Here is a 57,671-nt window from a genome sequence, read left to right as displayed (position 1 = left end):
TTCTAAATGTTGTGTTTATAGTTGGTTTTGTTAAAATTATAAAAGAGAAAAGATCATTTTACCAAAGACTTATGGTAAGAGTGGTTTTTTTCGGTTTGTTGGGGTATCTATTTATATTTCTGTCGGATTACACTTTTTTAGAATTAAAATATAAAAATCACCCTGATTATATTGAAGCGGTTAAACGATTAGATCAAGACCCAGAGAATCCTGAGTTGCGACAGGAAGAGGAAAGAGCTTATGAGGAACTGATAAGAGAATAATTTCGTTAGGGAATCCTTACTTATAATCTTTTTTAATTCGATCTAGCGTACGCTTATTATCTCGATCTTTGATAGTTTCACGTTTGTCATATAATTTTTTACCTCTAGCCAACGCAATATCTAATTTAGCCAAACCACGATCATTTACAAATAATCGAGTAGGTATAATGGTGAGTCCAGAATTTTTAACTTCTTTTTCGAGTTTCTTTAGTTCTTGCTTGTTCAGCAATAGTTTTCGCTCACTTTTAGGATTATGATTAAAATAAGTAGCGTGAGAATATTCTTCAATGTTCATATTAATCACAAAGAGTTCCCCATTATTATGAAACTCACAGAAACTTTCTGCAATACCAGCCTTTCCTTCTCTAATTGCTTTGATCTCGGTCCCGACAAGTTTAATACCGGCAGTATATTTATCCAAAAATTCGTATTCGAATTTGGCTTTTCTATTAAGTATGTTAATCCTATTCTGACTCATAATTTGTGTACGCAAAAAATTCACGAAGAGTGCAAAAATACAAAAAGCTTTCCCTAAAGAAAGTTTTGTGATTCATATTGTGATAAAAACTTTGTCAAGGTTCCTGAAATTGTATGGTAGCAATTTTACCATCTGTATTTAGTTTTAGCTCCATGACTAAATTAATATTATCAAAAGCAGCAGTATAACTATTAATTCCTTCTGCAGATTCTATAAAAGTTAGGGTTTTTAAGTTTCCGAACTGAGAGTGACATCCCTTGATAAAACGAGCAACTCCTTCTTTTGTCATTTCTTCTTGCATCTCAGTTGCATATAAATCAAAAACACCATCAATGTTCTGAGCATTAAAATTTTCCTGAAAAGCTTTTGTCGTTTTTTCGTAAGCTGGGGCATCTTGCGCCAGCAAAGGTTGCGCAGCTATGAAGACTAAAAGTAGTAATATATATTTCATAATAGTAATAAGATTTAGGGATTGCAAAATAATTATCTTTTTCAAATTTCAAAAAAAATAAACTTAAAATTAATAAATTAAATGAAAGTTTTTCCCTTTAAAATCGTCTCTAATATTCAGACAATCTTTTAAAAAGTATAGGATCGTAGGTATGACGTTTTAGTTTAACAAAACTATTACAATTATTCATAGGGTAAGAATTATTTTAGTTGCCAACTTAACAATGAGTTTATGAGGAAGTTTTCATTTTTAGTAGTACTATTATTTTTAACATCTTTTACAGTAGTTACCATTCAGTTTTCTGCAGAGCAGATTGTAAACAAGACGATTGAAAATGCGGGAGGATCAAAATTTGATAAAGCTAGTATTCGTTTTACGTTTAGAGGGAAAGAATATAGAAGTGTACGTAGTAATGGAAATTATCAATTAGAAAGATTTATGTCAAGTACTGATGGTGTAGTTCATGATATCTTAAATAATAGTGGTTTGTCAAGATCCATGGAAAACTGTACAGTAAAAGTTGTAGATTCCATGGTTACCAAAATCAGTGATGGTGTAAATTCAGTACATTATTTTGCGAACCTCCCATATGGATTGAATGCACCTGCTGTAAATAAAGAATTAGTAGGCGAATCTAAAGTTAACAATATATCATATTATAAAATTAAGGTAACGTTTGATCAAGAAGGAGGAGGAACAGATTTTGAAGATGAATTTATGTATTGGATTCATAAAGAGAATTTTACTATTGATTATCTAGCGTATAAATACGCTGTAGATGGAGGAGGTATTCGTTTTAGGGAAGCGTATAATCCGAGAGTAATTAATGGAATTAGGTTTGTAGATTATAAGAATTACAAAACAGATAATCTTTCTACTTCATTATCTAAATTAGACGTGATGTTTGAAAAAGAACAATTAAAACTACTATCCAAAATAGAAATAGAAGATATATATGTATATCTCGAGAGGGATTGTTGTTAATTAATATTAAGAACCGAATCTGTAATTACGTCTCCTGTGACTTTTACTATAAAAAGTTTACTGTAATCTTTTTCATCGATATCATTATATTTTTTTTGACCAATTATTTTATTGACAAAGATAGGTGTGGTATTACTATGCCCGATAATTATTGAAGTTTTTCCTTTCGTTTCAGCTTGAAATTCTTCATTATATAAATCTCTTGGATCGTATGGTGTAATCTCAATATTTCTATTTTTAGAAATAGGTTCTCCTGTTTGAAGGGTTCTAGCATAGTTGGTGCTATATATTTTATCTATTTCTATATCTGCTAGTATTTTCACCAAATTTTCAGAGCGTTCTTTACCTTCTTCAGTTAGATTAGGGTTTCTGTTAGTTGCATCGCTAAGGTCTTTTTCTGAATGCCTAACTAAAATATAAGTAGTAGTTGCGTTTTTTTTCTCCACAGTTTCCTGAGCACAACCTGAAAATGAAACTAGAAGTAATAATAAAAAAGTAGATACAATATATTTAATTTTCATGACTATGGATTTTTAAAGAGTTCGAGTAATATCAATTGATTGATTTGTTCGGTAATAGGATTAAAATTGTTATCGGAAATCAAAAGTAATGATTGATTTCCATTAGCTAGTATGGGACCAAAAGTAATTCCCTCGATATTATCAATAATTTGATCTGTCAACTGATTTCTAATAGATTCAAAATCAAAAAGTAATTGTTTGGTAGCGGATTGATATTTTTTGTCTTTTAAAGATTCAAAATCTAATGTATTTGTAACATCTTTTGTATTGGTTAGATAAATTCTCACGGTATTTCCTTGTGTTCCATAGCCTGCAGCGTACCCGCGTTCCACAATTAGAAATTGATTTTTAGTAAGTTGTTGCAATGCAGTTACACCATTAACTCCGAATTTTCCTTTAGGATCTTTAGAAAGTTTATCAAGAGGATACGTAAATTGAAAATCTGCTTGATTCGTATTTATATTAAAATGTGTAATCCTTACTGGAGTACCAGAATTATCAATCGTTGGCTCTTCTCCATCTAATTCTAAAGGAAGTTCCATAGCCGCCCAATACCCTTTGCTAGTTATATCATTAACTAATCCTTCGAATATTCCATTATGTCTTGGTTTATTTACGGATGTACTATCTGTTAAGAAATAGGAGGGAAGTTGAAATTTTTTTCGATAATTTCCTGCAGCATCCGTTATAAAAATGGCAGGATTATAGTTATGTTTAATAGATCCTTCACTTGCAAATATAAATTTGTCTTTCCCGAAAGTTCTTATAGCTTCTAAGTCGGCTACGTTTTTATCTAAAAACTGATTGTGTTGATCTTTGATTTTTATTAGTTGATCAACTGCTACTTTATTAAATTTATTGTTTTCTAAAGTTATAGATGCTTTGTAAAATCTTGGATTTTTAGCATCATCACAGACAACATAATATGTATTCTTTTCTTTGTTGTATTCAATACCAGAGAGCCCTCCAATTTTCGAGCCTTCAAAAATAGAGTCATTATATATTACATATTCATCTAGGTATTGGATATTGATTGTATTCTCATTTTTAGTACTTATACGACCACATGATTGTATAAGACTCAAAGCGATGATAACTACAAATACGAATTTAATATTTGGAAGCATTTTTGAATAATCTAAAACTTTAAAAGTAATGTTTTTATTGGTTATCAAATATGATTCTTTTACTATTTCATTATGGATAGAGTCAAAGAATGTATTTTTTGAGATATCTAAACAAAAACCATCGTATGATATTTGTAGTGTAATTAAAAAACAACGATGATGAAAAAAACAATTTTTACTGTACTATTTTCTGCAAGTGTTTTATTTGTTTCTTGTGATGGGGATGATGTAGAAGATGCTGCTTGTGATATAGCAGAAGATGCTCTACAAGTATCTGTTGAAGCTGCAATTGAAGCCTATGAAGCAGATGAAAATGAAACTACATGTCAAGCAATCAAAGATACTGTTGAAGAGTATAGAGATTTGGAGTGTACTAGTGAGTTAGCATATGCTGATGAATTGGTATTATTACCTCTGGATTGCGCAGATGCCGGAAATTAGATTTATACTTTGACAGAAGTATAAAAATAATAAGTAAAAACTGATCAAATGAATTTTAAATTTCATTTGATCAGTTTTTTGTTTTATAAGATTTTTATGAATCTATAATTTTACAAATTTCGTAGTAGTTGATACATTATTAGAACTTACTTTTAAAATATAATTACCAGTTTGTAAGTTTCCAATGTTAACTTGTGGATTGTTTTGATTGATATTTTCATAAAAAACAGATCTTCCGTTCATATCAAAAATAGTAAGATCATCAATTACGATAGTAGAATTTACCGAGAGCATGTCCTTTACGGGATTTTGATCTAATGAAAGTTTTACATTATCAATAGTAAAATCATCTATGCTCAACGTTTCCGCCCGAGAAATTAAATGATTTCTGATAAAAATACCTGATGTTGTAAGATTTCCATTTGTAAGCCCTTGGATGCCTGCACCAGGACTCACAACACATGAATCTTCATTTTTGTGAGAGACCGTCCAATTTACATAACTGATATGATTTTCAATCATAAAGTTTAACCAGATTTCTGATTCTTGAGGGTTGTATCCTCCATTTCCACTGGCATCAGTTGTTCCCCATTCAGTAACAAATAATGCGATACCACTATTCATAGCGGCTAATGCTCGATCTCGTAAAAATTGTTTATGAGTATTAGCATAGAAGTGCAAGGTGTAAGCCAAATTAGGATCTCCGATAATAGGATCTGCCGCTGCTTTGTCTACATCTTGTGACCAGGTTGGGCTACCTACTATTATTAAATTATCTGGATCTTTAGAGCGTATACCAGCAATTACATCAGTAGCATAACTTTTAACATCACTCCAAGATTGGTTTATTGGTTCATTATAGATCTCATAGATAACGTGATCATTATTTCCATACAACTCTGCCATTTCGGTAAAGAAAGCTACAGCTTCATCTTTATATACCTCTGCTGCGTGTGTATGCCAATCTATAATTACATAAACACCTTTGGCTATAGCTGCATCTATAACGGTTCTAATTTTTGCTTTTTGAGCAGCTGTATTATCAATATAGCCAGTTCCTCCATCCCAGGTTTCTTTAACGCCGAGCGCTGCTCGAATGATAGGGTTTTTCCAATCATCAGCCAAATGGTTTACTGTTTGACTATTGTAAAAGTCACCACCATCGCCTGCATTACTCCAGAATAGGCTCATTCCAGCAAGACTTATCTTGTCTCCGTTTTCCGCGGTAACGTGACTACCATTTACTTGTAATCGACCATATTTCTCTACAACCGTCTGTGAGTAAATAGAGGAATTGAAAGTGAATATTCCGATAAGTAAAAATGTGAATAATGAAAATTGATTTCTAAATGTAAATTTGAGTTTCATAATGTGAATTTGAGGAGTTTAACGAATTTGGATAACATTGGTTAACCAGATTTTAGACAAACGAAGGAAATTATTATTTAGTATAGAATAGGTAAGCTTTTCGATAAAACTATAATTAATAAGGTTGAAAAAAACAAAATAATGATTTAGTAGAAAGAATTTTCTGCTTTTATGTAATACAAAATTGGAATTTATAAATATAGATTAGCCCCAAGACGTAATTTAAACGCATTGGGGTTATTTTGTTTTATAGGAGTTTTAAGTATTAATGTTATCCTAGAACTCCTAATTGCCAAGCGACAATAGTCATAGAAAGGATAGCGATGATAAAAAATCCAATAAAAAAATATGAGCTTCTCTTCTTTTGAGAGGAGCCAAGATCTCCAGAAGACTTCATAATGGTTAGGTTTTGTTGATTGATGTATTTATAAGACTCTGTCCAAATGTAAATGTTACACCTTTTGCGGTTTTAATTGTAAAATTCTTTTATTAAACGTTGTTGCTTCTAAAGGATTTAATACAGAATTAAACAACTCCATTAGTTCGGAAGTATGATTCCAACGTTTCTGTTTTAATAAATTGAAATGTACAAAAGAACTCCACATCACTGCTTTTAACTCTGTTTTATCGTGATTCCACATACGTATCTCTACATGTAATTCGTTTTCTGTGTAAGAGAAAAGTTGAGAGTCAATGATGATATTTTCCATTAAGAATGCCGGACGTAAGTAAGCAATTTGGTTAGTGCCAACAACCCAACTTATGCCTTGTGTTTGTGCCATTTTAAAAAGATCTAGGTTGTAATGATCAATTATTTGATCTTCTCTGGCATTGATCATATAATTAATATACTCTGCATTATTGAGATGGTTAAAAGGGTCGCAATGTTGAAATCTAATTTTAGTTTTGCTTTCTAGTATTTTAGGTAAGGTTGTCATAATGTATTGTTTTATTTTATACCAATCGGTATATTTTAGTTCAAAAAAAATGTTTAAAGCTTTAATTCGTTTATGATAATGGCGTCTATTTGATCCATTGTTTGCAGAAGATAACTACTATCTTCCATGGTATGTGTCATAAAAATAGCACCGACAATCATAGTGTATAATCTTTTAGCATATAGAATAGAATCAATTTCGTATTGTATTTCTCCGGCTTGTATTCCGTTATCTATAAGCAGTGCTAAGTTATTCTGTATTTTATTAATGGTATACTGCACATACTTAAAAAGAGCAATATTTTGGTGTTTAGCATCTACTCCCATATTAAGTACAGGGCAACCTCCAAGCTCTTGACTGTAATCATAATAATTACGGTAGAAATCAGTAACCAAAAATAACTTTTCGATTGAAGAATCACTATGAGTTTGATGATCTCTAATACGTCTTAGCATGTTTTTTACAGTCATCGTAAAAGCCGCAATAGCTAGTTCTTCTTTATTTTTAAAATTTCCATAAATAGCGCCTTTTGTCAATCCAGTAGCTTTAGTTATATCACTTAAACTGGTTGCTGCATACCCATTTTTATTAAAAATAGGTGCAACCGTAGTAATAATGAATTCAGCAGTTTGTTCGGCTTTGGTGTGCATTTACTTAAAATTGAAAAGACAAATATACTTAAAATATACCAATCGGTATGTTTTATGAGCAAAACTTTAGCATTGCTAATCTGTAAAACATATTTTTATACTTGGAATTTTAATAGTAAGATAACTTTATAAACTACATATTATAACTATCTTGTGATGCTAATTTTATTGTCATGAAGAACATCTATCTTTTAGTTTTCACTATATTATTTTTTCACTTTTCTTTCGCACAGGTTGTAATTAATGAATTAGACTCTGATACGCCTAGTACTGATACTCAAGAATTCATAGAATTAAAATCCAACACCCCTAATTTTTCTTTGGATGGATTGGTTTTGGTACTGTTTAATGGTTCTACTAGTGGAGGTGATTCCAGTTACTTTACACTCGATCTCGACGGTTATACTACAGATGTTAATGGAATTTTCTTAATAGGTGGTCCAGAAGTTTCACCAGTACCAGATTTTTTATTATTCGAAAACACTATACAAAATGGAGCTGATGCGGCGGCAATTTATATAGGTAATGACGTTGATTTTCCAGAGGGAACAGTCGCCACTACAACTAATTTACTGGATGCATTAATACACGATACTGATGATGCGGATGATACAGGGCTCATGGCTTTGTTAGGATTAATGGAACAAATCAATGAGGATGAAAATAATAATAAAACTACAGAGTCTATTCAGCGAAAAGATGATGGTACCTATGAGGTGAAAACTCCAACTCCAGGAGCTCTTAATGATGGAAGTGGAGTTCAGTTTAATGGAATTATCATTAGTACCTCATTAGACGAATATAATGAAGGGGATAGTATTGATATTGTCTTTACTACAGAGATGAATGTTACAAGCGACCTCACTTTTGATGTGACAATTATTAATGAAGGTTTTATGAACTCTGATTATTCTGGTAGTACATCTGTAACTATTCCAACAGGAATGAATACTGCTACTAATACTATTCAGATCGTTGATGATTCGGATGATGAAGGCGATGAGGTAATGAAGATCACTTTTGGGGCAATTCCTTCTGGATTTGTACGTCTTAATGATAATAAAGAGTTAAGAATCACGGATAATGATTTTACTGTAGCGTCTTGGGGTACTCCAGTGAATCCAACTTTTGGTAATGTTGTAAATACTGCACCCGAAAATTATTATAATTCTTTAGAAGGATTGGCAGATACTGCTTTGGCCCAAGCAATTCAGAATATTATAGCAGACCCTACAACAGTAAGAACTCATTCTTATGCAGATATTGTCGAGATTTTAAGTAGTGCAGATCAAAGCCCTGAAAATAGTAATCAAGTTTGGTTGTTATACACGGAACAAAATCGTGCGAAATTAGATTTTGCAGGTTTTACAGATGGAAGTGATACCTGGAATCGAGAACATACATACCCTAGATCTAGAGGAGAATTTGCAGACTACAGAGAGTTTGATGACATAGCGGATGGTATGTCTGGATTTTTTACCACAAATGCGGATTCATTACGTCATGCTAATTCAGATGCACACGGTTTGAGGGTTACAGATTCTAATGAGAATAGTTCTAGAGGAAATCAACATTATGGAGAGTATAATGGTCCAGTGGCAACTCAGGGGAGTTGGAAAGGTGATGTGGCTAGAGGTATTTTTTTCCTTGTAACTAGGTATAAAGCTTTGCAAGTTGTTAATGGTTTTCCTGATGATACGGATAACTCCATATCCGAGCTCGGTGATTTAACAACTTTATTGGATTGGCATAGAAATGATCCACCGGATGATTTTGAAATGAATCGTAATAATATTATTTATACTTGGCAATTTAATCGCAATCCATTTATTGATCTACCAAATCTTGTAGAATATATTTGGGGTGATAATATAGGAGAAACTTGGTCTAATACATTATCTGTAAATGAGAATGAAAGGCTTGATTTTTCTGTTTACCCAAATCCAGCAAGTGATTATATTACTTTATTGGCAAATGGAAAACACGGAGATGTTGAAATTTTTGATGCCTTAGGAAATAGATTAGTTACTCAATCCTTTAATGAGACAACACGGATACCTCTTAATCTATCTGCAGGATTATATTTGATGAGAATATATCAGGATAATACTTCAGTAACGAAAAGAATTATTATTAAGTAAACTACTATTAGTTCTTACCAAGATTGCTGTATATCACATCATCTGATACAATTCTTGCTATACTTCTGGGAAGTATACAAGAATCATCAATAGTTATATTTTGATAATCTAAAAGAACATTATATTTTTCAATGATTCTATTTGCTTGATTACAATCGGTAATCTGGTTTCTTACGTAATTAGTTTTTAGATTTTTAGTGCGGTTGCTTCTTGTTTCAAAATCTTTAAACTGGCATTTTATAGGTTCAAATTCATGGAAATAGAACCGCTCTTCGAGGGTTAATATTACATCTACTTTTTCAATTCTTTTCTTCTTGTTTTTTTCGTAATCTTTATATTTTACTTTATGTGTAGAAAACTCAAAGAATAACTGATCATCCCAAATATAGTATTCATCTTTGTAAGACACATATCCTTGAATATATTCGTGAATGATATGTTTCAATTCACGACTATTATAGTAAAATATTAGCGTGCCTTTTTCAAGGGACTCTTCACAGGTATAATCCGAATAATATTGTCGAAGTGTATTATTATCTACAAGTTCTCGAATAAGTAGATATTTACTTTTAATATCAGCCAAAATTTCCCTTTTTTCTTGAGCAAGAGAAATCGCCGATGTAAGTATACAAAGAGTTAATATTAAAGTTGGTTTCATTGCGTAGCAATTTACTTAAAACTTTAGCTCTTGTAAGAATTACTTATCAACTATGTAAGAATAAATCTGTTAATAACTACGGTAAAACCGTAAAAATGTGATTATCTGGAAGACTGTTTAATGTTAGTTTTTCCCTAATAAAAGCAAAAAAGGGTCAGTTTTTAACAGAAAACCACCCTTTTTATTTAAGATTTAATTAACACTTTCGTCATTTAAAGCACGAGGTCCGTTTGATTTCTGAATACCAAGGTGCTATCAAACTCGTCTAATAAAATGATACTTTCTGTTGATACCTTACCAGCAAGAATCTCTTTTGAGAGAGAATTTAACACCTCTTTTTGGATAGTGCGCTTTACTGGTCTTGCACCAAATTCAGGTTGAAAACCTTTTTTAGCAAGAAAATTAATAGCTTCATCTGTAGCATCAAGTGTTATATTTTGTTGTGCTAACATATGAGAAACATTTTTCAATTGTAGCTTTACAATTTCGTGAATGTTTGCCTTTGTTAATGGCGTGAACATAATGATATCATCAATTCTATTAAGAAACTCTGGTCTTACAGATTGTTTTAATAGCCCTAATACTTCAATTTTAGCACTTTCCATAGCAGTATCTGCATCTTTTACTGCTTCAAATTTTTCTTGGATAATATGACCTCCCATATTGCTGGTCATAATGATAATAGTGTTTCTAAAATCGGCAGTTCTTCCTTTATTATCTGTTAATCGCCCTTCATCTAATACTTGTAATAGAATATTAAAGGTGTCTGGGTGCGCTTTTTCAATTTCATCTAAAAGTACTACCGAGTATGGTTTTCTCCTTACGGCTTCCGTTAATTGTCCACCTTCTTCATAGCCAACATAGCCCGGAGGAGCACCTACCAATCTACTCACAGCGTGTCGTTCTTGATATTCACTCATATCGATTCTGGTCATAGCACTTTCATCGTTAAAAAGATATTCGGCTAAAGCTTTGGCTAATTCTGTTTTACCGACTCCTGTAGTTCCCAGAAAAAGAAAAGATCCTATTGGTTTTTTCTGATCTTGTAACCCAGCACGACTTCTTCTAACGGCATCACTTACGGCTTGTATCGCTTCAGTTTGTCCCACAACTCGTTTTTGTAGTTCTTTTTCTAAAACCAAAAGTTTTTCACGATCACTTTGTAGCATCTTAGTCACTGGAACTCCTGTCCATTTAGCGACCACTTCTGCAATATCTTCATTGGTAACTTCCTCTTTAATCAGTGAAGATTTATTTTGTTGTTGACTAAGTTGCTCTTGTAAAGCTTCAAGGTTTTCTTGTGCATCCTTGATCTTTCCATAGCGTAGCTCGGCTACTTTTCCGTAATCACCATTCCGTTCTGCACGTTCCGCTTCTAGCTTATATTCTTCAATATTTGTTTTCGTATTTTGTATAGCATCTACAACCTCTTTTTCGCTTTGCCATTTAGAGAAAATCTCATTTCGCTCTTCCTTAAAATTAGCAAGGTCTGCATTGAGTGATTTTAATTTAGACTCATCATTTTCACGTTTGATAGCTTCAATTTCAATCTCTAGTTGCATTATCTTTCTATCTAATACATCCAATTCTTCAGGCTTAGAATTAATCTCCATCCTAAGTTTAGAAGCAGCTTCATCCATTAAATCTATAGCTTTATCCGGCAAAAATCGATTGGTGATATATCTTTGTGATAATTCTACAGCAGCAATAATTGCCTCATCTTTAATTCTTACTTTATGATGAGTTTCATATTTTTCTTTGATACCTCTAAGAATAGAAATAGCACTTTCTGTGTCTGGTTCATCTACGATTACCTTCTGGAACCTTCTTTCTAATGCTTTATCTTTTTCGAAGTATTTCTGATACTCATCCAGAGTTGTTGCTCCAATGGCGCGTAATTCTCCACGTGCCAACGCAGGTTTAAGTATGTTTGCTGCGTCCATAGCACCTTGACCACCGCCGGCACCAACTAGTGTGTGAATTTCATCTATAAACAGCACTATATTTCCATCACTAGAAGTTACTTCTTTTACGACTGCTTTCAATCGTTCTTCGAACTCACCTTTAAACTTTGCGCCAGCAATTAAAGCTCCCATGTCTAAAGAGTATATTTGTTTATCCTTTAAATTATCCGGAATATCTCCAGCAATAATACGATGAGCCAATCCTTCGGCAATTGCGGTTTTACCAGTACCAGGTTCTCCAACCAGCATGGGATTGTTTTTAGTACGACGAGACAGGATTTGTAAAATCCTACGAATTTCTTCATCACGACCAATCACTGGATCCAGTTTACCATTTTCTGCAAGTTCGTTAAGATTTTTGGCATATTTACTTAGAGATTGATAGGTTTCTTCTGCACTTTGAGAAGTTACTCTTTCTCCTTTACGTATTTCATTGATTACTTCTTTAAGGTGTTTTTCAGTAACTCCTTGATCCTTTAGAATTTGACCAATTTTACTTTTAGATTTGAAAATAGCTATTATAAGGTGTTCAATGGATACAAATTCATCATCCATTTTTTTGGCAATAATACTAGCTTCGTTTAATGATTTTCCAGCTTCACGAGATAATTGTAACTCTCCACCGCTTACTTTCGGATAACTCTCTAAGGTACTATCCAGTACTTGTTGTAAGATATTGATATTTACATTAAGCTTTTTTAAAATAAAGGGGAGCACATTTTCATCTACACTGAATATAGCTTTGAAAATATGTTCATTTTCTATTTGTTGATGACCATACTCTTGAGCAAGTAATTGTGCTTGCTGGATGGCCTCTTGTGATTTTATAGTGAAATTATTAAAGTTCATGTTTCATTTCATTTTGTATTCGTACACTATAGAACAAATAGTGTTCCCATAGCGATATAGTGTCAAAATGTCTTTTGAATATATCGGTTTTGCTGACTTTTTGTCTAGAAAACTATATGGTAGGTTGCTAGTGTATTATAAAGATATTCAATTTTACAAAAGGCAACCGTAGATATATAAGAGTGTTTTTATAAATAATTTTGGTTGTCCAAAACAATTTACGAATTATTGTGTTTTTATAACAGATCCTCATCGAATATGAACGGATTCTATTTTGAGATGAGGTCTAGATCTTTATGTAATACCTTCATACCTTATTAACTCAACTTTTTAGTCTTTTATAATTACTAAATCCTCAAATTAAAGCTTCTTCAAATGATTTTTTTAAAGCAATTTTCAAGAGTATTGATGCTCACGGCGTTATGTATATGTGGAAACGTCTTTGCGAAAGACATTTATGTATCAAAAACAGGAAATGATAATAATTCCGGTTCTATCGATGAACCATACCTTACCATAAATAAAGCAGCATCCGTTGCAGTGGCAGGTGATGTTGTATATATTAGAGAAGGAACGTATGAAGAAACATTACGTCCTGCGAATTCTGGAACTGCAGGAAACCCTATAATCTTCCAATCTTATGTGGGAGAGAAGGTAATTATTACAGCAATGGAAGCCTTGTCTGGTTGGTCTCAGGATGGCGGAGCTATATACAAGACAACGGTAGATTGGGATTTGGGACAAGAAAACTTTGTTTTAAACGGTAGTGTTGCTTTAGATTTAGCTCGCTGGCCTAATAATGAGGACGGAAAGCCATTTACTTTGAATTCGAAACGTAATGATGGAGGTAGTGCGGGTAATGTTATAAATAATGCTTTTCTAACTTCTTCAGAAATTCCTGCTATTGATTGGACCGGTGGTTCGGTCTTCTTTTATGGGGATAAACCAGGTTCGGGTTGGATTGCTTGGAAAGCTTTTATAACTAGCAGCACATCTGGAAGAGTTAATTTTGCGCTAGACAAAAATCCAAATTGGATCAGAACGTTTCACGCTCCTGCAGATGGAGGAGATTTTTATCTAGAAGGTGTTAAAGCAGCTTTGGATTATCAAAACGAATGGTGGTTTGATAAGAATACAAAAGAATTGTTTGTACAGTTGCCTAATGGAACTGCTCCTCAGGATGGAGTGGTGAGTATGAGGAAGAGGGAAATAACTATAGATCTTAATGGAAGAAGTTATATAGAGGTTAGAAACCTTGCTGTTTTCGGCGGTGCTATCGAGTTAAAGACGAATTCTAATAATAATGTACTTTATGGAATTTCATCGTTTTATGGAAATCATACTCAAGGAATTTTTAGAGGTTTTAATGCAGGAAAACCGAGTGTCGAAGTAAATGGTACAAGAAATAGTATTGAAAAATGTGAAATTGCTTTTAGTGCTGCAACAGGAGTACGTTTAGGAGGTAGTTTTAATGAGTTAAAAAATAATTACATCCACGATTTTAATTATTTAGGATCTTATGATGCTCCTTTGGTGGCTAGAGGAGGTACTGATAATAAAATTTTGAGGAATACTATATTTAATGGTGGTAGAGATGGTATCAATTATAATGGAAATCGTTGTGAAATTGCTTATAATGATGTGTATAAAAGTAATTTGATAGCTGATGATTGTGGAACTTTTTACACGGTAGGAGGACCACAAAATACGGAAATACATCATAATTGGTTTCACGATACAGCATCCAGAGGTTCTAAGAGAAAAGCGGCTGGTATTTATTTAGATAATGATGCAGAAGCATTTTCTGTTCATCATAATGTAGTTTGGAATACAGAGTGGGCAGGTGTTCAGATTAATTGGGATGGGAAAGATATAGATGTTTTTAATAATACTTTTTATAATAATTCTGACGAAATGGGAGCCTGGCATAAAGAAGGAACTTCTTTTACCAATGTAAAGGTTTGGAATAATCTAGGGTTCAAAGGTGAATGGGAACCACAATCTGATAAGCAAAATAATTTGATTACCGATCCTTCTTCTTTTGAGAACCCTACTACAGGAAACTTTTATTTAGAAGATGGATCAAGTCCAATAGATCAAGGTCGTGTAATAACCGGGATTACAGATGGTTTTATTGGAGCAAATCCAGATGTTGGTGCTTATGAAAATGGAGGTGAAAGATGGGTAGCCGGAATTTTGTGGGATCCTGCGCTAGGACCAACAGGTTCGGGTTGTTATGGATTGCCAGGAGAAACTTGTGAATCTTGTACTACACCTTCTACGTGGTATGCCGATGTAGATAGTGATGGCCTTGGAGATTTAAATAATCCACAATCTGCTTGTACGCAACCATCAGGATATGTTATTAATGCTGATGATGCTTGTCCTGTAGATAATTTAAATACCTGTACAATAGTTCACGAATTACCTGGTGTTATTCAAGCAGAAGAATATACATTACAACAAGGTGTTCAAAGAGAAGATACTGCCGATACCGGAGGAGGTATGAATATAGGTTATATAGAAAATGAGGATTATACAGAATATCAAAGTTCTATAGAAGCCACAGGAACGTATACCATTTCTTTAAGAGTCGCTTCAGCCTCGCAAGGTGGTACGATTACTATTTTGAGTAATGGTACTTCTTTAGGAAATATTAATGTTACTAATACAGGTGGGTGGCAAACATGGCAAACAATTAATACAAGTATTAATCTTACTTCAGGAACGCAAAACATTCGATTGGTTTATAGTGGAGGCACAGGATTTTTATTCAATCTGAATAGTATAGAATTTTCATTGTCCACATTGTCTATTGATGATTTTAATAAAGATCAAGTAAATATTTACCCTAACCCAGTACAGAATTCACTTTTTATTAAGGGACTTAAAACCAATCAAGAATTTAGTATTATTGATATTACCGGAAGAGTAGTGAAACAATTTCATACTTCTGATAATCAGGAGGAAATTAATGTTTCGGAACTCATAAGAGGACTTTATTTACTAAGAGATAAAGCAACTAACTTCTCTTATAAGTTTGTAAAAAACTAAATTTATCCATAGATCTTATAGTAATAATCGCCTTTGGGAGATTTACATGAAAAAGAGCTAAATAAAAATGTAATTATTATTGTTTTTATCCGACCTTTACGGTTAGAAAATTGATTTTATGGGATTATTTGGAAAAATATTTGGATCAGAAGGCAAAGAACCTAAAGAAGAAAAACAGGCATTGCCTTGGCAAGAACTAAAATCTTTGGAGCAATTAGACCAAATTGCTGATGCTTCGAGTACTAAAACTCAGGCAATATTTAAGCATTCTACAAGATGTGGAATAAGTAGAATGGTGATCAAAAATTTTGAAAGTAGTTTTGATATTACAGAAAATCAAATAGATCTTTATTATCTTGATTTGTTAAATTATCGAGATATTTCCTCAGAAATATCTGCAAAATTTCAGGTATACCATGAATCTCCACAGTTTATTGTGATTCGTAATGGGGTAGCCGTTCATCATGCATCGCACAGCGCAATTACTCCTCAGGTTTTGCATCAGTTTGTTTAATACACGATATCGTACATTATAAAAAAAGGCTGTAAATCTAAGTTTACAGCCTTTTTCTTACTTTGTTTTTTACCGCTAAAAACGATACCTGCTTATGATGCCTTTCAATTTATTTTTTATATTCTCTCCAGAATCGTAAACCATTTGCTCATTTGTTGGAAATTGAACCGCTTGTAATCCCAAGTATCGAATCAAATCATCATCGAGCGCACGTTTATCACCATTATAGTTAGCATAAATATGTTCAAAGACATATGTGCTAGAAAGGGGAAAAGCATCTAATAATTGTTTAGTATTAAGGTTCTTATATTGTACATTGCCAACTACTTGTGCTTCTTTAAACTGTATGAATTCATAATACTCACAACGTACAGTAACCATCTTATCTATTTTGATTTTATTACCTTCTTCATCACGAACGAATTCATCATCTTCATCTAATAGATATTCCCAACCGTCTTTAACTAGTTTTTCTTTTTCTAGTTGTCTTTCTCTAATTTGTTCTGGTGAGATATTAATTTCTCTAAATGACACTTCCATTAAGTAATCATAATTTACGGAGCGCTGAGGTTCGTTATGATAAACCGTCCAAAGATCATTCAAACCATACGTGCTAAAATTTAGTAAATCATCTTCTAATCTTCTCGGGATGATTACATTCGTATTATTTTTCAAGCTAACTTTAACAAAATCAGTTCCCTTAAAATGCGCTTCCTCAATAAGATTGTTTGTATTCTTATAGTTAGGACTGATTTTTTCTAGATATACCAAATCGTTATAAACACTACGATAATCTGTTTTTCTTTTAGCGTTAGAGAGCAAATTCTTAGCGTTGTTATATAAATAAGCTGATAACTTTTCTTTAGTATCCAGAATTCTTTGATCATAATTATCAAAAGAAAAATTAGCATTACGTCCTTGTTCCACGTGATAAAGCGGTAGTAACGGGCGAATACGTTCTTGTCTGTTTTTTAAAGTGTTATAAGAATTGTAAATTCTCTCTAAATTTGCCGGGTTTCCTTCTTTTTCTAGAAAAGCGATTGCATTCATATCACGATCAACCGCTTTTAAGAATGCTTCTTCTAAGATTAGGATATAATCCTGTTTCCCTTTTTTATTTTTATTAGTTCTTAATTTGTTAACGGAAGTATTAATTGCTTGATCGTAGTTTCCTGTATTAAGAGCGGTGAATGTCTTCTTTTTTCCTCCACAAGAGAAGGTAAGGGCAGTAATTAAAAATAAAAGTAGAGTTCTTTTCATAATATAATACGTTTGGGGGACATCTATTCAATTTTGGTGCCAAAAGGTAACAAAAAAACCTCAAAGTAACTTTTTGAGGTTTTCCTTATATGTGATAATTAATTTATTTTTTAAATACAGGGAGTAGTTTGGTAGATACTTCACCAAAACCTATTCTAACATCATCTTTTTTGCAATGCCCTCTTATGATAACGGTATCATTATCTTCTATAAATTTACGACTACCACCTTCTTTAAGTTGCACAGGTTTCTCTCCTCTCCAACTTAATTCTAGCATAGAACCATAAGAATCAGGAGTTGGTCCGGAAATAGTTCCACTACCCATCATGTCTCCCGAGTTAACTGGACATCCATTTACAGTATGATGTGCCAATTGTTGGGACATATTCCAATACATATATTTAAAATTACTTTTAGAAACGATAGTCTCTTTTGCTTTTTCTGGTTGTATAGCAACCTCCAGATTAATATCAAAACTTTTGTCTCCTTCGTATTGAAGATATGGAAGTTGTTCTTTTAAAGGTTTTGGTCCTTTAACACGATAGGGTTCTAAGGCATCTAGTGTAACAATCCAAGGTGATATAGATGATGCAAAGTTTTTAGCAAGGAAAGGGCCTAAAGGAACATATTCCCATTTCTGAATATCTCGAGCACTCCAGTCATTGAATAATACCAAACCAAAGATATAATCCTCAGCTTCTTCGATCGGAATAGGCTCTCCGAGCTGATTAGCATCTGTAGTAATAAACGCCATCTCCAATTCAAAGTCTACTAATCTTGAAGGTCCAAAAATTGGTTTTTCCGTACCATTGATTAATTTCTGACCCTGCGGACGATGTACAGGAATTCCTGAAGGAATTATAGAACTACTACGTCCGTGGTATCCAACAGGTATATGCAGCCAATTCGGAAGTAATGCATTTTCAGGATCTCTGAACATAGTACCTACATTAGTTGCATGCTCAATACTACTATAAAAGTCGGTGTAATCGCCTACAGTTACCGGTAATTGCATTTCTATTTCATCCAATGTAAATAGGACTATTTTACAATGCTCCGTATTATTTTTTAGGGAGTCGTTTTCGGCATCAAAAATATCAGCAATACGATTACGTACCAATCTCCAGGTTTTTTTTCCATCAGATATAAAGTCATTAAGAGAATCTTGTAAGAATATATCATCGGTTAATGGAATTCCATCAAAATAGCCAAGTTGATGAAGTGCTCCAAGGTCAATAGCGGTATCTCCGATTCGGGTTCCTATTGTAATAACATCATCCCTGGTAAGAAAGACTCCAAAAGGAATATTTTGAATAGGGAAATCTGTATTAGCAGGTGTTTTGATCCACGTTTTTCTATTTGGGTTATTTGCTGTTATGGGCATTGTTATTTTTTTATAAGTTGTTGGTACTTCTCATCATCAAATATATAATTTTAGAACGTTTTATATATTTTATTTATGTGAAAGTTAATTAAAAAATGTGATATTTCTAATTGTGAAGAAAATGTTGATATTTATTGATATTCCATCAACTTATTTTAAGGAATGTTCCTATTTTTGGGCATCTATTTTATAAATAAAAAAACATGCAACGCGACGAACAGATTTTTGATTTAATTCAGGACGAAAAAGAACGTCAGATTAATGGATTAGAATTGATCGCTTCAGAAAATTTTGTAAGTGAACAAGTAATGGAAGCAGCTGGTTCTGTATTAACAAATAAATATGCAGAAGGGTATCCAGGAAAACGTTATTATGGAGGATGCTCTGTAGTAGATGTAGTAGAGCAAATAGCTATTGATCGTGCTAAAGAATTGTTCGGAGCAGCATATGCTAATGTACAACCACATTCTGGATCTCAAGCAAATACAGCGGTTTATCACGCTTGTCTGAAACCTGGAGATAAAATACTTGGTTTTGATCTTTCTCATGGAGGACACCTGACACATGGATCACCAGTTAATTTTTCAGGTAAGTTGTACAATCCGGTTTTCTATGGAGTAGAGAAGGAGACAGGTAGATTAAACTATGATAAAATTCAAGAGATTGCCACAGCAGAAAAACCACAACTTATTATTGCCGGAGCATCTGCATATTCTAGAGAGATAGATTATAAAAGATTTAGAGAAATAGCAGATAGTGTGGGCGCTATTTTATTAGCTGATATTGCACATCCTGCAGGATTAATTGCTAAGGGTGTGATTGCAGATCCTGTTCCTCATTGTCACGTAGTAACAACTACAACACATAAAACATTAAGAGGCCCAAGAGGTGGATTAATCTTAATGGGTAAAGATTTCGAAAACCCTTTTGGTATTACACTAAAGAGTGGTAAGAAGCGTATGATGTCTTCTTTAATGGATAGTGCCGTATTTCCTGGAAATCAAGGAGGTCCATTAGAGCATATCATTGCAGCAAAAGCAATTGCGTTTGGCGAGGCATTGACTGATGAGTTTTTACATTATATCATACAAGTAAAGAAAAATGCAGCAACGATGGCGGAAGCTTTTGTTCAAAAAGGATATGAGGTAATTTCTGCTGGTACTGATAATCATATGATGTTGATCGATTTACGTAATAAAGACGTAACTGGTAAACAAGCAGAAGAGGCACTTGGCGTTGCAGAGATTACGGTAAACAAGAATATGGTTCCTTTTGATGATAAATCACCATTTGTAACTTCTGGTATTCGTATTGGGGTTGCAGCAGTTACTACTCGTGGATTGAAAGAAAATGATATGCTGGATATAGTGGAATTAATCGACAGAGTAATTAACAATGTAGAGAATGAGGAAGAATTACATAGCATTGCGAATGATGTAAATGCAATGATGGCGGATAAACCATTATTTGTGGTATAACCTATTTTTTTTAAGATTTTTATAAAATGCGTGACTTTTAGTCATGCATTTTTGTTTTAACGAATTATTAAGCGTAAGTGCTGTTTTGTGTAGGATTTTATTCTATTTTTAAAAGGGAAAATAAAAACTAGTTTTAGAATTTACAGTTTACATGTTTATGAAACTTAAGATTTAGCTTATTTATTAAGACTGCCAAATTTTTAAATTTAGCTTTTAAAAAACAAAAAATTGCTTACGTGTTAATCCGAGAAATTAATGTCTTTTTACACACTATGCTCTATACATATGACTTTTGTGTAGTATAATAAAATATCAGTAAATGAATAAAACGCAGTTTATAAAAAACAAAAATTGGAAAAAATACTTGTTGGAATTCTTTATGCTTTTTTTAGCTGTTTTCTTAGGTTTTTTTGCAGATAATTTAAGAGATAAATCATCCGAAAAATCGAAGGAAAGGGAGTATATACATTCTTTAATTGAAGATGTGGTATTGGAAAAGATAAACATTCAAAAAGTGATTAGTTACAATAAAATTAGAAAAACACGTTTAGATTCTCTTTCTAAATTTTGCTACAACTATAGTCTAGAAAATATAGATGATCGTAAGTTATATTATCACTATCCTTTTTCTATTTTACAACGCCCTGACTTTTTGAGCGCCAATGAATTAACAATGACTCAACTTAAGAATGCTGGAGGAATGAGGTTAATTAAAAACAAAAATGCGATTAAGGAAATTCTTCTATATGATATACAACAAAAAAAACTAGAGGATCAACAGAAATATTATGAGAATTATCATAAAAATTCAATCAATTTAGGACTCAAAATCTTTAATCATCAAAAAGTTAGACATATGGTTTCTTTAATTAAAACAAAAGATACTATTAATTTAAAAGCAACTAATTTTAAGCTAATTCAGAATGATCAAAATTTGTTAACCGAATTTGGTAATGTTGTAGATATGTATGGTGGAATCGTAGCATATTATAATATGCTTTTAGAAGAAAAGAATAATCAAGCAGACTCATTGATTTTAAAGCTAAAAAAGGAGTACAAGATAAAATAATAACAATAGCACAACATTATTTAATAGCGCATAACTACTTTTTTGGGGAGCTATTTTTTTTAACAATAAAATTATAATTAAGATATTTACATAATAAACTTTAATAAATGCCTACTTTTTTATTCAATCATATAGCACTTTCCGTAAAAGATGTCGACAAAACAACTGAGTTTTATCAAAAGGTGCTTAAACTTAAGGAAATTAAGAATACTGCTTCTGACTCTAAAACTAGATGGTTATCTTTTGATGACGGAAAACAGCTTCATCTGATTCCTCGTCCTAATTTTGAGATAAGAATCAATAAAGCAGTTCATTTTGCTTTAGCGACTCCTGATTTTAATTCATTTGTAGGGCATCTAGAAGAACTAAAAATTGACTACTCTGATTGGCTTGGGACACCAAACAAAGATTATATACGAAAAGATGGCATTAAACAGGTCTACTTTCAAGATCCAAATGGATATTGGATTGAAATAAACAATGATGTTTAGTAAAATTAATTTCATTACTCAATTTTTTTGATACCCTTAGTATTGGCTTAGATATCACATTATACCTCTTTTAAATATTAAACTAAATAGTTTTGAAAATTAGGAGAAACATTGAAAGATTACGAAAACATATTAAATAATATTAAGCGTTATGTCTCTTTGCACAAAGAAGATGAAAAACAATTCATTTCAATAGTGAGAACAACAAAAATAAAAAGAAGACAATTTATTGTACAACCGAATTTTATTTGCTCTCATCAAACTTATGTATTAAAGGGAGCTTTTAGAAGTTATTTTGTGAATGACGAAGGAATAGAGCATACGATTCAGTTTGCAATAGAAGATTGGTTTATAAGCGATTTTAATAGTTATGTAAACCAAAGTCCTGCATCTTTATTTGTTGAAGCTCTGGAAGATTCAGTCGTTCAGCAGATTGCTTATGAAGATGTTGAGAATCTTTGTAATGAAAACCCAAAATTTGAACGTTTTTTTAGATTGGTTGCACAAAAGTCATTTGCCTTTTCTCAGAGAAGAGTTTTATCCAATCTCGGTAAGTCTGCAGAAGAGCGATACTTGGAGTTTTTTAATCTATATCCTTCCATCGTGAAGAGAGTACCTCAGTATACTTTAGCTTCATATCTTGGAATGTCACCAGAGTTTTTAAGTAAAATACGTAAACGTCTCACAACAAAATCTTGAACTAGTTCAAGATAATTTCCTAATCCAGTTCATTTTTTAAGGTGGCACATTGCCACAACTTTGTAAAGTCAATATTGACTTCATCCAAAAACAAAGTAAAATGAATACTGAAACAAATTCTTATCAAGAAAACTTAAAGGATCTGCGTACAAACTTAGGAACGATGCTTCCTAAAGAAGCACTTAATGTTTTTGATAAGGACGCAGAAAATCTACAATTAAATCAGACATCAATTCTAAAACTTGAAGTTGGTGAAAAAGCACCAGATTTTTCTCTTTCAAATGCAACGAACAAAACCATCAAGCTTTCAGATTTACTGAAAAATAGTAAAGTTGTTCTTACTTTTTATAGAGGTTTTTGGTGTCCATACTGCAATCTTCAACTAGCACACTATCAAAATTCGTTATCAGAAATTCAAGCTTTGGGAGCGGAATTAGTGGCTATATCACCACAGATACCTGATGAATCATTGAACGTGAAAGAAAAAAATGAACTGAATTTTGAGGTTTTGAGTGATAATGGGAATATTGTTGCTAGAAAATACACAACTGTTTTTACAAATGCTGATGCCCCTGTGGATACAATGACAGCACTCGGATTCGATTTTGATGCGCATTATTCAGACGATTCTAGAGAATTGCCAATTCCTGCGGTTTTTATTATCGAAAAAGATACTACTATTTCTTTTGCAAAATCTTTAGGTGGTGACTACAGAAACCGTGTAGAAGTTTCTGAAATTATTAATGCTTTAAAAAAATAATACAATGAAAAATAAAATTTGGTTGATCACAGGAATATCGAGCGGATTAGGTAAAGCACTTGCAGAATCTGTTATTGAAAAAGGAGATTTTGTAATCGGTACATTTCGAAAAGAATCACAAGTTGAAGAATTCAACAAAAAACACACTAACAATGCAAAAGCCGTGGTATTGGATATTACAAAAGAAAATGGTATTAAAAATTGTATTGATAAAATTATTTCTGATTATGGTAAAATAGATGTTTTGGTTAATAATGCAGGAGTAGGATTCGTAGGAGCAGTAGAAGAAACTTCTATGGAAGAAGTGAGAAGCGTTTTTGAGCCTAACTTTTTTGGAACATTAAAAATGACACAGACCGTTTTACCGTTTATGCGTAAAGAAAAGAAAGGACATATTATCCAAATTTCGTCTCACGGAGGAGTTAAGGCCTTTGCAGGTTTTGGAATCTACAATGCAAGTAAATTTGCTTTGGAGGGTTTTAGCGAGGCAATGGCACAAGAAGTAGCACCTTTGGGAATTAAGGTTTCAATAGTAGAGCCAGGTCCTTTCCGAACCAATTTCGCGGGTACTGGACTTGGACAAGCAGAAAGTGTGATTGATGATTATTCCGAAACAGCAGGAGCGTTTAGAATTAAACTAAAAGGTGTTAACGGCAAGCAAGAAGGTGATCCAATAAAAGCGTCTAAAGCGATTATCAACTTGACTAATTCTAAAGACTCAACACTACGATTACCTCTTGGAAAAGTAGCACTAATGACAATAGGAATGAAGTTAGATAGTGTAAAATCTGATTTGGAAAAGAATAGAGAAATTGCTGAAAGTGCTGTTTATGATTAAAAATAGCTTGCTACAGCAATGTATAGGAAATAACAGTATTAGTGCTAGCCAAATGGCTAGCGCTTTTTTAGGATCATTCGTATTACTAATAAAATCATAGTGTATTTTTCATTCTTTTTATAATCATTAAATTAGGTACTTAAACACAACTAATTTTATGTACAATAGATAACAACAAGTAGAATGACTGATATATTAAAGTTAGTAAGAATTCAGATTTTACTTATTATTCTCTTTGTGGTTTTTAAATTTATCCGCCCCGCAGTTTTGAATAATGGTTTTCCTCAATGGATAAAAATCACTTTACTATCACTACCAAACTTCTTTGAAGCTTTCATTGGAACGTTAATCTTGACAGGAATTGGACTTTACTTGAATCTCAGAATACTAAGTAGAAAAAGACAAATAAAAAGAAACCTTATATATGTTATAGCTCCAATATTAGCCGGAATTTATGTGATAACTCAGGAATTAAAACTCCACAATTTGGGGGGTAATAATGTTTATGATAGTAATGATATAGTATTTTCGGTTATTGGACTCATAACCGGATACCTAATCGTCATTCTTATTAAACCAAGGATTTATCATGTAGTAGAAGAATAACCAGTATAAATAAATTGGTTATTAATGAAAAATTAAATTGAAAATGTATCGAATATTTTTTAAGAATGTCCCCAGTTATCAGGATCACTACTGTCATTAGGAGATAAGCCAATGATATCACCATCGGTATTCACACCGAGACCAACGACTGTTCTGTTTACATAGTTAAAATAACTCACTACTTGATTGATTTCCAGTATTTCTCCATCGGTTAGTTTGTGTGCCCGAAGGTTCTCGATATCGGATTGGGTAATTGTATGATGTGATAATGTTAGTTTTTTAGCATATCGTAATCCTTCCAGATATTGATCACTAAAAAAAGACTCTGTTTGATCATTTTGTATACACGCTATAATTTGCTCGAATTTATCAGTATCGGCTAGCAAACGTTGCAATCCGGCCGAATGATGATCTACGCAATAACTACATTGATTTAGATGACTTACATAAACACCAAGTGTTTCCAGATACCATTTTGGTAAAGTATTATTAACATTATGTAGTACGTTTTTATACAATCCCATATGACCTACCAAGGTATGAGGTCGAAGACTATGAATGGATAGAACGTTATCTATATTATTATTGGGACCTTTTACACGATCATATATTCGTTTCAGTTGACCCGTAGCATTCTGAAATGAAATTTCTTTGATCCAACTCATATTATTCATTTACCTCTTTAAAGAATGATCCTTTTTTATTAAAAAGCATTGTAATCAATATGATAAAAGATCCGACCATAATTGAAACATCCGCCATGTTAAATATTTCGGTTTTTATGATCCCCAAATCCATAATCATAAAGTCAGTTACCGATCCATAAACAATACGATCAAAAAGATTGCCAATCCCACCACCAATAATAAAAGTGAAACCAAGGATGGTTTCTTTAGAGTAATTTGTATTAATAAGAATAAGCCTTAATAAAAAGAGTAAAACAATGATAGGTAAAATCTGTAAAAGAATTATTTTAAGTAAAGGTGCTAGATCAGAACCTAAACTATAGGCAGCACCACTGTTTTCGACTTTGGTAAGTACCAAATTATTTTCAAATACTTCAATTCTTTGGTTAGGAGCAATAGTCTGTCGTACTACAGTTTTTGATATCTGATCACATCCTATATTGAGTAATACCAGGGATAGTACAAGTAGTACTCTAATTTTTTTGGTTATTTTTTTCATACAATCTAATTAACGATAGAATTCTTCAAATGTGGCAGTAAAGCAAGTCAATACCTATGTTTCCAGTATTTTTTATAGTCTGAAAGAGAAAAAGCATCATCAAAAGATTGTTTATTTATAGTGTTTTTCTCATTAGAATCATAATCGATAAGTATTTTCCAGAAACTATCTTCTAATCTTAGGACTACATGAAATTGTCCATAAGAATATTTCGCTTCGCCTTTATCATTTTTATAGGTTACTCTATAAATACCTCGGTCAGATACTAGTGAGTCCGAAGTCACTCTTTCGAATAATCTAAAATCTATAGGCGATGCTTTCGTTTTAGGGTCACTCCATCTTTTTTGAGAGCTTTCCATGTATTTTTTTACATTTTTAATTTCTCCACCATTACCACCGGATATTCTAATCATCTCTTTACTATGAATTGATGCGAATAGAGAATAGTCTAGTTTTTCATAAGCTTCAGAGAAGTTGCCATACATATCTTGATTGATCTTTTGGTGAAGTTCTTCTTCTTGAGCAGATAAAAAAAATGTAGAACCTAAAATGAGAATGGCAAGGATTTTTTTTGTTATTGATCTCATATTACCTAATTTTATTATATAGTACACAAGATACTAAATCTGAATAATCGGTTAACTTAGGGTGATCAAAAATTTTGGACTTAGTCATCCCTATTTTTTTCATGATCAATTCAGATTTTAGGTTAATTTCTGAAGCAACAGAATATATTTCATTTAAACCAATTGTATTAAACCCAAAATCTAAACAAGCCTTAGCACCTTCTGTAGCATATCCTTGATTCCATACACTTTTTTTTAACCTCCAACCGATATCTACAAATGTGTCTTGATGCTCTAAATAACTTTGTTCACAGAGTCCGATAAATCCTATAAAATCTTTAGAATCAAGAATGTCTACAGCAAAATAACAGAAATCATTTTTAGTAAACTGTTTTTGCATTCTTAGTATGAATTCTTCTGTGTTTTTTCTAGATGGTTTAAAAGGAAAAAATTCCATCACATCATCATCATTATTCATAGCCGCTAATGGATCTAAATCGTCAAGTGTCCAGTTACGGAAACCGAGTCTCTCGGATTGAAAAAGGTATGGGTTCATATGTGTAAATATAACAATGAATGTAGAAATAATTCAAACAACAAGAAAGAAAGGAGATTTAATAGTGTTTAAAAAAGGATTTTTTTAGTATTTTAATATGATAAATGGTATAAGCGATATGTCTTAAAATGTGAAAAAGATTAATATTATGATGCTATTACATATACAAGCTACTTAGAAGAGATTCTCATAGAACTCACATCATTTTAATATACCACTAAACAAAACCTCAATTGTAAACATCAATCTGATAATAGAACAAATAAGTATACTTAGAAGCATCTTTTTATTTTGATCTCTATTTTTAAAGCGATCTTTTTCAGGATTGAATTTTAATTCCCATCCATTTCAAAAGTAACACTTTCATACGCTCCAATATCTGGCGCACCAATATTACGAGGTGTTCCTAAAATATCGTTTCCAGAAGATGGAGTAGTAGCTTGTCCGTTTGCAGCAGAATCTTCTCCAATATTTAGCATATTGTTAAAAGGAGCTTTAAAATCAGGATCCTCGTTAAAAATAACATTTTGATATAAACCAGTATTTGTAAAATCATATAATTCATTATCCAAAAACTGTCCATTGAAATCATTAAAACGGATCAAACTGTTCTGGAAGTTATAATTAAAAACTGTTCCTTCAGCTCTGTTGATTCCTAATTCCAGGTTTTCATTTCCATAGATAATACAATTTGTAAAATTAGCTTCTAAAAGATCCGTAACAAGAATCTCTGTAATATTACCACCCTCATCTCTAACCACAAAAAGGTTATCAATAGCAACGGAAGGAGTTTCTCTAAAACTAGAATTCCAATAGTTAGCAAATGTGCAATGATTAAAATTGTAAGTTCCTCCAAAAGAAGCGTATAAAGACGATATTCCAGCATTGTTTATCACCACATTTTCACCCAAAATGTTAGCAGTTCTAGCTAATATACCATAAGCAGAAGTATTATAAATTTGTGTATTAGTAATGGTAAGCGTAGGATCTGTTCCTCCGTCGTTAGAGTCCATTAATATACCTACAGCGGCATTTTTTATGGTTGCATTATTAATTACATGACCTGTACTACCAGCAGTAAGCCAAATCAATCCCCATTGACCGGGAATATCACTAAACCCTGGTTCTAATCGATCACTTTCGAAAATTACTTCGTTTTCCATCACCTCAGGATCAGTACTGACTTCTCCGTTAACCAATAAAGTAGCGTTATTAGCTGCAATTATTCCGGATCCATCATGAAAATGAATTCTGGCTCCTGCATCGATAGTTAATGTCTCACCAGATGGAATAGCTGCGAAGCCATAAATGACATAAGGTTTCTCATTAGTAAAATTCAATTCGTCACCTTCGAGAAAAAATCCTTCAACTCGTATTTCTTCCATATTGTCATCTTCTCCTAGAAGAAGCGTTTCTACCATACCTTCATCATCTCTGGATGGAAATAGGAATACGGCATCTTTAACTAAGGTTACTAAATCCACATCCTGTTGACTTCCATTAGGGTCGAAAAGTATACGATCTGTATATAGAAATTCTAAATCACCTGTTTGCTGGGTAATATCAGTAGTGGTTTCTACAAAAACGAAAATACTGTCTTTAGCTAGTACCTGAATATTTTCAAAGGATTTACCTGGAATACCATCTACATTAAGACGATAATTAGAGTTATCACCTCTTTCTAAAGCAATAGAAGGAATATTAAGATCATTGTTTGTTCGGTTATAAACTTTAAAACTATAGGTGCTAGAACCAATATTGGTGAAAATAGTGTCTAGAAATAAAGTGTCTGAAGAAAATTGCAAGTTGCCTGTGCTTGGATCAGCTTCAAAATCTTTACGACAAGAACTCCATAAAATGATAATCGCAAGTAAAATAAGAGTAGATAAATAACGCATTATTTAGTTTCTATGTTTATTAAAATATGATTAATAACTTTATCAAAATAAGGATGTATTTTTTAAAAGCGTATTAACGGACTAAATGTATAACTTTTTAATCAGTACTAATATTGCTTTTTTAATAAAAATTTGACAAGATCATCCCTTCTGTAAGAAGTAAAACATTTGTACATTTGTTAATCTTATTTTCAGAATAAGAACTATTTAAACGTTTATATTTTAATACGCCAACATAATAATCTCTTATGAGTACATATGATGTAGCCGTAATTGGCTCAGGACCTGGTGGATATGTTGCAGCTATCCGTTGCGCACAACTAGGTATGAAAACTGCAATAATCGAAAAATATTCTACACTCGGGGGAACTTGTCTTAACGTAGGATGTATTCCTAGTAAAGCATTATTAGATTCTTCGCACCATTACGAACACGCAGTAAAGCATTTTGCAGATCACGGAATCGAAATTCCAGGAGATGTAAAGATCAATCTGGAAAAAATGATTGCCCGAAAGCAAGCAGTGGTGGATCAAACAACTGGTGGTGTCGATTTTTTAATGAAAAAGAATAAGATAGAGCGATATGAAGGTGTTGGTTCTTTTAAAGATGCAACACATGTGAATATTACCAAATCAGATAATTCTGTAGAAACTATTGAAGCTAAGAATATCATTATTGCTACAGGATCTAAGCCTTCTTCATTACCTTTTATTACGATAGATAAGAAAAGAGTCATTACTTCTACAGAAGCATTAAAGCTGAAAGAAATACCTAAACATATGGTTATTATTGGTGGGGGTGTTATCGGATTAGAATTAGGACAAGTATATCGTCGTCTGGGAGCAGAGGTTTCTGTGGTAGAATATATGGATAGAATCATTCCAGGAATGGACAAAGCTTTATCCAGAGAACTACAAAAGGTGATGAAAAAACAAGGTGTTAAGTTTTATACTTCTCACAAGGTAACCGGAGTAAAAACTACTGCAAAACAAGTAACAGTTACTGCTGATGATAAAAAAGGAAATCCTGTAGAGTTTAAAGGAGATTACTGCCTGGTTTCTGTTGGGCGTCGTCCTTATACGGATGGGTTAAATGCTGAAGCAGCAGGAGTGAAGCTTACTGATAGAGGACAGGTAGAAGTAAATGATCATTTACAAACTTCTACTTCTAATATTTATGCAATTGGTGATGTGGTAAAAGGAGCAATGTTAGCGCATAAAGCAGAAGAAGAAGGAACATTTGTTGCAGAAATTTTGGCAGGTCAGAAACCGCATATTGATTATAATTTAATTCCCGGTGTAGTATATACTTGGCCAGAGGTTGCCGCTGTTGGTAAAACCGAAGAAGAATTGAAAGAAGCAGGAGTTAAATACAAATCAGGACAGTTTCCGTTTAGAGCTTTGGGTAGATCCAGAGCAAGTGCGGACTTAGATGGTTTTGTGAAAATTCTTGCAGATGAAACAACGGATGAGGTTTTAGGAGTGCATATGATTGGTGCTCGTTGTGCGGATTTGATAGCAGAAGCAGTCACAGCAATGGAGTTTAGAGCTTCTGCCGAAGATATTAGTAGAATGTCTCATGCACATCCTACATTTACAGAAGCTATTAAAGAAGCGGCATTAGCTGCAACTGATAATAGAGCTTTACACGTATAGTTTTTGTAAAAATATTAGATATGAAAAAAGCGAACTAGCATATAGTTCGCTTTTTATTTTTTCTAGCTATTATCGTCTTATAAGTTACTACCTATATTTCCCTCAGCAACTATAATAGAAGGATCATCATTACTAAAAATTTTAATATGACTATCAAATTGAATTAATTCTTGATAATTTAAAATTTCATCTTCAATAACTAATTGATTAGATGAGTGAAAACTAGTTGAACTTTTATAAATTAGAGTTTTCTAATTTATAAAAGTTTTAAGGTTTCCCTAAAGACTTTAAGCACAAAAAAAAAGTTGCAATTTTTACAATAATAATTGTATAAAGAATCAATGTAATTTCTAAAATAATATATTTGATTTTTCAAAAGAGGATATTATGAATACTAATGATAAAACTGGAATTAAAGAGTATACCGCTTGTGATGGACGTTACAATACTATGAAATACAGAAGATCTGGTAAAAGTGGAGTGCTTTTGTCTGCAATATCTTTGGGTTTATGGCATAACTTTGGGTCTGTAGATAGTATACATAATGCTAGGGAAATTCTTAGATGTGCTTTTGATCTGGGAATTACTCATTTTGATCTTGCTAATAATTATGGACCTTCTTATGGATCTGCAGAAGAAAATTTTGGTTTACTGTATAAGAAAGATTTTCTGTCGTACAGGGATGAATTTTTTATTGCTACAAAAGCTGGATACGATATGTGGCCCGGTCCTTATGGAAATTGGGGATCTCGAAAATATTTAATAGCAAGTTTAGATCAAAGTCTTCAGCGTATGGGATTGGATTATGTTGATGTTTTTTATCACCATAGACCTGATCCTGAAACACCATTAGAAGAAACAATGACGGCATTGGCTGATATTGTAAGACAAGGAAAAGCTTTGTATGTAGGCGTTTCCAATTATCAACCAGAAGAAACTGCCAAAGCTGCTAAATTATTAAAGGAAATGAATGTTCCGTTTATATTACATCAAGCTAGATATTCGATTTTTGATAGATGGGTAGAAGATGGTTTATTAGATACTTTAGAAGAAACAGGAACGGGATGTATTGCATTTTCTCCACTTGCCCAAGGATTACTTACAGATAAATATCTTAAAGGAATACCAACAAATTCTAGAGTAGCTAAGAGTTTTACCTATTTAGATGAAAATAAGTTAAAGAGTAAGATAGAAAAAATCCAAGGGCTTACAGAAATAGCAAATCAACGAGGGCAAAAACTATCGCAAATGGCAATCGCGTGGATTCTGAGACAATCGCAGGTTTGCTCTGTACTTATTGGAGCAAGTTCTGCAGATCAACTAAAAGAAAATGTTAAGTCTCTGGAACAACTTAAGTTTTCCGAAGAGGAATTACAATTGATAGATAGATTCTCTCAATGAGTTCAATAATAAAAATAATTGTACGATACAATCGTTTTGTCCAAATGAGATTTGAATAGATCAAAAAAAAAGATTACATAGCTTCTAACCTATTAAGAACCTCAGTCTTATAGTTTCTACTGATCGGAATTGATTTATTATTTAGTACCAGTTCTTCATTAGAAAAAGAATCTATTTTTTTAATGGAAATTATAAAAGAACGGTGTGTTCTCATAAACTGCTGGACTGGTAACTTAGCTTCTATATTACTAATGGTTTCTCTCGTTACAATAGTTTCATTATTGCAATGAATTTTGAGATAATCATTATAACTTTCTACATAAATTATTTCCGAAAAATTTACCTTTTTCATTCTTCGATCAGATCTGACAAATATAAAATCGTTTAGCGTTGTTTCCTGAATTTTTGCTGGCGAAATTTTATGGTGTATTTCGAAGTAATTGTTGACCGCGTTCAGAAGACGTTCAAAAGAAATAGGTTTTAATAAATAATCTACAGCGTGCAGATCAAATCCGTCAATAGCATATTCTCTGTATGCTGTAGTGAATATGATTTTGATCTCTTTATTAATAGATTTAGCAAAAGAAATTCCAGATATTTCAGGCATGTTAATATCCAGAAATATAAGATCTACTTTTTGCGAATTTATATGATTAAAAGCTTCTAATGCATTATTACACGTAGCAATAACTTCGATACGATCTATTTTTGATAAATGATTTGCAATAATACCCCTTGCGGTAGGTTCATCATCTACTATAATGCATGATATCTTAGAACTCATTAGTAGGTGTTTTTAGATTTTTTAAAATTAATTCAACCGTATACCAATTCTGATTTTTTAAAATTTTAAGTTCGTAATCATCCTTATATACTAATGACAATCGTTTTTTTATGTTACGTAAACCGATTCCGGTTTTATCTTTTTTCGTAAGGGTGTGAACAGAATTTTTTATAGAAAAGTGAATTTCATTATCAATATATTTTAGATACATGTGTATTGATAGTTTTTGGTTTATAATTTGTCCGTGTTTAAAACTGTTTTCTACAAATGGAATTAATAGCATGGGAGCTATCTGTGTAGTGTGTCTTATATTTTCAAAATCTAAAGAGATATCGAGAACATCGCTGAAACGCATTTTTTCTAATGCCACATAATCTTCAATATGATTTATTTCTTCTTGAAGAGAAACTAAAGGTTTATCGGATTGATATAAAAGATAATCTAAAAGATTCGATAATTTCAATATCATTTCTGGAGTATCTTCTGACTTTTTTAAAGCAAAGCCATACAAAGTGTTTAAGGTATTAAACAAGAAATGAGGATGTATTTGCATCTTTAGGTAATTCAACTCCTGTTCTTTGAGTTTCAATTGCGCTTCAAGAATTTTGGTTTTAAGCTCTTGGTTCGCCGTTGTCGATTTGTAATTATGTTGAGCTAAACTTAAAGCACTAGCAATAAAAACGACAAAATAGACCGCAATAAAAGGAAATAAGGGAGTTCTGGTCATTGGGGCCATTCCTTCATACTTAAGAGATGATAAAAAGATCAATCCATAAAAGAAGGAAATGACAATAAAAAAAGCAGAAATGATGATCGTATACACACAGTATAGTATGAATAAAAGATATTTTTCTTTGATTAGGTACTTTGGAATTAAGACTTCGGTAACTGTATATGTGGTTCCAATAGTTACTGGCATTAGAAATAGAGAGAAAGAAAAAACATAGTTGATGTTTTCTGTATTATGGCCAAAAAAATAAGTATAACACAATAATACAGCCACCCAAAAGATGATGTGCAATAGTAGTTTGGCTATTTTTTTAAGGATAAAATCTCTAGAAATCATATTGGCGTACAATATCCGTAATTTTTGTTTTTCAAACCTTATTTTTGGATGAATAACCGAATTAGGACCGTTTTTAGCAATGTCTACAGAATATTTCCGTAAGCGGTATAGATTAAGTTATAAGTTCCTTGAATCCTGTCAATGAGCGAAAAAAAGATATTCTGAGAACTTTAGATAGTAGTTTTGAATACGTTTAATTCGCAAAATATATACTATGATATCACTAATTATTAATCAATCAGAAGAAAGTCATTCATTTATTGTTCATACAGCTCATTTGTTACATGACGGAGGATTGTTTTTTATGTTACCTATTTTGGCAACGCTGTTTTTGGTGTTTTTCTTAATTATCAGGAATGCTTTAATTTTAAAAAAAACAAAACACCTTCCAGTTAAATATATCAAAATAATTAACTCTATTGGTTTAATGATATTGGTCTGGGGAGTTCTAGGTCAATTACTTGGTTTAGTACAAGCATTGGATACTATTGAGTTTTTAGGCGAAATTTCAACAGCACGATTAGCAGGAGGACTTAAAGTTTCTGCCTTACCCACTATGTTTGGTTGCCTTGTTTTTGTGATATCAAGAATTGCAACAGTTATTTTCACCTGGATTAGTAAAGATTCGGAATAATAGGGATTTCTTAAAACTACTTACCAATAGAAAATATATAACATTATCTGGTTGTATAGATACTAAAAACTTAAAAAGGGCATCTGAATTTTTGATCAAAAAATTTTTGATCAGGTAATGAGTTGCGTCATTTTTTAATACATAAAAAAACAAGATATGATTAAAATAATAATAATAGTTCTTTTAATGAACATCCCGACCATACAAGCACAAACATTTAACAAAGAAAGAATAGATAGCTTATTTAATCTGTTAGAAATTCATAATCAAGGAATGGGTAGTATTTCTGTTTACAAAGAAGGAAAAGAAGTTTATAAAAATTCTATCGGTTATCTCGATGTAAAAAATGGAATAGAGGCAAATGAAAAGACGAAGTATAGAATAGGTTCTATTACCAAAACTTTTACTGCGACTTTAATTATGCAATTAGTAGATGAAAAGAAATTAAGCTTAGGAACTTTTTTAGTTGATTATTTTCCAGAAGTGTCCAATGCTAATAAGATCACAATAGAACATATGTTACGTCATCGTAGTGGTTTGTTTAATCTTACAGAAGATGAAGATTTTAGGAAATGGATGTTGGTCCCAAATACCAGGAAAGAAATGATGAATAGAATTGTAAAAAGAGAAGTTGATTTTCAACCTGATGAAAAGATGACATATTCTAATACCAACTATGTACTGCTTTCTTATATAGCCGAAGAAATTGAAAGTAAAACCTATGCCGAAATTTTGGAATCAAGAATCATAAAGCCTTTAGGATTGAAAAGAACAGGGTATGGTAAAATAATAAATACAGAAGATAACGAAGCACTATCATATGTTCGAGAAAATTCTGAATGGAGTTTAATAGAAAAGCATACAGATATGAGTGTTCCAATAGGAGCAGGAGCCATAGTTTCTACTCCAACAGAATTAAATGTCTTTTATACTAGTTTGTTTTCTGGAAAATTAGTGTCTAAAAATTCTTTAGAAAAAATGATGGACACTTCTCTAGGTATGGGAATTGGGTTAGGAGGAGAAATCTTTTTTGATAAGCAAGCGTATGGCCATAACGGAGGGATAGATGGGTTTCAATCACTTACATTGTATGTGCCAGAGGATAAAATTACTATTTCGTACATAGGGAACGGAATTGTAATGTCTCCAAACAATTGTATAGTTAATGTATTAAAAAGTTATTATAATAAAAATTATAAACTTCCGGAGTTTAAAGAACCAATACAATTAAAAACTAAAGCTTTAGATCCTTATTTGGGAGTTTATACAAGTGATTTATTTCCTTTTCAGATTACTATTACAAAAGAAGATACTGTGTTAATTGCTGATGCAAAAGATGGCCCTAAATTTCCATTAGTTGCATATGCAAAAGATGGATTTAAATCTGATAGAGCAGGAGCAACGTTAAATTTTTACCCTACTGAAAACAAAATGATTTTAGAATTAAATGGGAGCAAGGTGAATTTTATAAAAAAAGTAAAATAGAAAGGTTGTTATTTGTAAGGTTATTGGATTTAGACGACTATTAAAAATAATGAAGAAAATCTTTTCAGTATTTATTGTTTTGGTTTTTGTAAACTGTTCTACTGATGAACAAAGTTTATTTGATCCTAATGCTGAAAGGAATCCACCTATACTTATTAATGATGGTGTTTTTGCTGATGCTAATTTATGTCAGGAAGCTAAAGATTTATATTCCAGATTACTTACATTAACACAAGAAGGAATTGCTTTTGGTCAACAAGAACCCTTTGGTACAGGTAATAATTTTCCTATGCCAGATAGACTCGATCAAGATTTTATAGAAGTAGCTAATGATTACCCAGCAATTGCTGGTTTTGATCTGGAATTGATAAGCCTACAAAATTCTCTATTTATTGATGAATTTATCGAAAAATTCACTAGAGCAGTTGTAGATGCCCACGAAAATGGAAGTATCATTACCATGACTTGGCATATGGTAAACCCAAACAATTCAGCGGGTGTTTTAACAGCGGTAGTGCCCGATATGTTAGAAGGAGGAATGTATAGAGACAAATTTTTAGATAACTTAACAAAAGCCTCAATACTGCTTAAAAACTTAAAAGATTCTGAAGGAAATCCAATTCCAATATTGTTTCGCCCGTGGCATGAGATGAATGGTGATTTTTTTTATTGGGGAGAAGGTTTTAGAACTACAGAAGAGTATAAACAGTTATATAGAGATACATTAAAGATTTTAACAGAGGATTTAGATGTTCATAACTTGATTTACATTTATGCTCCAAATTGGGTTACTAATTCAGAAGAATATATGCGCAATTATCCAGGAGATGATTATGTAGATATGTTGGGTATCGATGTATATGATTTTAAAAACGGAAATTTTTTACAAAGTGCTTTACAAAATTTACGGATTGTAGAAGACATAGCCACTAGTAAAAATATGCTTTTTGCACTTACGGAGACGGGTTTAGAAAATGTAGATCAAAATGATTGGTGGACAGAAAGCTTATATAAAGCTATTAGAAGTAGTAGTATTACATACGCTATGGTATGGAGAAATGATACGCCTTCTTTCTTTCACGCGCCTTTTTTAGGACATCCTTCGGTGGATGATTTTAGAGAATTTTTAAGTAAAGATGTTATGCTACTTAGTCAAGACATTCCATAGAGGTGTGCTACTAAATCATTACATTAAAAATTGAGATTTTTATTAATTTTTATGAGAACCATCACAATATGGAGGGTTACTTGTTTGTTTGCAAGTACATAAATAGGCTTCTTTAGACTCTTCAGTACTAAAAATTAAAGGATTTGTTCCTCCTTCTTTTTTATGAGTACCATTACAGAAAGGTTGATCAACACTATGACCGCAAGTACACCAGGCATAGTTTTTATCCGCTTCTAATTGACAAGCTATTGGAGCTTCGCCACCTCTTATATTATTTTCCATAAAGTTTATTTTATGCTTCTAAAAATATTAAATCTTGGGTTAAGATTGATTTTAAATTACAAATTTACATGATGATGTAATTACAATTGAATGTTCTATATCGCAAATGGAGCTGTTGGACGCCTTTGTAGATTTTTAAATATCCTAATGAAATAGGACCAGGAGTCTATGATATTCATGTGCCGAGAGTACCTCATAAAGAAGTAATCATAGAATTGATGCGTAAAGCACAAGAAAGAATATGTTCCTATAGATCAATTATGGATTAACCCAGATTGTGGATTAAAAACACGTGGATGGGAAGAAACAGAAAAGCTCTTAAAACAATAGTTAAAGCTGCTCGACAATTAAGAAAAGAAGTTGTACAAACCGTTTAGGTCATAGTTCATATATTATCAATGGTTTAAGCGGAAGTAATCTTTGCGAAAATAGATTACTCTACTTATTTTTAACTGGAACCCATCCAGGTTATGATGTTTGTAAAATTGTCTATTAGCTAAGTATGAATTTAATTAATTTAAATTCTGGCCTGATATGTATATAAGTCAAAATATCTACCTTCTGCAGCGATCAGTTCTTCATGAGTTCCTCTTTCGGCAATATTTCCTGATTCAATGACTAAAATCTGATCAGCTTTTTTGATCGTACTTAATCTATGCGCTATGACAAAAGTAGTGCGGCCTTTCATTAATTCGCCTAAACTTTTCTGAATTAATGCTTCACTTTCTGTATCCAGGTTAGAGGTTGCTTCATCTAGAATAATGATTTTCGGATCTGCAAGAATGGCACGAGCAATCGCAATACGTTGTCTTTGTCCTCCTGATAATTTTACACCACGTTCCCCTATTAATGTGTCTAATCCATCATCAAAACGATCTGTAAATTCATTTACATAAGCAGCTTTTACAGCTTGTTGTAATCGCTCTTCTGAAGCATCAGGTCTAGGGAATAATATATTGGCTTTAATAGTACCTTCAAACAAGAATTCATCTTGTAATACAACTCCCAGATTACGCCTGTAGCTGCTAAGATTCACCTTGGAGATATCGTGACTATCGATAGTGATAAGACCAGATTTCGGATTAAGAAATGTGGCAGATAAGCCAGCAATTGTAGACTTACCAGAACCAGAGCTTCCTACCAAAGCAGTTACAGTTCCAGAAGGTGCTCTAAAATTTATGTTATGTAATACCTCTTTTCCTTCTTCATAAGAGAACGAAACATTATCAAAAATGATATCCCCTTTGATATTATCCAATCGTACTGTACGATTCTCAGGATCTTCTTCCGGATCCATATTCATCAATTCTTCGGTTCGATCCAGACCAGCTAAAGCTTCAGTTAATTGACTGCCAATATTGCTCATTTGTACGATTGGAGCAATCATAAAAGCTAAATACATTGTAAATGATAAAAATTGACCTGCAGTCATAGTTCCTTCCATCATATAATATCCTCCAATTCCCATAATTCCTGTAGAGGCAATACCGGCTAATAAGAATGTAGAAGAACTGGTCATTAGAGCAGTAGCTGTTAAGCTCTTTTTTACATTCTGAAATAAACGATCCACTCCTTCCTCAAAAACCTTGCTTTCTTGTTCCTCTGCACCAAAACCTTTAATAACTCTAACTCCAGCGAGCGTTTCAGTTAATCTTCCTTTTACTTCGGCATTAATAACACCTCTTTTTCTAAAAATAGGTCTGATATATTTAAAAGCTTTTAGAGCTACTATTCCAAATAGGGTGATAGGAATCAACACAAATAAAGTCATCCATCCATTAATTTCAACAAGTAAAAATACAGATACAATAGCTGTAAATATACCTCCTACGAGTTGAACTAATCCTGTTCCTATTAAGTTACGTACACCTTCTACATCACTCATAATTCTAGAAACTAAAGCTCCGGATTTGGTATTGTCGAAAAAACCAATGGGTAATGAAAGTACTTTCTTCTGTACCTGAGCACGTAATTCTGAAATTAAAAATTGAGCTTGTACGCTTAAAACTCGAGTTAATAAAAATGAGGTAGTAGCCTGGATTAATATCGCAACACCAACAATAATCAATAGTTCATATAACTGCGCCATATCTTTACTTGGCACAACATCATCTAACAATGTTTTACTTTTCCAAGGAAGAACTAAACCAGCAACCCTATTAAAAAAAATTAAAATAAGTCCAATAAAAACCAAACCACGCCTTGGCCAAATAATGGTTTTAAAGGCTTGTAAAATAGTAACTTTCGGTTTCCTTTTATCTTTTGAAGAAGTATTATCGTTTGCAAACTCTCTCATAAGTTAGTTAGTCTTTAGTATTAAAAAGGGAAATGGTATAGTCTAAAAGACTCTGATCGCCAAATGAGCCGTGTCCTGGAATTACAACTTCTATATCAGAATACGCTTTTTTTATTTTACTTACAGTATTCGACCATTCTAATACATTAGCATCAGCAAGATTTCCTTTAGAAGCATTCATACTCTTTATCATACATCCTCCAAAAAGAATTTGATCTTCTGGAAAATAAGAAACGATGTTATCTTTACTGTGTGCTTCACCAAAAAATGTATTTACTATTCTTTTATCTCCAACCTTAATTATCAATTCGTTTTCGAAAATTTCATCTGGTTGCTCAAAGTCTTTTTCTTGCATCAACTGAGCAGTTTTTTTAGAAGCAATAGAAGGAATATTATATTTTCCAAAAACATCCATTCCTTCATTACAATCCCTATGAAAATGATTAAAGACAACACCTTTTATTGTTATTCTTTTTTCTTCCTGAAGCCAGTTGATTAATTGTTCAGAAGCAACATCATTAGCAGGAGTATCAAAAACAAAAGCTTCGTTATCATCTATGTATACAAAACCATTGCAAGCATATTGTTTACCATTGTCTAAAAACACTTTGGAAATATGGACATAACTGTGATTATTTATTTTGGTAAGTTTTAAGTTCTCCGAAATTGTAATCAAGTTACTTTCTTCTTTAGGCTTGCAGGAAATAAAAAATACAAGCGATACGTATATAATCGATTTTAGATACTGTTTAGTCATGTATTTAAAAAAACTTTTTTCTTTTTAAAAAATGCATAGCTAAGATATAAATACCAACTGGAATTCCGATCCAGATTAATTCACTTAACAATACTTTAATGCCCCAAATACTAAAGAATTTTCCAGCTCCAATAGGAGATACTTGAATTGGTCTCCAAGGGAAGAAATATCTAGTATTGTCAAAAGGGGAGAAGAAGGCAATACCTAATCCTCCAGATGTCATCGCATCTAATATTCCGTGTGATGCTGTACAGATTGTAAAATATATGATAAGCGCTAAACCAGCTCGGCTTAGAATTTTTTTGTTATAAAATATAAGTGTAACTAAAATACCTAATAATAATGCAAATACTAGCGAATGCGAAAATCCACGATGTCCCCAAAAATCTTCGTAGGCTATTCCAAATTTAAAACCAATAACATCTGCATCAGGTAGTATAGAACAGATAATACCTAATAACCAAAATTTCCAAGTGATCATTTCTTTTGAGAAACCTTTTCCTAAAGCGTAAGCCGTTAATGCATGTCCAAATATTGAAGCCAATTAATAGGTGTTATTTTTTCTTCTTTTTCTTATGCTTAAGATTAAAGGTTTTATCACCCTTGGTCTTCGGCTTTTTATATTTCTTTTTTATCTCACGTTGATATTTTCCACCTAGGTTAACCTTACTGTTTTTTGCGGATTTTTCGTGAAACGCTGCACCCGCCTCATCATCATTAGGTCGTTTATGAGGGTTGTATATTTCTTTAACCTTAGGTTGTTCTTCTGGTGTTAGTTTTTCAGATATTTCTACGTTTTCTGGTAATGGTAGTTTTTCTATTTCCATTTCCATCAAACGCTCTATAGCATCCAAATATTCTTGTTCTTTTTCTGTAGTTAAAACAAAAGAAACTCCTTCTTTTTCTGCCCGACCCGTTCTACCGATTCTATGCATATAATTCTCAGGATATTCCGGTGTGTCTAGATTAATTACCTGACTCACATTTTCTATGTCTAACCCTCTAGCCATTACATCTGTAGCTATTAGAATTCTATTTTCTCCCTTTCTAAATTGTTCGATACTTCTTAATCTATAATTCTGGGTTTTATTAGAATGTATGATGCATATTTCTTCTTTGTACTTATTCTCTAATGCTTCGAATAAGCGATCTGCAATTTTTTTATATCCTACAAATATGAGTGTTTTGTGATAAATCTCCTTATCAGAAAGTAAATGTTCCAATAGATTTACTTTGGTATAGAAGTTAGGAACTTTATATCCAAACTGTTTAATATTTTCTAAGGGTGTACCACTTTTGGCAACAGATATTCTTTCAGGATTTCTAAAGATTTCCGAAATCATTTTATCTACTTCATCCGTCATAGTAGCAGAGAACATAATATTCTGTCGTTGCTGAGGAAGTATATCAAAAATATTCATCAATTGATGTCTAAAGCCAAGATCTAGCATTACGTCTACTTCATCAATCACTATTTTTTGTATTGATTTAAGTTGTAACGCTCTACTTACAGCAAGATCATAGAGACGTCCAGGCGTGGCAACTACAATATCCAGACCTTCAGAGACTGCTTGTTTTTGGGTATTGATATTAGTTCCTCCATAAACTCCAGTAACTCGAAGATTAATATAGGTAGAAAGTTTTTCAATCTCATCTACTACCTGAACTACTAATTCTCTGGTAGGGACAAGTACCAAAACTCGTGGGTTTTGTTGCACAGAGTATTTTAACATTCGTAATATGGGTAGCATATACGCATATGTCTTACCAGTTCCGGTTTGCGCAATTCCCACAACATCTTTCCCGGACATTACCGTAGAAAATGCTTGTTCCTGAATCGGAGTTGGTATTTCGAACCCCAAGTCATCAAGAGCATTGATAAGTTGTGTGCTTAAGTTTAGATCTCTAAAAGTCACTTTTAAAAGTATTTATACGCGAAAGTAATTTATTTGATTACAAAAAATACGAAAACATAAATAATATAGTATTTATATCTGTAAATAAACCAAATGGTTCGGTTATCAATATACACAAAAGCTTTATTACTAAACATAAATACAAGTATTTTAGGGCGAAATTATAGTATAAAACTGTATCTTTATACTACTTAAAACTAGTATGGCGGAGCTTATTAAAATATATAATGAAAACCCAAATCCACGCGAAGTGCAAAAGGTTGTTGATTGCTTGCGCAATGGTGGACTGGTAATTTACCCTACGGATACAGTATATGGTTTGGGATGTGATATTACTAATAATAGGGCATTGGAACGCGTTGCTCATATTAAAGGAGTAAAACTTGCAAAAGCTAATTTCTCTTTTATTTGTAGTGATTTAAGCAATTTGTCCGATTATGTAAAACAAATAGATAATAGCACATTCAAATTATTAAAAAGGACACTTCCTGGTCCATATACCTTTATACTTCCTGGCAGTAACAATTTGCCAACGGTTTTTAAGAAGAAAAAAACGGTAGGGATTCGTGTTCCGGATAATAATATTTGTAAGAGTATTGTGGAGAATTTAGGAAATCCGGTAGTATCTACTTCGATTTATGATGAAGATGAGGTTATTGAATATACTACAGATCCAGAATTAATACTTGAAAAATGGGATAACCTTGTGGATATTGTAATTGATGGAGGTTATGGAGATAATATGGCTTCTACCGTAATAGATCTTACCAGTGGTGAGCCAGTTCTAATAAGAGAGGGAAAAGGACCAATCGATATTATCTAAGAGACCACAAATTTTAGTTCATTTCTATAAGTACTCGGTGTTTTTCCCGAAAATTCCTTGAAGAGTTTATTAAAATGAGAGAAATTGCTAAAACCACTTTCATAGCAAATATCTGTAATACTAGTTTGTTTTTCGTGTAATAACTTAGCGGCGTGTACCAATCTATATTCATTTACAAATTGAATAAAGGTTTTCCCAGTATTTTTTTTGAAATATCTACAAAATCCTGGTACACTCATACTTACTTTATCTGCAATTTCATCTAAAGGGATTTGACGAGTAAATTCTTTCTGAACAAAATTGAAGATAAGATTGATACGATTATTATCCTGTAATGAGGTCTCAATAACAAAACCTTCCGCATTCAGAATAGAATAATCTTTAGTTTGTTGCATTTCTTTAAAAACTTTAAGAATACCTATTAATCTATCAAAAGGATCCAACATGGCTAATGCCTCAATTCTAGCTCCGATCCTACGTTTGGTATCCCCATGAAATACAATACCCTTTTTTGCTTGCTCCAATAATTGGTTGACTCCACTCATTTCGGGAACATTAAAAAAAGAGTTGCCTAGAAAATCTGGTAACATTTGTATAATTGTTTCACTTTTATTTTGTGTTAGGCTATCAGTAAAACCACAGTGAGGTAGATTAGAACCGATAAGCATCAATGCCCCATTTCTGTAATATGACATATGACTACCGATTTGTCTTTTTCCTGTTCCACCATTAACATACACAATTTCAATTTCTGGATGATAGTGCCAAATAGGAGCTTTGTTCATTTTCTCTTTAGAAAAATTCTCGTAATAAAAAGAACTTCCAAATTCAGGAACTATTTTTTCTAGAGAAGGTTTAATGCTTTTTTTCATATCAGGGAATTTTCTCCTTATAGTTATTTTGTAAATATAACATATTTATCATGTTAATAAAATGTAAAATTTTTAAAATCATATGTTAAATTAACTTTAAGGTGGTTTTAAAGTAATTTAATAGGTTAAAATAGAACATATATATGCAAATATAGTTGTATTTCTGTATTTGATATCAGTGCTATATTTGCAGAGTAAAATATTAACAACAACAAAAACCTAAGTTATGAAAAGAGTAATTAACCTTTGTTTGCTAGCATTAGTAATCACCACAAGCAATATTGCTAATGCCGCCGGAAGAGTATCAGTAGAGATCAGCAATTCGTCTATGGTTACTGTATCATTGACAGAAGTTGTAAAAGGAGAAAAATTATTCCTTAAGGATTATCACGGTGAAATTTTGTTCAACGTTACTTTAGAAGCTACACCTAATTATCAAAAGTACTTTAATTTAGGTAATGTACCTGATGGAGTTTATTTCGTGGAAACAGAATCATTATATGAAGTAAAAGTTACACCATTGTTGAAAAACAAAAAAGGAGTTTCTTTAATCAATACTTCTGCCGTGACTGTTTTTAAACCACAGGTTAGTGTGGAAAACAATCTAATGAAAGTAATGTTTAATAATACAGAAAAATCACCTCTAACCCTTGTTATTTATGATAACGAAGGGAGAGTGTTAGAAGAGATTATTGGTTATGATAAGTCAATATTAAAGAGAACATATGATTTTTCTAAAATGCCAAAAGGAGAATACCAATTATATTTCTCTCTAAAAGATAGAACGTTTATAAAGAAAGTTAGTATTTAATTGTTTCATTATTAACTCAACCACTCAAAAAGCAGCGCTAACCACGCTGCTTTTTGCTTATCAAATAATTAGTAGTAAGGTTAATATCGAATAGATATCTGCTAATATTGTTGTGTTTATTTCATAGTTTTTGGTTTAACTTTAAGTATTATAAATAAAAAGTATAATTATGAATGTAGTAGCAGAAATATACCTAGTAATCGCAGCAATTTTCATTATTTCTTTTTCTAATACAGTAGAAGAATTTTCTATTGAAATAAAAGAATTCTCTTTAGAAGCTGATGAGTTTCTAAACGGATAAACGTAATTTCTGTGATACTACAGTAATTAAAAGTACCCAAGCTTTTCTTTAACAGAAGCTTTATAGTTTCTACCTACTGGTATTTTGATTCCTTTTAGTTCAATTTCGGTAGTAGAAAAAGCATCGATATAATCTATGCCAATAATAAAAGAGCGATGTACTCTTAAAAAATGCGTGCTTGGTAGAACGTTTTCGATATTACTGATACTTTTATATGCAATTATTTCTCTATCACAAGTTTTTATTTTTATGTAGTTTTTTAGACTTTCTATAAAAAGAATATTCTTTAAGAATATTTTCTGCATTTTTTTTTCAACCTTGAGATATATAAAAAGATCTTGATAGTTAGTTTCTGCTTCGTTACTATTTGATAATTCGAGTAGAGCAGAAGTAGATTTATAAAGTTTGAGCACTTTATTAACGGATTTTAAAAATCTCGAAAACTCAATAGGTTTTAATAGGTAATCAATGGCTTCGAGATTAAATGCATCTACAGCATAATTACTGTAAGCTGTTGTAAAAATAACTTTTGGTGAGGGGTTTAAATCTTTTAAAAAGTCAATTCCAGTTAAATCAGGCATCTGAATATCTAAAAAAATTAAATCGATACTTTTATCTGCGATGATATTAAATGCTTCTAATGCATTAGCGCAGGAAGCAATAAGCTCTAAGTGATCAATTCTGGAAATGTAATTTTCAATAATTTCCCTGGCCAGTGGTTCATCATCTACAATTAGACATTTGATTCTAGTATTCATTTAGAGCGAGTTTAGTAAGGTTTATTTTCAAAATAATTTCATAGGATAACTCATTATCTTCAATGGTTAATGAATATTTATCAGGATATAAAAGATTTAATCTTTTTTTTACATTTTTAAACCCAATACCACCAATCAGTTCTTGCTGGTGATGGTTATTAATTAATTTAGCATTTTCTACTAACATTACAAGCTCTTCCTGCTTAGCAAATATATTAATCACAACCCACGATTTTTTTGAAGATGAAGTCCCATGTTTAAACGCATTTTCTACAAACGGGATTAGTAAAAAAGGAGATATTTCATACTCTTTATCTATTTCAGAATTGAAACTAATATCAATTGTGGTATCAAATCGTAACTTCTCTAGGTCTACATAGTTCTTTAGGTATTCTATTTCTTTGGTTAATGAGACTTTAGGAACATTAGCTTCGTATAACATATATCGCATTAATCGAGAAAGCTTTAATACGGCAGTTTCGGCAGCATCGGATTTTCTTATAATTAGAGCATATAAACTATTAAGCGTGTTAAATAAAAAATGTGGATGTACCTGATTTCTAAGCTGAAGGAGTTCGGCTTCTATTTTTTCTTTTTCAAGTGTTAATGCTTTTTGTTGCGAATTATAGTAAAATTTAAAAAAACTCATTCCCAAAGGAATAACTGCGGCTATATTAACATCCAAGATAGTATTCATTAATTCTGTTATGATAAAATAACCTTCACTATGCCATCCAGGAAGGTAATTAGGCTGTACATAAAAAAAAATGATAGATCTTTGGATACAAATACTTACGATCAAGAGTACAATAATATACGCAATGATAAAAGCAATAAATTTTCGCTTAATAAAAAATTTTGGTAGTAAGATATAGATGGATACATACACGAGTACCATTCTTGCAGGCAAACTAAAAGTTTGAATGGTAAATGAACGGACGTAATCATTATCGTAAGTTCCCCAAGTGACCCCAAAAAAAACAATCAATCCTATCCAATATAAAATGTGGATAACGATTCGATTAGAAAATAGATTCTTTAAAAGAGAATACATCATTAAGTGCAATTAAGCTAAAGTGTCTAAAATCGGAAAAAATTGAATAAAACAACAAAATTCAGGATAAACAACTGGCAATATAATACATACTACAGAAAACACATTTCCTATTTCAGATCATTATGAGTTTATAGAATTATCCTCATTCTTGGTTGTTTATCCTGAAATACTGTTATCGGTATAATCAAGTTGTTGTTCATCTGTGCTATACATTAATTAGCTACAGAAACAATTAAAATTATATCGATGAAATCGTATTCAAAAAAAGTACTATTGCTCTTAATTATTGGATTATCAAATTCTTTTTTGATCCAAGGGCAAAAATCTGAAATATTAAGCCATGTAGAACCTCCATTTTGGTGGACAGGAATGTATAATCCTAATTTACAGTTGTTATTACATGGAGAAAGTATAAGTTCTTTTAATGTATCTCTTAAGTATGAAGGAGTTCAATTAAAAAGTGTAAACAAAGTAGAGAACAAAAATTATCTTTTTCTAGATCTAAGTATTTCTAAAAATGCAAAGCCAGGAATTTTGTCAATTAAATTCACTAATGAAAAGAAAGAGTTCATTCATAAGTATCAATTAAAAGAAAAAGAGAAAAGATCTCAAGTTGGCCAAGCAGTTACACCAGCAGATGTAATTTACTTGATTACGCCGGATCGTTTTGCAAATGGAGATAAAACCAATGATTCTACAGAAGACACACTAGAAAAACTAAATAGAAAGAATCATGATGGCAGACATGGAGGGGATATAAAAGGAGTGCTAGATAATTTTGGTTATTTAGAAGAACTAGGAGTTACTACGTTATGGTTGAATCCATTTTTGGAGAATGATCAAGCAACTTATTCATATCATGGGTATGCAATTTCTGATTTTTATAAAACAGACACCCGTTTAGGAACGAATGAAGATTATAAGAAACTTGTTGATCAATCACATAAAAAAGGAATGAAAGTTATTATGGATCAAGTGTTTAATCATTGCGGAGCTGGACACTGGTGGTTAGATGATTTACCTTCAAAAGATTGGTTAAATCAATGGGATAGTTTTACCAGAAGTAATTTTACTAATATTGCTGCATCAGATCCATATGTATCCTCTAGTGATTTCGACTTGCTTACCAAAGGATGGTTTGATATTAATATGCCCGATCTGAATTTGGAAAATGAATTTTTGGCAACTTATATGATCCAGAATTCTATTTGGTGGGTTGAATATTCAGGGATAGATGGAATTCGTTTAGACACGTATCCTTACCCAGATAAACATGCAATGTCCAGATGGATGAAAACACTTACACAAGAATATCCTGATTTTTATATGGTGGCAGAAACCTGGGCAGAAAGAGCCTCATATTTGTCCTATTGGAATAATGATAAAGCAAATAAAGATGGATATACCTCTAATGTTAATAGTATAAGTGATTATGCGTTGTATTATTCTTTAATAAGAGCCTTTGGAAAAGATGGTAATATAGAAGAGGTTTATAAAACATTGGCAGAGGATTTTGTATACGGAAATCCAGGAAATAATAAGGTCTTTAATGGAAATCATGATGTAGATCGTTTACTAGCTTTATTAGATAAAGATGTCGAAAAATTAAAATTAAGTATGGTGTTTACCTTGACTACCAGAGGAATCCCTCAAATTTACTATGGGGATGAAATTTTAATGAAGAACAAAAGACCCGATGGCAAAGTAAGACAGGATTTCCCTGGTGGGTGGCAAGAAGATAGCCGAAATGCTTTTACAGAATCCGGAAGAACAAAAGAAGAAAACGATGTTTTTAATTATGTAAAAACAATCCTAAACTGGAGAAAAAACGCAAAATCCATTCACGAAGGAAAGCTTACACACTATCAACCGGTGGATAATGTTTATGTGTATTTTAGATATACAGATATGGAGAATACTATGATCATTATTAATAATAGTGATAAAGACTATCCAAATTTTGATCTGGAACGCTTTAATAATTCGTTAGAAGGTTATACCAAAGGAAAAGATATCCTAACTGGGAAAAAACTACAAAACCTTCAAAGCGTAAATTTATCTAAGAATACCGCTTTGATTATAGACTTAGTAAAGTAAAATTAGCAACTGGTTATAGAAGAGTTCGGTTATTGATTATTCGGATTCAATTTCTTCGAGATCGTCTTCGATTTCTTCAAGCTCACTTTCAATTTCTTTAAGCTCTTCTATAGCTTCTTCTTTACTTTGCTCTTCTTTTTGTTGAAACTCTTCATCTACGGCTACTTCATCCTTTACCCAGAATGATTTGGATCCACTAGCAACTATTACTAATACTCCAATGGTTAAAAATAGAAGAGATAACTTTTGTGGTTTTAATTGCTTTTTAGATAAGAAATAAGCTCCAAAACCAGATATTATAGCAACGATACCCGGTAAAACACCAATAGTACCAAACGGAAGTATTGCCATGATAATTCCTAAGAAAGCTGCTATGGCAGCAATAGATATTAGTACAATTCTCATAGAAGTTAATTTTTTAGTCCAGAAGCTTCAGTTAATGTCAATTGTCCAGTACCAGCGGGGATACTAAACTTAATCAATACAGGAACCTTATTGCCATCTGCCGTAAGATATACAATATTTTTATTTGTTCCTTTAAGCGCATCATTGTTAACAGCAATTTTATAACACTCTTTATTACCCATTGTTTTGGTACTAATTGTTTCTTTGCCCAATAATTTTAAATATACAGTTTGTGGTTTTCTATCAAACAATATGGTCATTTTTTGATTGGTTCCTACAGGTGCTTTTCCAATATCCATATTTCGAATATGATATAGCGTAGAAACTACGTCAAATGTATTGTTACCCATTTTAAGCTTTTTTGTATTGGGTTCTTTTTTCTTTTGCATAGTAGCTTTTATAGTTTTGCTTTTATAGCTATACACATATTTTTCTTTTTTGATATATCCTCCTTCGTTGATATCCCTTTTATACAAATACGGTTTTAGATTAGAAGGATTTACATAAGCCTCATATACATCTCTAATTTTAAAAAAAGAATCCCATTTAGAATATGTAGCTGCATTACACTTAAGTCTTAAGTAATTGCTTTTTCCAGTGTTTACTCTGGTAGTTTGCATGGTAACTTGTGCCAGATTTGTTAACAATCCAGACATATTGTAAGAAGCTGTGTATACTAATTTTTCATTTTCTCCAATAGAAGTATTTGCTGTTGTTTGCGCTTTTACAGTTCCTAAAGAAAGTAGTAATACAAGGATAAATAGTTTTTTCATTATTCTTAAAATAGTTAATCTCTATATTTTAATCGACCTACAACAATTTCCATACCATTGTTTAATATAATGGCTTAAAAAAAGGGTTAATCGTTAAATTAACCCTTTTCAAAAATACTTTATTCTTTTTTAATTACCTCCTTCAGAAGCTTTTTTCATTCCGTCTTCGATCATGTTGTAGAACTGATCTAATTTAGGAAGTACTACGATTCTGGTACGTCTGTTTTTAGCTTTATTAGCAGAACTATTATTATCTGCAACAGGCACATAATAACTTCTTCCTGCAGCAGTCATACGTTTAGGATCTACTTTGAAATCATTTTGTAATACTCGAACAACAGAGGTCGCTCTTTTTACACTAAGATCCCAGTTATCTAACAATACTTTATTTTTAATTGGAACATTATCTGTATGTCCTTCTACTAAAAATTCGATATCCGGTTTATCGTTTACTACTTTGGCAACTTTACCTAGCACTTCACGAGCTCTTGTAGAAACGTTATAACTTCCGCTTTTGAATAATAACTTGTCAGAAATAGAAACATACACTACACCTTTTTCTACATTTACTTGAATATCTTCATCTGCAAGGTTACCTAATGCTCCTTTTAGACTTGTCACCAATGCTAAAGTCACAGAATCTTTCTTATTCAATGCATCATTCATCGTTTTAATCTGAAGATCTTTTTCTTTAATACTTTCTAAAGATCTTTCTAAGTTTTCTGCTTCTTTAGTTGATAGAGTAGCAAGATTACCTACATTGTTTAATAGAGCAGAGTTCTGATTCTTAAGATTTGATACTTGATCTCTAAGAACTTTTAATTCAGAGCTTTCGCTTGCTTTTTCCTCAAGGCAGCTATTCAATTTTACAGTAGCTGTATTTAATAAATCTTGGGTTTCTTTTTGTTTTGCTTCTAGATCTGTAAATTTCTTCTGTGATACACAAGAAGATAAAAGTACGGCCATTGAAGCTCCGATAATCATTACTTTTTTCATTAGAAAACGTGTTTTTAGTCTTATTCTGGTTATATAACTCAAAATTATCAAAAATGTGACGCAATTACGTGCTGTTAACAATAATTTAATGAATATAACCTTACAAATGGTTAAATAGTTTTTTGTTCAAAATATAATACTGCCATACAACGGAAGAAATGGAATAATATTTCCTTCTATCCCTTGATTTTTTTCGTTTATTAACAAAAGTCAGCAATTTTTTATAAAAGCCAAAATGAGCTTTAAGAATTGCTAAACAATGCGATGGTTTTCCTTCTAATATATATTTAAATCCTGCAACTCCATCTAATATCATTCTGATAAAGATAATAATCCAAATGGATCCTCCAGAAGTATTTTTAACCATCATTAGTAAATTATTCCTGAAATTTAGAAAAGTTTTTCTAGGATTCATAACTTCTAATGTAGCTCCACCAAGATGGTATACCTCAGAAACACCAATATATTGAATGTCATACCCGTGATTTCGTATACGCCAGCAGAGATCGATTTCCTCCTGATGTGCAAAAAAATCTTCATCTAACTTTCCTACTTCTTCAAAAACTGATTTACGAATAAACAAACAAGCACCGCTTGCCCAGAAAATATCTAATGTATCATTATACTGTCCTTTGTCCTCTTCGAGCGTTTCAAAAATTCTTCCTCGACAATATGGATACCCTAATTTGTCCATAAAACCTCCTGCTGCACCAGCATATTCGAAGTAATTCTTCTTTTTGTAATCAAGTATTTTTGGTTGTATTGCGGCAGTGTTTTCTGATATTTCAAAAGCTTTTATAATTGGAATAAGCCAGTTTTCAGTAACTTCTACATCGCTATTTAGTAAACAGTAAACATCGGCATCAATTTTTGCTAAGGCATCATTATACCCCTTAGCATATCCACCATTTATTTCGTTTTGGATAATTTTAATTTCAGGAAAAGATGTTTTAATGTATTCAACAGAGTCATCAGAAGAAGCATTATCAGCAATATAAATTGTTGCTTCTTTAGAATTTTTTATAACAGAGGGAAGGAATTGTTCTAATAATGAACGTCCATTCCAATTTAATATGACGACAGCTATATTCACGATTACAAATAAATACCTTTAATTTAGAGTTTCAAAGCTTCAAAGACTCAAATTTGATAATCAATATTTTTATTTCAATAATTAAAAAATATGATAAGAAAATTCTGAATACCATACTTTAAAAGCAACTATTTTATTTATAATTTGGAATATCCTTTAGAAAGGTATATCGTTTTTCATTATAGTCCATTTGACAATAATAATGATTCATCCCATTGGTAATCATAAGATATTCTGCATTCAGAGAAAGGTTATAACGGGCAATCTGATCAAAAACTTCTTGAGTGATTTTTACAGAATGTGATTTACATTCTATGATAAGATAAATAGTACCATCTGGATTAAATATGATGATATCGTACCTTTTATTCATGTCATTAACTTTTACCAGCTTTTCTACATTAATCAGACTTTCTGGATATTTTTTTTCTTCTATGAGGTAATGTATGGTATGCTGTCTTACCCATTCTTCTGGAGTTAGAACAATGAATTTTTTGCGAATTCTGTCAAAAATAGAAACTTTATTTTCGCTACTTTTGAACCTGAACTGGTATGCTGGAAAATTAAGGTTTTGCATACCACAAATTTGATGATTTTTTCTGAATGGATGAAGTAAAACAGATTGTAAGCGATATAAAGAATGGAAATATCAAGCCTATTTATTTTTTGATGGGTGAAGAGCCATATTATATTGATAGAATTTCAGAATATATTGATAAGAATGTACTCGCAGAAGAGGAGAAGGGTTTTAACCAGATGGTGTTGTATGGTCGTGATGTGAGTATAGACGATATTGTGTCTAATGCTAAGCGGTATCCTATGATGGCCGAGCGACAGGTGGTGATTGTAAAAGAAGGGCAAGATTTATCTAGAACTATAGAGAAACTGGCAGATTATGCAGAAAATCCTCAACCTACTACTATTTTAGTAATTTGTTATAAGTACAAGAAAATTGATAAACGTAAAAAACTTTATAAAATAGTTGCCAAAAATGGTGTGATATTTGAAAGTAAAAAACTCTATGAAAATCAGGTCTCTGATTGGATCAGAAGAGTTTTGGCCGGAGCAAAATATGATATTGAACCAAAGGCTTCACAGATGTTGGTAGAATTTTTAGGTACTGATTTAAGTAAGATCAATAATGAATTAGAAAAGCTGAAGTTGATCATACCTAAGGGAGAACAGATTACTGCTGATAAAATTGAAGAAAATATTGGAATCAGTAAAGAGTTTAATAATTTCGAATTACGAAAGGCAATAGGGATGCGAGATGTATTGAAAGCTCATCGAATTATCAATTATTTTGCTCAGAATCCAAAAGACAATCCTTTGGTAGTTACCATATCTTTATTATACAGTTTCTTTTCTCAGGTATTACAATACCACGGATTATCTGATAAATCTAAAGGCAACGTTGCAAGTGCGTTACGAATCAATCCATACTTCGTGAGTGATTACTCGGATGCTGCACGTAATTATCCAATGAAAAAGGTAAGCCAAATTATAGCATTGTTAAGAGAGGCTGATGTTAAGAGTAAAGGAGTAGGAGCTGTAAATCTTCCTCCAGGGGACATTCTTAAAGAGCTTTTAGTAAAAATAATGGGATAAGTTTGGTTATATTCAATTAAAACCTATATGCAACATTAAATGTTCCATATCCATGATTTTCAGTGTCATTCAAAACGCCGGTAGACCACAGATAAATAAAGTTAATAGAGAAACGGTTAAAAGAATAATACAATCCACTACTAAGATGCCAGGAGATATTATTTAACTCATCGACACCATATGCTTTTTCATCAAACAAATTGCCCTGTACTGTTGCATTGTATGCTATAAAACGGGTTTCAATGTTAAACTTAAAGAAGAGTTCAGAATTTTTCTTTGGTAATAATAATGAATTATGAAAACCACTAGAGTTGGAGATGCTTTGATATTTACCAATCCTGAAACCTGCAAAAGGAGTGGCCCTGATATAAAGATTTCCTACGTGAGCCGTCCCACCTAAATATGTATGAAACCATCTGAATTTAGGATTAAAATCGTATACAAAAGTATTTTTGAAATTGAATATAAATTGGTCTTCAAGTTGAAATTGCCAACCATCGTAAACGGGATCACCAGTAATATTTTCGTGAAACCAAGTTTGTATTTCTCCTGCCTGTGATGATGGTCCAATAACACCTGCCAGGATTTCTGATTTTAAGAAGGATCTTTCGAACGTATAAGTAGTACCTAACGTTGCATACAACAAACCAGCAAATGGACGATCGAAATCATCTCGATCCTCAATTTCTGGTGTAAACGCAAACGCTCTAACTTGTGATGGAGTATAGCCTTCAAGTCTTACACCTAATGTGTGAAATAAATTCTTTTTATTTTTAAATAGCTTTTGTAAACCTAAGAATTTTTCAGTTTTGAAGGCATATTCCAATCCCATTCCATAAGAATAGTAGCGGTCAGAATCTCTGAACACCGCAAAAATATCATTGTCGATAATTACTTTTAGTTCGGATTTGTAGCTATTTTCTTGAGCTCGAGATTTTTGAGCAGAAATAATAAATAGGCAAATAAATAAAAAGTAAAATGTAGTTTTCATTTTCATTAAAAGCGAAGGTGTAATTCAAAAAACAAAAATATAAATCGTTCTTTTATTCGTTATATAATTTAACTTTTAAAAAAAAAGAAATTTTATCTACTTCAATATTTAAAAGTCTTGTTATGAATATTTTAAAGTCTTAAACTAATATAGGTTTATTAAAGGTATTTTAACTAAATTAAAATCATAAGTAACTAAATTTATAGAATGAGAATTTTCAGCTTCTTTTCTAAAAGCATTTTTCCAATACTCTTGGTGAATTTTATAGGAATTTTGGGATATAGTATTGTAATTCCAATTCTTATATTTATAGTTACTGATTTAGGTGGTAATGGTTTTATTTATGGAATTCTAGGGGCGATGTATCCATTTTTTCAATTTATTGGAGCTCCAATCCTTGGAAGGCTTTCGGATCGGATAGGAAGAAAGAAAGTATTGGTGATTAGTCAGGCAGGAACTTTTGTTGCTTGGACTTTATTTTTGATAGCTTTAATACTTCCGGAGACTGAGTTATGGTCTTCTGATTCGGAATTTACGGGAAGTTATATGATGACACTTCCTTTAATTTTGCTTTTTCTTGCTAGAATTTTTGATGGTTTTACTGGCGGGAATGTATCTGTAGCGAATGCTTACCTGTCCGATATTTCTACAGATGAAGATCGTGATAAGAATTTTGGAATGATGGGAGCTTCTACAAGCCTAGGATTTGTTTTGGGGCCTGCAGTTGCCGGAATTTTAGCTTCGACCATTTTAGGAGAAATACTACCAATTATACTAGCTGCTATTATTTCACTTGTTGCAATTCTTGTTATTTTTATCAGATTACCAGAAAGTAACCCTTGTATGGTAGATACCGGAGATCTGAATTTCAAATCTTTTAGGAGGTTTTTTCAGGTAGAACATAAAGATTGCTTTTCTGGAAATTCTATTGAAAATGAGGTTGTTAAAAGTGACAATAGCTTTAAAGGTGTTTTAGGTCAAAAAGGTATTCCATTATTATTTTCGATCTATTTTTTAACATTTTTAGCTTTTAGTTTATTTTATGCAGGATTGCCAATATATGCCTCTACGATGTTAGAATGGACAGCTGTCGATCTTGGGATCTTTCTGGCATATTCAAGTTTTATTATGATTTTGGTTCAAGGACCACTATTGTCCTTTCTGTCTGGCAAAGTTCCTAACATCAGATTAGTCGCTATCGGAGCGGTACTACTATCACTAAGTTTTTTCCTTCTTTCTAATCCCAGTATTATTATACTGTATTTAGCAAATACATTATTATCCTTAGGTAATGGTCTTATGTGGCCTAGTTTTCTTTCTCTTTTGTCAAAAACCGGAAACTCAACAATGCAAGGTGCCATTCAGGGATATGGAAATAGTATGGGAAGCTTAGCTAGTATTTTTGGATTAGTCCTAGGAGGAATTATGTTCGAAAGTATTGACGTAACAATTTTTATAATCGGATCGGGAATATTTTTATTAATACTTATTCTTCTATTCATAAATTATATTCTGACCAAGAATGCTTCGGTAGAAGTTGATCAAACAGTAGCAGCTGCTTAATATTTTAATGAAGTCAAAATGTAATTTCTATGGAATAGGTAAAAACGAAAAATCTTTTACTTCTGTCATTACAAACGAACTTTGTACTTTAGAAATATTTTCTAGTGAAGCAAGTTTGTTAGAAAGAAAATGCTGGTAACTTTCCATATCTTCAGCATATATCTTAATTAAATAATCAAACATACCAGCTACGTGGTAACATTCAACCACTTCGGGAAATTGCTGAATATCTTTTTCGAATTTTTTTAGATAATCTGTTTGGTGAAGGTTTAAAGTAACATTACAAAAAACCATGAGTTGTAATCCCGCTTTTTTTCTATCTAAAATAGCTTTATAAGATTTTATGTATCCTTCACGTTCCAATTTTTTAACCCGTTCAAAAATTGGAGTGGTAGTAAGGCTTAATCGTTCTGCAATCTCTTTGATAGTTATTTTACCATCTTTTTGTAATAAATTAAGGATGGAGCGATCTATTTTATCCATAATATTTTTCTTTTTGAATTCTGCTGATCTATCAAAAATAGGATAAAATTCTTTTAATTAATTATTATTTATATATTAATTCTTAATTAATATATAAATATGGTTTTTAATTCTTTTAGATGTAATTTTATACTGCACCAAATACTAGTTTTCCTCAAGAATGAAGAAACAGAACCGGAATTATTTCTAACAATACAATATTTAACAGATGAAAGATCACAATTTTAATCCAGAGAGTTTAATGATGACATACGGTTATAAACCTGAGTTATCAGAAGGAGCCATAAAATGTCCAATATTTCAGACTTCGACATTTGTTTTTAAAACAGCTGAAGAAGGAAAAGCCTTTTTCGAGTTAGCATATGGTTTACGAGAAAAATCTGAAAAAGAAGAGTTAGGATTGAT

General features: G+C 32.0%; 59 protein-coding genes and 1 pseudogene (2 of these 60 only partly in view). 26 read left to right on the top strand and 34 right to left on the bottom strand.

The features are described from left to right. Positions 1-263, top strand: the final stretch of a protein-coding gene (locus tag D1818_RS04350; protein ID WP_118456578.1) for a hypothetical protein. It extends 325 nt beyond the left edge of the window; the window shows 263 of its 588 coding nt (coding positions 326-588); the start codon falls outside the window, past its left edge; the stop codon is at positions 261-263. A gap of 16 nt (positions 264-279) precedes the next feature. On the opposite strand, the gene smpB is transcribed toward D1818_RS04350, so the two are convergent. Both smpB and D1818_RS04340 read right to left on the bottom strand, forming a co-directional pair. Further along, complete coding sequence (gene smpB, locus D1818_RS04345; protein ID WP_118456577.1) at positions 280-741, bottom strand: SsrA-binding protein SmpB; 462 nt, start codon at positions 739-741, stop codon at positions 280-282. A 94-nt stretch (positions 742-835) separates the two neighbouring features. Continuing rightward, positions 836-1,192, bottom strand: coding sequence for a DUF3887 domain-containing protein (locus tag D1818_RS04340; RefSeq protein WP_118456576.1), 357 nt, complete (start codon positions 1,190-1,192; stop codon positions 836-838). A gap of 231 nt (positions 1,193-1,423) precedes the next feature. On the opposite strand from D1818_RS04340, the gene D1818_RS04335 reads away from it, so the two are divergent. Then, positions 1,424-2,176, top strand: a complete 753-nt coding sequence (locus D1818_RS04335; RefSeq protein ID WP_118456575.1) for a DUF6503 family protein — start codon at positions 1,424-1,426, stop codon at positions 2,174-2,176. Here D1818_RS04335 and D1818_RS04330 read toward each other — a convergent pair. Both D1818_RS04330 and D1818_RS04325 read right to left on the bottom strand, forming a co-directional pair. Next, on the bottom strand, positions 2,173-2,697 hold the full coding sequence (locus tag D1818_RS04330) for a histidine phosphatase family protein (RefSeq protein WP_118456574.1): 525 nt from the start codon (positions 2,695-2,697) through the stop codon (positions 2,173-2,175). The genes D1818_RS04335 and D1818_RS04330 overlap by 4 nt on opposite strands. 2 nt (positions 2,698-2,699) lie before the next feature. Next, entirely contained in the window at positions 2,700-3,824 is a 1,125-nt protein-coding gene (locus tag D1818_RS04325) for an esterase-like activity of phytase family protein (protein ID WP_118456573.1), read from the bottom strand. Positions 3,825-3,983: 159 nt separating this feature from the next. On the opposite strand from D1818_RS04325, the gene D1818_RS04320 reads away from it, so the two are divergent. Beyond that, on the top strand, positions 3,984-4,265 hold the full coding sequence (locus D1818_RS04320) for a hypothetical protein (RefSeq protein ID WP_118456572.1): 282 nt from the start codon (positions 3,984-3,986) through the stop codon (positions 4,263-4,265). 102 nt (positions 4,266-4,367) lie between these two features. On the opposite strand, the gene D1818_RS04315 is transcribed toward D1818_RS04320, so the two are convergent. The 4 genes from D1818_RS04315 to D1818_RS04305 form a co-directional block, all read right to left on the bottom strand. Further along, on the bottom strand, positions 4,368-5,633 hold the full coding sequence (locus D1818_RS04315) for a cellulase family glycosylhydrolase (protein ID WP_118456571.1): 1,266 nt from the start codon (positions 5,631-5,633) through the stop codon (positions 4,368-4,370). A 271-nt stretch (positions 5,634-5,904) separates the two neighbouring features. Then, a complete protein-coding gene (locus tag D1818_RS25805) occupies positions 5,905-6,030 on the bottom strand; it encodes a hypothetical protein (protein WP_255424795.1) in 126 nt (41 codons plus the stop codon). 55 nt (positions 6,031-6,085) lie between these two features. Further along, positions 6,086-6,571: a thioesterase family protein gene (locus D1818_RS04310; RefSeq protein ID WP_118456570.1), complete on the bottom strand. Its 486-nt coding sequence runs from the start codon at positions 6,569-6,571 to the stop codon at positions 6,086-6,088. Positions 6,572-6,624: 53 nt separating this feature from the next. Next, positions 6,625-7,221, bottom strand: a complete 597-nt coding sequence (locus D1818_RS04305) for a TetR/AcrR family transcriptional regulator (RefSeq protein ID WP_118456569.1) — start codon at positions 7,219-7,221, stop codon at positions 6,625-6,627. Positions 7,222-7,394: 173 nt separating this feature from the next. On the opposite strand from D1818_RS04305, the gene D1818_RS04300 reads away from it, so the two are divergent. Further along, positions 7,395-9,362: an endonuclease gene (locus D1818_RS04300; RefSeq protein WP_118456568.1), complete on the top strand. Its 1,968-nt coding sequence runs from the start codon at positions 7,395-7,397 to the stop codon at positions 9,360-9,362. 7 nt (positions 9,363-9,369) lie between these two features. Here D1818_RS04300 and D1818_RS04295 read toward each other — a convergent pair whose 3' ends face one another. Both D1818_RS04295 and clpB read right to left on the bottom strand, forming a co-directional pair. Further along, positions 9,370-10,020 carry a hypothetical protein gene (locus D1818_RS04295; RefSeq protein ID WP_118456567.1) on the bottom strand — a complete coding sequence of 217 codons (651 nt, stop codon included), beginning with the start codon at positions 10,018-10,020 and terminating at the stop codon, positions 9,370-9,372. A 212-nt stretch (positions 10,021-10,232) separates the two neighbouring features. Further along, a complete protein-coding gene (gene clpB / locus D1818_RS04290; protein ID WP_118456566.1) occupies positions 10,233-12,833 on the bottom strand; it encodes an ATP-dependent chaperone ClpB in 2,601 nt (866 codons plus the stop codon). Positions 12,834-13,208: 375 nt separating this feature from the next. Here clpB and D1818_RS04285 point away from each other — a divergent pair, with 375 nt between their 5' ends. Beyond that, entirely contained in the window at positions 13,209-15,887 is a 2,679-nt protein-coding gene (locus D1818_RS04285) for a carbohydrate-binding protein (RefSeq protein WP_118456565.1), read from the top strand. 118 nt (positions 15,888-16,005) lie between these two features. Next, positions 16,006-16,401, top strand: coding sequence for a bacillithiol system redox-active protein YtxJ (gene ytxJ / locus D1818_RS04280; protein ID WP_118456564.1), 396 nt, complete (start codon positions 16,006-16,008; stop codon positions 16,399-16,401). A gap of 75 nt (positions 16,402-16,476) precedes the next feature. Here ytxJ and D1818_RS04275 read toward each other — a convergent pair whose 3' ends face one another. Next, complete coding sequence (locus tag D1818_RS04275) at positions 16,477-17,661, bottom strand: hypothetical protein (protein WP_118456563.1); 1,185 nt, start codon at positions 17,659-17,661, stop codon at positions 16,477-16,479. A 103-nt stretch (positions 17,662-17,764) separates the two neighbouring features. Beyond that, entirely contained in the window at positions 17,765-19,045 is a 1,281-nt protein-coding gene (gene fahA, locus D1818_RS04270) for a fumarylacetoacetase (protein WP_118456562.1), read from the bottom strand. Between the two features lie 203 nt (positions 19,046-19,248). Here fahA and glyA point away from each other — a divergent pair, with 203 nt between their 5' ends. From glyA to D1818_RS04235, 7 genes are all read left to right on the top strand, one after another. Further along, positions 19,249-20,523: a serine hydroxymethyltransferase gene (gene glyA, locus D1818_RS04265; protein WP_118456561.1), complete on the top strand. Its 1,275-nt coding sequence runs from the start codon at positions 19,249-19,251 to the stop codon at positions 20,521-20,523. A 319-nt stretch (positions 20,524-20,842) separates the two neighbouring features. Further along, positions 20,843-21,592: a hypothetical protein gene (locus D1818_RS04260; RefSeq protein WP_118456560.1), complete on the top strand. Its 750-nt coding sequence runs from the start codon at positions 20,843-20,845 to the stop codon at positions 21,590-21,592. 107 nt (positions 21,593-21,699) lie between these two features. Beyond that, positions 21,700-22,083: a VOC family protein gene (locus tag D1818_RS04255; protein ID WP_118456559.1), complete on the top strand. Its 384-nt coding sequence runs from the start codon at positions 21,700-21,702 to the stop codon at positions 22,081-22,083. 111 nt (positions 22,084-22,194) lie between these two features. Next, on the top strand, positions 22,195-22,782 hold the full coding sequence (locus D1818_RS04250) for a Crp/Fnr family transcriptional regulator (RefSeq protein ID WP_118456558.1): 588 nt from the start codon (positions 22,195-22,197) through the stop codon (positions 22,780-22,782). A 100-nt stretch (positions 22,783-22,882) separates the two neighbouring features. Then, entirely contained in the window at positions 22,883-23,542 is a 660-nt protein-coding gene (locus tag D1818_RS04245) for a peroxiredoxin-like family protein (protein ID WP_118456557.1), read from the top strand. A gap of 4 nt (positions 23,543-23,546) precedes the next feature. Further along, complete coding sequence (locus tag D1818_RS04240; RefSeq protein WP_118456556.1) at positions 23,547-24,380, top strand: oxidoreductase; 834 nt, start codon at positions 23,547-23,549, stop codon at positions 24,378-24,380. 183 nt (positions 24,381-24,563) lie between these two features. Then, the gene (locus D1818_RS04235; RefSeq protein WP_118456555.1) at positions 24,564-24,986 is read left to right on the top strand and encodes a hypothetical protein; all 423 of its coding nucleotides are present in this window, start codon (positions 24,564-24,566) and stop codon (positions 24,984-24,986) included. Between the two features lie 59 nt (positions 24,987-25,045). Here D1818_RS04235 and D1818_RS04230 read toward each other — a convergent pair whose 3' ends face one another. The 5 genes from D1818_RS04230 to D1818_RS04210 all read right to left on the bottom strand — a co-directional run bounded on the left by D1818_RS04230 (position 25,046) and on the right by D1818_RS04210 (position 29,191). After that, positions 25,046-25,651 (bottom strand): carboxymuconolactone decarboxylase family protein, encoded by a 606-nt coding sequence (locus D1818_RS04230; RefSeq protein ID WP_118463486.1) that lies wholly within the window; start codon positions 25,649-25,651, stop codon positions 25,046-25,048. Between the two features lies 1 nt (position 25,652). Further along, positions 25,653-26,171: a signal peptidase II gene (gene lspA, locus D1818_RS04225; RefSeq protein ID WP_118456554.1), complete on the bottom strand. Its 519-nt coding sequence runs from the start codon at positions 26,169-26,171 to the stop codon at positions 25,653-25,655. Between the two features lie 47 nt (positions 26,172-26,218). Beyond that, positions 26,219-26,758: a hypothetical protein gene (locus tag D1818_RS04220; protein ID WP_118456553.1), complete on the bottom strand. Its 540-nt coding sequence runs from the start codon at positions 26,756-26,758 to the stop codon at positions 26,219-26,221. 1 nt (position 26,759) lies between these two features. Next, positions 26,760-27,293, bottom strand: a complete 534-nt coding sequence (locus D1818_RS04215) for a GNAT family N-acetyltransferase (protein ID WP_118456552.1) — start codon at positions 27,291-27,293, stop codon at positions 26,760-26,762. Between the two features lie 332 nt (positions 27,294-27,625). After that, entirely contained in the window at positions 27,626-29,191 is a 1,566-nt protein-coding gene (locus D1818_RS04210; protein ID WP_118456551.1) for a hypothetical protein, read from the bottom strand. A gap of 248 nt (positions 29,192-29,439) precedes the next feature. Between D1818_RS04210 and lpdA the strand changes: the two genes are divergently transcribed. Together lpdA and mgrA are read left to right on the top strand one after the other, a co-directional pair. After that, positions 29,440-30,846, top strand: coding sequence for a dihydrolipoyl dehydrogenase (gene lpdA, locus D1818_RS04205; RefSeq protein ID WP_118456550.1), 1,407 nt, complete (start codon positions 29,440-29,442; stop codon positions 30,844-30,846). A 387-nt stretch (positions 30,847-31,233) separates the two neighbouring features. Then, positions 31,234-32,247, top strand: coding sequence for an L-glyceraldehyde 3-phosphate reductase (gene mgrA, locus D1818_RS04200; RefSeq protein WP_118456549.1), 1,014 nt, complete (start codon positions 31,234-31,236; stop codon positions 32,245-32,247). Positions 32,248-32,320: 73 nt separating this feature from the next. Here mgrA and D1818_RS04195 read toward each other — a convergent pair whose 3' ends face one another. Together D1818_RS04195 and D1818_RS04190 are read right to left on the bottom strand one after the other, a co-directional pair. Beyond that, on the bottom strand, positions 32,321-33,031 hold the full coding sequence (locus D1818_RS04195) for a LytTR family DNA-binding domain-containing protein (RefSeq protein WP_118456548.1): 711 nt from the start codon (positions 33,029-33,031) through the stop codon (positions 32,321-32,323). Next, entirely contained in the window at positions 33,021-33,950 is a 930-nt protein-coding gene (locus tag D1818_RS04190; RefSeq protein ID WP_240338279.1) for a sensor histidine kinase, read from the bottom strand. Before D1818_RS04190 ends, D1818_RS04195 begins: the two co-directional genes overlap by 11 nt. 361 nt (positions 33,951-34,311) lie before the next feature. Between D1818_RS04190 and D1818_RS04185 the strand changes: the two genes are divergently transcribed. The 3 genes from D1818_RS04185 (at position 34,312) to D1818_RS04175 (ending at position 37,384) form a co-directional block, all read left to right on the top strand. Then, on the top strand, positions 34,312-34,731 hold the full coding sequence (locus D1818_RS04185; protein WP_118456546.1) for a MotA/TolQ/ExbB proton channel family protein: 420 nt from the start codon (positions 34,312-34,314) through the stop codon (positions 34,729-34,731). Between the two features lie 156 nt (positions 34,732-34,887). Continuing rightward, on the top strand, positions 34,888-36,216 hold the full coding sequence (locus tag D1818_RS04180; RefSeq protein WP_118456545.1) for a serine hydrolase: 1,329 nt from the start codon (positions 34,888-34,890) through the stop codon (positions 36,214-36,216). 49 nt (positions 36,217-36,265) lie between these two features. Continuing rightward, positions 36,266-37,384 carry a glycoside hydrolase family 26 protein gene (locus D1818_RS04175; RefSeq protein WP_118456544.1) on the top strand — a complete coding sequence of 373 codons (1,119 nt, stop codon included), beginning with the start codon at positions 36,266-36,268 and terminating at the stop codon, positions 37,382-37,384. 42 nt (positions 37,385-37,426) lie between these two features. Here the strand turns inward: D1818_RS04175 and D1818_RS04170 are convergent, their stop codons facing one another. Next, the gene (locus D1818_RS04170) at positions 37,427-37,666 is read right to left on the bottom strand and encodes a CDGSH iron-sulfur domain-containing protein (protein WP_118456543.1); all 240 of its coding nucleotides are present in this window, start codon (positions 37,664-37,666) and stop codon (positions 37,427-37,429) included. Between the two features lie 55 nt (positions 37,667-37,721). Between D1818_RS04170 and D1818_RS04165 the strand changes: the two are divergent. Beyond that, positions 37,722-38,043, top strand: a pseudogene (locus D1818_RS04165) (5-methyltetrahydropteroyltriglutamate--homocysteine S-methyltransferase); the annotation flags it as partial. A 140-nt stretch (positions 38,044-38,183) separates the two neighbouring features. Here D1818_RS04165 and D1818_RS04160 read toward each other — a convergent pair. The 4 genes from D1818_RS04160 to D1818_RS04145 are packed head-to-tail and all read right to left on the bottom strand — an operon-like array spanning position 38,184 to position 42,635. After that, a complete protein-coding gene (locus D1818_RS04160; protein WP_118456542.1) occupies positions 38,184-39,962 on the bottom strand; it encodes an ABC transporter ATP-binding protein in 1,779 nt (592 codons plus the stop codon). A gap of 7 nt (positions 39,963-39,969) precedes the next feature. Next, positions 39,970-40,719: a subclass B1 metallo-beta-lactamase gene (gene bla, locus D1818_RS04155; RefSeq protein WP_118456541.1), complete on the bottom strand. Its 750-nt coding sequence runs from the start codon at positions 40,717-40,719 to the stop codon at positions 39,970-39,972. A gap of 4 nt (positions 40,720-40,723) precedes the next feature. After that, complete coding sequence (locus tag D1818_RS04150; protein ID WP_118456540.1) at positions 40,724-41,263, bottom strand: metal-dependent hydrolase; 540 nt, start codon at positions 41,261-41,263, stop codon at positions 40,724-40,726. A 10-nt stretch (positions 41,264-41,273) separates the two neighbouring features. Next, positions 41,274-42,635, bottom strand: a complete 1,362-nt coding sequence (locus D1818_RS04145; RefSeq protein ID WP_118456539.1) for a DEAD/DEAH box helicase — start codon at positions 42,633-42,635, stop codon at positions 41,274-41,276. A 202-nt stretch (positions 42,636-42,837) separates the two neighbouring features. On the opposite strand from D1818_RS04145, the gene D1818_RS04140 reads away from it, so the two are divergent. Continuing rightward, positions 42,838-43,458: an L-threonylcarbamoyladenylate synthase gene (locus D1818_RS04140; RefSeq protein ID WP_118456538.1), complete on the top strand. Its 621-nt coding sequence runs from the start codon at positions 42,838-42,840 to the stop codon at positions 43,456-43,458. Here the strand turns inward: D1818_RS04140 and D1818_RS04135 are convergent. Then, the gene (locus D1818_RS04135) at positions 43,455-44,330 is read right to left on the bottom strand and encodes an AraC family transcriptional regulator (protein WP_118456537.1); all 876 of its coding nucleotides are present in this window, start codon (positions 44,328-44,330) and stop codon (positions 43,455-43,457) included. The genes D1818_RS04140 and D1818_RS04135 overlap by 4 nt on opposite strands. Positions 44,331-44,556: 226 nt before the next feature. Here D1818_RS04135 and D1818_RS04130 point away from each other — a divergent pair, with 226 nt between their 5' ends. Further along, positions 44,557-45,141 (top strand): DUF3244 domain-containing protein, encoded by a 585-nt coding sequence (locus D1818_RS04130; RefSeq protein ID WP_118456536.1) that lies wholly within the window; start codon positions 44,557-44,559, stop codon positions 45,139-45,141. A gap of 169 nt (positions 45,142-45,310) precedes the next feature. Continuing rightward, a complete protein-coding gene (locus D1818_RS25800; protein ID WP_255424789.1) occupies positions 45,311-45,442 on the top strand; it encodes a hypothetical protein in 132 nt (43 codons plus the stop codon). 26 nt (positions 45,443-45,468) lie between these two features. Here the strand turns inward: D1818_RS25800 and D1818_RS04125 are convergent, their stop codons facing one another. Continuing rightward, on the bottom strand, positions 45,469-46,200 hold the full coding sequence (locus D1818_RS04125; protein WP_118456535.1) for a LytTR family DNA-binding domain-containing protein: 732 nt from the start codon (positions 46,198-46,200) through the stop codon (positions 45,469-45,471). Then, positions 46,190-47,257 carry a sensor histidine kinase gene (locus tag D1818_RS04120; RefSeq protein ID WP_118456534.1) on the bottom strand — a complete coding sequence of 356 codons (1,068 nt, stop codon included), beginning with the start codon at positions 47,255-47,257 and terminating at the stop codon, positions 46,190-46,192. Before D1818_RS04120 ends, D1818_RS04125 begins: the two co-directional genes overlap by 11 nt. A 246-nt stretch (positions 47,258-47,503) precedes the next feature. Between D1818_RS04120 and D1818_RS04115 the strand changes: the two genes are divergently transcribed. After that, a complete protein-coding gene (locus D1818_RS04115; RefSeq protein ID WP_118456533.1) occupies positions 47,504-49,354 on the top strand; it encodes a glycoside hydrolase family 13 protein in 1,851 nt (616 codons plus the stop codon). Between the two features lie 36 nt (positions 49,355-49,390). Here the strand turns inward: D1818_RS04115 and D1818_RS04110 are convergent, their stop codons facing one another. From D1818_RS04110 to D1818_RS04090, 5 genes are all read right to left on the bottom strand, one after another. Beyond that, positions 49,391-49,759 carry a hypothetical protein gene (locus tag D1818_RS04110; protein ID WP_118456532.1) on the bottom strand — a complete coding sequence of 123 codons (369 nt, stop codon included), beginning with the start codon at positions 49,757-49,759 and terminating at the stop codon, positions 49,391-49,393. 5 nt (positions 49,760-49,764) lie between these two features. After that, positions 49,765-50,532, bottom strand: a complete 768-nt coding sequence (locus tag D1818_RS04105; protein ID WP_118456531.1) for a DUF3108 domain-containing protein — start codon at positions 50,530-50,532, stop codon at positions 49,765-49,767. Positions 50,533-50,661: 129 nt separating this feature from the next. Continuing rightward, positions 50,662-51,528, bottom strand: coding sequence for an OmpA family protein (locus D1818_RS04100; protein WP_118456530.1), 867 nt, complete (start codon positions 51,526-51,528; stop codon positions 50,662-50,664). Between the two features lie 100 nt (positions 51,529-51,628). After that, positions 51,629-52,621 carry a glycosyltransferase family 2 protein gene (locus D1818_RS04095; RefSeq protein WP_118456529.1) on the bottom strand — a complete coding sequence of 331 codons (993 nt, stop codon included), beginning with the start codon at positions 52,619-52,621 and terminating at the stop codon, positions 51,629-51,631. Between the two features lie 133 nt (positions 52,622-52,754). Beyond that, entirely contained in the window at positions 52,755-53,198 is a 444-nt protein-coding gene (locus D1818_RS04090) for a type I restriction enzyme HsdR N-terminal domain-containing protein (RefSeq protein WP_118456528.1), read from the bottom strand. Between the two features lie 26 nt (positions 53,199-53,224). Between D1818_RS04090 and holA the strand changes: the two genes are divergently transcribed. Continuing rightward, complete coding sequence (gene holA, locus D1818_RS04085; protein ID WP_118456527.1) at positions 53,225-54,229, top strand: DNA polymerase III subunit delta; 1,005 nt, start codon at positions 53,225-53,227, stop codon at positions 54,227-54,229. A gap of 16 nt (positions 54,230-54,245) precedes the next feature. On the opposite strand, the gene D1818_RS04080 is transcribed toward holA, so the two are convergent. Then, positions 54,246-55,220, bottom strand: a complete 975-nt coding sequence (locus tag D1818_RS04080; protein ID WP_158597009.1) for a lipid A-modifier LpxR family protein — start codon at positions 55,218-55,220, stop codon at positions 54,246-54,248. Between the two features lie 207 nt (positions 55,221-55,427). Here D1818_RS04080 and D1818_RS04075 point away from each other — a divergent pair, with 207 nt between their 5' ends. Continuing rightward, entirely contained in the window at positions 55,428-56,783 is a 1,356-nt protein-coding gene (locus D1818_RS04075; protein WP_118456525.1) for an MFS transporter, read from the top strand. 27 nt (positions 56,784-56,810) lie between these two features. Here D1818_RS04075 and D1818_RS04070 read toward each other — a convergent pair whose 3' ends face one another. Then, entirely contained in the window at positions 56,811-57,266 is a 456-nt protein-coding gene (locus D1818_RS04070; RefSeq protein WP_118456524.1) for an Lrp/AsnC family transcriptional regulator, read from the bottom strand. 208 nt (positions 57,267-57,474) lie between these two features. Here D1818_RS04070 and D1818_RS04065 point away from each other — a divergent pair, with 208 nt between their 5' ends. Continuing rightward, on the top strand, positions 57,475-57,671 hold the beginning of the coding sequence (locus D1818_RS04065) for a cystathionine gamma-synthase family protein (RefSeq protein ID WP_118456523.1). 1,087 nt of this gene lie beyond the right edge of the window; the window shows 197 of its 1,284 coding nt (coding positions 1-197); it begins with the start codon at positions 57,475-57,477; the stop codon falls past the right edge of the window.

The organism is Aquimarina sp. BL5 (assembly GCF_003443675.1).
GTDB lineage: Bacteria > Bacteroidota > Bacteroidia > Flavobacteriales > Flavobacteriaceae > Aquimarina.
The sequence above is the reverse complement of the archived record's forward strand: the minus strand, read 5'-3'. Positions and strand labels throughout refer to the sequence as shown.

What these genes read in the sequence shown, in the direction of transcription:
- smpB (WP_118456577.1), bottom strand. Translation starts at nt 741, where the DNA reads ATGAGTCAGAATAGGATTAACATACTTAATAGAAAAGCCAAATTCGAA.
- D1818_RS04340 (WP_118456576.1), bottom strand. Translation starts at nt 1,192, where the DNA reads ATGAAATATATATTACTACTTTTAGTCTTCATAGCTGCGCAACCTTTG.
- D1818_RS04335 (WP_118456575.1), top strand. Translation starts at nt 1,424, where the DNA reads ATGAGGAAGTTTTCATTTTTAGTAGTACTATTATTTTTAACATCTTTT.
- D1818_RS04330 (WP_118456574.1), bottom strand. Translation starts at nt 2,697, where the DNA reads ATGAAAATTAAATATATTGTATCTACTTTTTTATTATTACTTCTAGTT.
- D1818_RS04325 (WP_118456573.1), bottom strand. Translation starts at nt 3,824, where the DNA reads ATGCTTCCAAATATTAAATTCGTATTTGTAGTTATCATCGCTTTGAGT.
- D1818_RS04320 (WP_118456572.1), top strand. Translation starts at nt 3,984, where the DNA reads ATGAAAAAAACAATTTTTACTGTACTATTTTCTGCAAGTGTTTTATTT.
- D1818_RS04315 (WP_118456571.1), bottom strand. Translation starts at nt 5,633, where the DNA reads ATGAAACTCAAATTTACATTTAGAAATCAATTTTCATTATTCACATTT.
- D1818_RS25805 (WP_255424795.1), bottom strand. Translation starts at nt 6,030, where the DNA reads ATGAAGTCTTCTGGAGATCTTGGCTCCTCTCAAAAGAAGAGAAGCTCA.
- D1818_RS04310 (WP_118456570.1), bottom strand. Translation starts at nt 6,571, where the DNA reads ATGACAACCTTACCTAAAATACTAGAAAGCAAAACTAAAATTAGATTT.
- D1818_RS04305 (WP_118456569.1), bottom strand. Translation starts at nt 7,221, where the DNA reads ATGCACACCAAAGCCGAACAAACTGCTGAATTCATTATTACTACGGTT.
- D1818_RS04300 (WP_118456568.1), top strand. Translation starts at nt 7,395, where the DNA reads ATGAAGAACATCTATCTTTTAGTTTTCACTATATTATTTTTTCACTTT.
- D1818_RS04295 (WP_118456567.1), bottom strand. Translation starts at nt 10,020, where the DNA reads ATGAAACCAACTTTAATATTAACTCTTTGTATACTTACATCGGCGATT.
- clpB (WP_118456566.1), bottom strand. Translation starts at nt 12,833, where the DNA reads ATGAACTTTAATAATTTCACTATAAAATCACAAGAGGCCATCCAGCAA.
- D1818_RS04285 (WP_118456565.1), top strand. Translation starts at nt 13,209, where the DNA reads ATGATTTTTTTAAAGCAATTTTCAAGAGTATTGATGCTCACGGCGTTA.
- ytxJ (WP_118456564.1), top strand. Translation starts at nt 16,006, where the DNA reads ATGGGATTATTTGGAAAAATATTTGGATCAGAAGGCAAAGAACCTAAA.
- D1818_RS04275 (WP_118456563.1), bottom strand. Translation starts at nt 17,661, where the DNA reads ATGAAAAGAACTCTACTTTTATTTTTAATTACTGCCCTTACCTTCTCT.
- fahA (WP_118456562.1), bottom strand. Translation starts at nt 19,045, where the DNA reads ATGCCCATAACAGCAAATAACCCAAATAGAAAAACGTGGATCAAAACA.
- glyA (WP_118456561.1), top strand. Translation starts at nt 19,249, where the DNA reads ATGCAACGCGACGAACAGATTTTTGATTTAATTCAGGACGAAAAAGAA.
- D1818_RS04260 (WP_118456560.1), top strand. Translation starts at nt 20,843, where the DNA reads ATGAATAAAACGCAGTTTATAAAAAACAAAAATTGGAAAAAATACTTG.
- D1818_RS04255 (WP_118456559.1), top strand. Translation starts at nt 21,700, where the DNA reads ATGCCTACTTTTTTATTCAATCATATAGCACTTTCCGTAAAAGATGTC.
- D1818_RS04245 (WP_118456557.1), top strand. Translation starts at nt 22,883, where the DNA reads ATGAATACTGAAACAAATTCTTATCAAGAAAACTTAAAGGATCTGCGT.
- D1818_RS04240 (WP_118456556.1), top strand. Translation starts at nt 23,547, where the DNA reads ATGAAAAATAAAATTTGGTTGATCACAGGAATATCGAGCGGATTAGGT.
- D1818_RS04235 (WP_118456555.1), top strand. Translation starts at nt 24,564, where the DNA reads ATGACTGATATATTAAAGTTAGTAAGAATTCAGATTTTACTTATTATT.
- D1818_RS04230 (WP_118463486.1), bottom strand. Translation starts at nt 25,651, where the DNA reads ATGAGTTGGATCAAAGAAATTTCATTTCAGAATGCTACGGGTCAACTG.
- lspA (WP_118456554.1), bottom strand. Translation starts at nt 26,171, where the DNA reads ATGAAAAAAATAACCAAAAAAATTAGAGTACTACTTGTACTATCCCTG.
- D1818_RS04220 (WP_118456553.1), bottom strand. Translation starts at nt 26,758, where the DNA reads ATGAGATCAATAACAAAAAAAATCCTTGCCATTCTCATTTTAGGTTCT.
- D1818_RS04215 (WP_118456552.1), bottom strand. Translation starts at nt 27,293, where the DNA reads ATGAACCCATACCTTTTTCAATCCGAGAGACTCGGTTTCCGTAACTGG.
- D1818_RS04210 (WP_118456551.1), bottom strand. Translation starts at nt 29,191, where the DNA reads ATGCGTTATTTATCTACTCTTATTTTACTTGCGATTATCATTTTATGG.
- lpdA (WP_118456550.1), top strand. Translation starts at nt 29,440, where the DNA reads ATGAGTACATATGATGTAGCCGTAATTGGCTCAGGACCTGGTGGATAT.
- mgrA (WP_118456549.1), top strand. Translation starts at nt 31,234, where the DNA reads ATGAATACTAATGATAAAACTGGAATTAAAGAGTATACCGCTTGTGAT.
- D1818_RS04195 (WP_118456548.1), bottom strand. Translation starts at nt 33,031, where the DNA reads ATGAGTTCTAAGATATCATGCATTATAGTAGATGATGAACCTACCGCA.
- D1818_RS04190 (WP_240338279.1), bottom strand. Translation starts at nt 33,950, where the DNA reads ATGCCAGTAACTATTGGAACCACATATACAGTTACCGAAGTCTTAATT.
- D1818_RS04185 (WP_118456546.1), top strand. Translation starts at nt 34,312, where the DNA reads ATGATATCACTAATTATTAATCAATCAGAAGAAAGTCATTCATTTATT.
- D1818_RS04180 (WP_118456545.1), top strand. Translation starts at nt 34,888, where the DNA reads ATGATTAAAATAATAATAATAGTTCTTTTAATGAACATCCCGACCATA.
- D1818_RS04175 (WP_118456544.1), top strand. Translation starts at nt 36,266, where the DNA reads ATGAAGAAAATCTTTTCAGTATTTATTGTTTTGGTTTTTGTAAACTGT.
- D1818_RS04170 (WP_118456543.1), bottom strand. Translation starts at nt 37,666, where the DNA reads ATGGAAAATAATATAAGAGGTGGCGAAGCTCCAATAGCTTGTCAATTA.
- D1818_RS04160 (WP_118456542.1), bottom strand. Translation starts at nt 39,962, where the DNA reads ATGAGAGAGTTTGCAAACGATAATACTTCTTCAAAAGATAAAAGGAAA.
- bla (WP_118456541.1), bottom strand. Translation starts at nt 40,719, where the DNA reads ATGACTAAACAGTATCTAAAATCGATTATATACGTATCGCTTGTATTT.
- D1818_RS04140 (WP_118456538.1), top strand. Translation starts at nt 42,838, where the DNA reads ATGGCGGAGCTTATTAAAATATATAATGAAAACCCAAATCCACGCGAA.
- D1818_RS04135 (WP_118456537.1), bottom strand. Translation starts at nt 44,330, where the DNA reads ATGAAAAAAAGCATTAAACCTTCTCTAGAAAAAATAGTTCCTGAATTT.
- D1818_RS04130 (WP_118456536.1), top strand. Translation starts at nt 44,557, where the DNA reads ATGAAAAGAGTAATTAACCTTTGTTTGCTAGCATTAGTAATCACCACA.
- D1818_RS25800 (WP_255424789.1), top strand. Translation starts at nt 45,311, where the DNA reads ATGAATGTAGTAGCAGAAATATACCTAGTAATCGCAGCAATTTTCATT.
- D1818_RS04125 (WP_118456535.1), bottom strand. Translation starts at nt 46,200, where the DNA reads ATGAATACTAGAATCAAATGTCTAATTGTAGATGATGAACCACTGGCC.
- D1818_RS04120 (WP_118456534.1), bottom strand. Translation starts at nt 47,257, where the DNA reads ATGATGTATTCTCTTTTAAAGAATCTATTTTCTAATCGAATCGTTATC.
- D1818_RS04115 (WP_118456533.1), top strand. Translation starts at nt 47,504, where the DNA reads ATGAAATCGTATTCAAAAAAAGTACTATTGCTCTTAATTATTGGATTA.
- D1818_RS04110 (WP_118456532.1), bottom strand. Translation starts at nt 49,759, where the DNA reads ATGAGAATTGTACTAATATCTATTGCTGCCATAGCAGCTTTCTTAGGA.
- D1818_RS04105 (WP_118456531.1), bottom strand. Translation starts at nt 50,532, where the DNA reads ATGAAAAAACTATTTATCCTTGTATTACTACTTTCTTTAGGAACTGTA.
- D1818_RS04100 (WP_118456530.1), bottom strand. Translation starts at nt 51,528, where the DNA reads ATGAAAAAAGTAATGATTATCGGAGCTTCAATGGCCGTACTTTTATCT.
- D1818_RS04090 (WP_118456528.1), bottom strand. Translation starts at nt 53,198, where the DNA reads ATGCAAAACCTTAATTTTCCAGCATACCAGTTCAGGTTCAAAAGTAGC.
- holA (WP_118456527.1), top strand. Translation starts at nt 53,225, where the DNA reads ATGGATGAAGTAAAACAGATTGTAAGCGATATAAAGAATGGAAATATC.
- D1818_RS04080 (WP_158597009.1), bottom strand. Translation starts at nt 55,220, where the DNA reads ATGAAAACTACATTTTACTTTTTATTTATTTGCCTATTTATTATTTCT.
- D1818_RS04075 (WP_118456525.1), top strand. Translation starts at nt 55,428, where the DNA reads ATGAGAATTTTCAGCTTCTTTTCTAAAAGCATTTTTCCAATACTCTTG.
- D1818_RS04070 (WP_118456524.1), bottom strand. Translation starts at nt 57,266, where the DNA reads ATGGATAAAATAGATCGCTCCATCCTTAATTTATTACAAAAAGATGGT.